We start from the raw sequence: 55,930 nt of genomic DNA on the forward strand, positions 1-55,930 counted from the left end.
GGCACGCCATTCTGGGGGGCAGGCGAAAGAGGATTTCCCCTCCAGATAAAGCCGTCTTGCGTGCATTGAATGACGCCGTGGAGAAAGCGGGAAAAATGGTCCACAATGACGCCCCCGCCCACTCGCGCCCGCGAGGCGTGGGCATGGACACCTGGCGTGAAGAATACCTCCGCCCGCAGGGAACACTGGACCCTGCTGAACGTAAAAAGATTGTGCAGACACTGCGCCGTTCGGTGGAGAGATTGCTGGCCGAAGGGCTCGCTCACGAGAAGGACGGACTTTACTGGCCTGCTTCAGTGCAAGCATAGTGCGCTTAATGTCACAAAGCTTCAAAAGCTTCACCCCCCTATAAGGGGTGAGCTTGAAGCCGGCTATGCGGGAATTATTGTCGCGGGTGCCAGTTCTGCGTCTGTGTCCAGATCGCGCATTCGCTTAAGCAGGCACCTGCTGGCGGAGCGCCTACACTGGCAGGCGCCGCCGTTCAGGCTAGCCGCGACTACCTCGGCGCCCACTCCGCTCCATTCACTGCCTTACGTCCGCAGCAACGCCCGGCGTGCCGCCTCGATCCGCGCCTTTGCCCGCTCGACTTCCTTCGTGCCCACGGGCGCCCCGTCCATCAGGGCCGCCAGCAGATCGCGCTCGCGCGCATGGGCAATTTCCCGCTGCTCCAGCGACGTCAGGGTAGCCGGGCCAACAGAAGGCGCCCAGGTACCCGATTTACCCATTTGCCGGGGCCGCCGCTTCGTTCCGGGCGCACCTGCCTCCCCTACCGGCTTGACGACCTTCCGGCGCCCAGGCTGCGGCTCAACCCACGCTCCATGCAGGATGAGCGACGGGCGCCAGGCGCACGCGTCGCTGTCGGCCGTCATGTCTACGGCCGACCCATCGGCAGGCGGGTCAGGAACATGGGCATCGCGCTTGCGAAGCTCGACAATGACAGCATCGCCCTCGGCCTCATGCAGGCACTTGCGGCGCACGAGGTTGACGAATTTCCACGCCAGCCAGTCCTGCGTCATCGGTGCCAGCCAGTCATAGTGCAGGCCGTGTCCGTCGAGCCACCAAACCAGCCGTTCAAGCGCTTCGGGCTCAAGGCGGCAGGTAAAGCCAGGCGTCCAGGGGTCAGTGCGCCAGAGAGTCCGCATCACCTTGGCGTGCGCCTGCTTCGGGTTCACGGCCTTGCGGCGCGACCTTGCCTCGCGCAGGCTCGTCGAGTTGGTGTGCCAGTAGCAGAACTCTCCGCCAGTCTGTGCCGGTTTGCCGCAAGGCTCGCCCAACCGGTTGCGTGCGCCACAACGCGGAGCAAGTGCCTGCGCGAGTTTTCCCAGCACCCAAAACGGGGGCGATTCATCACGGCCATCGGCTTGGCCAAAGACACTGTCGAAATTTCCCGTGGTCATCTGATGCGCCCTCCGAACATGAAGCACCTGAACGATGCCGATCGCCACCAAACGCTGGTGAACCACTGTGAACGCTCATGCAAACCGGACTCCGCCATTTGGGTGCCAAGCGCCCGCACAAATTGAGCGACTGCACACGGCCGCGTACCACTTCACGCACGCTTGAGCCCCCCTTACCTCCGCCAGTTTCAGTCATTCGACACGAACCCTCAGATCGTGGACAATCGTCGAACGTACAGGCTCGCGAGCGCACTTAACTTATTTCTGGGGCTCTGAAATGGATCGCGCATGGTTGCGTTTTGCTCAAAAGCTTGAATATCGAGATCCTGCACCTCTGTTGAGAAGCCTCCGGAAAGTTGAACTGCAGATCGCAACGTCGAACACTCCCGAGAAGATAAAGGCACTACGAACCAACGGCCTGAAAGAGTTTAGGGAAATCCGTGAGGCTGCAATTTTCTGTCATGGGATGTCTCAGCGACTCGGCCAGACGGTCTTTGTCGGCCGGGGGGAGTCGCAAGACTATGATTTTGTCGCCTCCTGGCTCGAGGGCGACACGCAACATCTAGCCCCTGTCCAAATCAAGGAAGTGGTGCCAGCCAATCTAAATCCGAAGGCATCCGTGCAAGCCACGGTTGACGCATTGACGAAATACGTCGACTCCGAAGACCTCGTAGTAGCCATCCACCTTAACCGACATACCTCGTTCGATCCCGCCCAGTTGGTTGTGCCCGACCTCAACATCGCCGAGCTTTGGATATTTGGCGCGTTGGCACCAGATCAGTCAATTTGGGGACTGTGGGGAAACCTCATGAAGACCCCCACTGAGACGCGCTATTCGTATCCAGTTTAGTTCCGACCACGTCAACAGAAAAAAATGAGTAATGAAAATATCGTGAAGCTCGCGGCCCTTCACCGGCATTGGATCGTAGCTGACGCCGTGCGCGTTGTCCTACAGCAGAAAACGACTACACCTGAGCAAGAAGAGCGGGAAATCAAGAAGTTCGGCATCGAGTACGTGGCTTTCGGTGAGCATGCTTCGATGGTTTGCCGTATGCAGGTCTGGTATTCGTTGCTGTATGTGGTCGTCGAAGGCTACAGGGAGCTTGGACATAAGTTTGAACCTCTCGAAAAAGTTTTGGCGAAGGCCGAGTACGTGGATCTGCTGCGCAGGTTCCGTAACGCAACATTTCACTTCCAAGCAGACCCGCTCAACGATAAATTAATTGACTTTCTAGATAAGCAAGATAGCGAGATATGGATCCGCGATCTGAACAGGCAACTGGAAGCCTTCTTCATACAAGCACTACCGCTCAAGGAGACCATGGAGAGGAAAGAGGTGCCTAAGATTCCTCCCGGCACGAAGCTGAGCACTCTGTTGCAGTGGGACAAAAAGTAGGCTTCACGCAGATTCGGTGAGCCTGACCCCTAGCACTTGAATGTCCAATCAAGAGAAATACCACGGACCGTTTCGGGTCGGAAAGCGACGACGACCGCTCCCTCCCCAGTTGACCGAGGTCGGCCACAACCGGCGATTTAATTTACACCGGAAAGGGTCATCTCATCTGGCCTCCTGGCGTCCGCATTTTTGAACTCCCCGCAAGCCACGCTTGCGGGTTCCTTCTGCCCTCTGGCGGCCGTTACCTCAAACATCATGTGTCAGAAATGACGGTTCCATCCCCTAAGCCAACCTTAGACACTTTCCGCTACTGGGCGAGAACTCAGTTCGCCACATACTCAAAATGCGTGGGCTTCATCGATACAGTGGACCCGCAAGGTAATCGAGGGATTGGCACCTGCTTTCATATTGGTGAGGGAGTCTATGTCACCGCTCGTCACGTGATAGAAGGTCGACATATTGTCAGCGTCGATTTTCACGATCTTTCTGTGTCAATGGAGTTGATCCAAGACATCGGCCGGAGAGGTTTGGATAGGCCAGGCGACATCCGAATTCTTGAAGGCCCGGCCTACCACCCCGACCCGACGGTAGACGTCGCTTGTCTCCGTCTTGACTACGCTCCGGCCGACTGCATTCCATTGGGCGGCCACTTCGACGACTACCTAGGCCAGTACGATCTCCTCTTGCACCGGACGTTAGTCCTAGGCTACCCCCCAGTCCCATTTACGAGCGAACCAGTTCTCATAGCAAGTCTGGGGGAAATCAATGCATTGGTAACGCTGCGAGACCGGAAGTTCGTTCATTTTCTCGTCTCGACGATGGCCCGCGGTGGATTCAGCGGCGGCCCAGTGCTGGTTGCGTACAACGAGCTGAACGAGAAATCCGGTACCGCGCTTTTGGGGCTGGTTACTGATGCGCTTGTGCGTGACTATGGACCTACCGAAACTGGGTTTATGGCGGTACTCTCAGTCGAGCCAATCTACGACTGCCTTGAAATGAACGGCATGCTGCCGGCAAATCAAAGGATGAGCAATGATCCTGATGTCTAACGGGTTGATTGACACTGACGGTCTTCGCTTGCTTTCCACCTCCCGGCCATCTCCAACGTCGAGTGCCTGCTTTCCCGTGCGGACCATTTCCGCTTTGGATCATTCCGCGACTCTCAGTTGCCTCGCAGGGCGGCAATGAACCTGGAGGAAAAATCCATACACACGGGTCATCTATGCCTGAAAAGCTTGCGGAAGACCTTGGCAAGGCGCTAGACTTGGATTGTCAGACCTGTAACAGGCTGATGTGGTGCCAGTCCGATCGAGTCGGCTGGTTCCCGTGTATGCCCTGAGGGCGAGCGGGTTTCGATTTTTCCGAAATCTTCCTGTTCAGGAGCCCGCTCATGTCTTCATCTATAGCGCGATTTCGCGCTCGTGCCTTCCGTTCCCAGTCCGGCCGATGCTTCTATTGCCGCTGCCCGATGTGGGAAAACTCCGCAGAATCTTTCATCCAAATGTACGGACTGTCGCGCGGCCAAGCCATGCCGTTCAAATGCACAGCGGAACATCTTAAAGCACGCTCAGACGGTGGCGCAGAGTCCCGGCGCAATATTGTGGCCGCTTGCGAGACTTGCAATAGACGGCGTCACCAGAGAAAAATCGCGCGAAGTCCTGCAGAGCATCGGGGGCACGTTCAGCGTGCCATGCGCCGCGGCAAATGGCATGGCCCTTGGCTGTGGACAAATCCGTCTCTGGTAGCAGAACTGACCCCGGGCTCACCGCTACCCCGCAAGGGCGCCTAACCGCCCCGGTACGGTTGGTCGAACACTGCCTAACAACGCATGTGCGGCGCTGTTTTCAGCCGCGGTACTATGTTCCGATTATGAAGATCAGGGGAGACATCATGACAATCGTTGCCCTTTGGTACCGAGAACGCTATGGGGAGCTTTGGTGTGGCTCCGACACAAGAGTCACCAGCGCCGACTCAACATTGCTGGATGCTGCGCCGAAGATCCTCCCGATTCCTGTCCAGGGTCACAGACAAATAAGGGGGGCCAAGTTCGAAGTCAATTATCGGCACAGCCTTGGCTTCGCCTTCGCTGGGTCGACTCTGGCCGCCGTCAGTTCTCACGCCTTGCTAGCCGCGTGCACTCAAAATTTGCTGGCGGAGTCGGATGGCCCACATCCCGTTGCCGTGGAGGCGATCGCCGAGCTTGCTCGCTCCATCGGGGAAAATACAATCCGCGACATGTCGAGCCGTCAGAACCGTGATGTCGTGTTCGAGGCCCTAATTTTCGGCTACTGTTCCGTCGCCAGAACATACAGAGCGTTTGCGGCCGTCCCAAACAAGATCGACGGGACCCTGCGTATGGTCTTGGGCGAGCTACTACTCGGGCCGGGTCGTTTCCATCTTATTGGAAGTGGTGAGAAGGCTTTCCTTCAACTGCACTCAGAACTAGCTGACACGCACCCGGATCCCGGCGTATTGACTACTCTAGCTGCGCTAGTGCAAGGCGGTGTTCAGCAAGATGTTGGAGGGCATGTGCAGATTGGTGTTGCGTCTTCTGACGGCTTTCGACTGTTGCCGGTGATCGAACCCGGCGATGGCCAAGGGCATCGTAGCGTCAGCTTCTTAGGGATGAGCCTTGTGAACGGCCTGAGAGTCGGTGGCTATCGAGTCGGATTTCAGGCTGCCGGAGTAGGACTTCCCAGTGGCAATGTGGAGGCGCCATAAGGACTTGCGGCATTTCAGTGACGACCAGACAGCTTCGCCATATCGCATAAGAGAATAGCCGGAGATCAGCGATCTTCTGTAGAAGAAGCTGAGCACCAATTTGACGGGAAGACTCAATGCAACTCCCCACTTTCGAAGAATACAAGGCCGCGCTCGAAAAGGTGTTGTCCAATGCTCCGGATAGTCACCTCAGAATGCTGAAAGCGCATTTGTTTGCAGCTAACCAGACTATCTCTGCAGGGGATCTTGCAAAGGCGGGAGCATATGAAAGCCACTCGGCGGCCAATCTGCAATATGGCAAGCTTGGCCGCGCACTTTGTGAGCAATTGCGCTTTACGCCTCCAATTGGAAACAGCGGGGAGCCCACTTTCACATATGTGCTCGCAACGCCGACGAAGCCGGCGCAGTCTGTTTGGCTCTGGACGCTGCATAGGCAAGTTGTCGACGCGCTACGAGCTATCGATGTGTTCGGCCCTCGGACGGGGGAGGTCAATCTGGCCAATACAGACGCACCCAGAGACTCTATTCTTGACGGCCTTTTACCGCGAGAACGAGAAGCGATTTTTGATCTCTTGGAGCGTGCAGGAATCTCGACAGTCGACTGGTTCACCAAGGCCGACGGCCAGCCTGTAGCACGCGTAAAAGCCAATCCAAATTTCTGCTACAACTGGTCCTTCGGTTCTTTCCGAGAGGGATATGCACTGTGCATTTGGCATGACACTTTGCGAGCCAAGCACGAGCGTGTCTTCTTCGAAGAAAACCTCCGTGAACTCGCTGAACGCTTGCAAGCCGATGGGCGAAATCCAGCCAATAATGACGCTCGAAAGAGTCGTGCCTTGACGCAGGCGATGCGCGCGCGAGCCTTCGACGATGCCCTGAACGCTTCCTATACGCGGGGCATGCCAGTCTCCGTGATCTTGACCCGAGGGGACCGGCGTGATCGAGAGGAATTAGGTGAGGGATCCTCTCACGTTCAATATCGCTCGCTGGACCCCGTCAAGTGGTACGTGCACGAGTATAGCGACGCGGGTAAAGCCGTACTGGTACGCGGAATTAAGCCGGAAGGATTTGCCGATGAAAGTGCTGCGACAGTGGACGGTGAGACCGGACCACCAGATGATGTGCAGCACCGCGCGATCAAGGTAAGACGCGGGCAAGCCCAGTTTCGAGAGCGGTTGTTGGCTGCTTACGGCCGTACTTGTGCTGTCACAGGATGCAAGGTGGTAGACCTATTGGAAGCAGCACACATTCGACCGCATGCTGAGGAGCCAAATTACAACGTCACAAATGGGTTACTCTTGCGTGCGGACGTACACACCCTATTCGATTTGGGGCTGCTTGCAGTCGATGCAAAGCTACGAGTGAGACTTGCCCCCACCTTGCTTCAGTCCGAATACAAGCCCTACGAGGGAAAGGATCTCAGACAGCCTCACTATCCATCCGAGATGCCCAACGGAGATGCTTTGGACCGTCGCTATCGCGAGTTCAGAGAGAAGTATGGACTTTGATTGGAATTTTGACTGCAGCATACAATAGTATGCAACTGCCATTGGTCTCGAGGCCGAACAAGGCACGAACTGGAATGCGATGCATCGACCGGTTGAATCCGCATCCCGAAAAAAACGTCCGACATGACGCTGAGGGACAACCCAAAAGATTCGACACTGCCCCTGACGCCGGCCACCGGCTCTTCGCGGCCAGTTTCGGTTGTCGAATGCTACGTGACGATGGTCCGCCTCGACGAAAGATGCGTGAAGAGAAGCCGGTCTAATTAACGCGATAACCGCTTTTATCGCGACTTTGCCGGCCGGCCCCACGCTGGTTCGATTGGCGAACGCTGAGCGTGGCCGGATCCAATGGGGAGCATTGCGGGACGGCCGGGCAGAGGCCCGGCGCCCGCCGCGCTCAGGCCGCCAGGGCTAGGCTGCCCGCATCCTGCCCGGCCGCCGCCGTCTGTTCGGCCAGCGCCGCGGCGAAGTGAGCCTGGCAGGTTTGCCGAGCCGTCAGGCGCGAGCGCAGGTCGGCACAGAGTTGGCGCAGCTCTGCCACGCGCGCGACAATGCGCTGCTGTTCTGCAAGAGGAGGGATGGCAAGAGGGATTTCCTTCAGGCGTGACGCCTTGATGCCCGTTGCCGTCATCCCTGAAGCCGCAGCGAGGAGCAGCGCTTGTACTGGTGCAGACATCATTGCCAGTTGCACATACGGTCCGGTTGCTACCTCATGCAGTTGGAAGCAAATGACGCGCTGTGCTAGGGCGAACCGATGCTCAATATCGACAGTCGCGATGTTGCCAAGCGGAGCCTCGGTAGTAAAAAGCAGATCACCGACCCGCGGAAACCCACGGGTCATCCAGGTCTCATAGTCGTTTTCGGAAATGAACTCCCGAGGCTCCCGACTGATATATCCAAAACGAACGTTCTTCGCGGTGATCAACGGGATGCCGGCCTCAGTCTTCCGCGGAGTCTTCCCTCTGTAGTCGATAAACCTCGCGAGATTGCCTAGGCGGCAGTATTCCCAGCCAGGGATCTCGCCCAAGTATCTTTCGGCCTCCGGTACGTCTGCTTGCGCAGTCGTTCGCAGCCCTTCACGCGTTGCTAGCTCTGCCTTCTTGTCCGCTATTCGTCCCAGCAATGCACTAACCGGTTCGTCGCTCTTGTCTTGCGGCACCATTAGCCCGCGTACTGCAAGCTGCAGCATCGTCTGCTCGAGGGCGTCGACGGCTTCCGGGCGGTCGAGCAGCAGGTCGAAGTTCGCGGCGACGCGGGCCCAGTTTTCCGCGAGGGCATGCGGCGACTCGCTCGTGGCCAGTGCGTCGAACAGGGTCTTAGTCAAACGCGCGTGCTGCTCCTCCTCCAGGTGGCCACGGGCTTCCAGCGCGTCGCACAGAAGCATCATTTCGCCGACTTTGGCGACGATGCGAGACTGTTCCGCGATTGGGGGAACTGGAAATACACAACGCTTCAGTTCCGACATATTGATCGAAGCAAGATTTGTCGTCTGTTTGGCTGCTGAAGAGAAATAGGCCCGAGCGTCAGCAGAGTTGAGAAACAGCTCCGCCCACTCAGGATCCCACTCGTCATCAATACCTCTCGCCTTAAAAATATGATTCTGGTGAAGGCACAACTCAATCTCGTCGCGCCAAAGGCAAGTTCGGCCGACCTTGTCCCAGTCACCGCCTTCTGTGATCAGCAGGTCATGCCGAAACAGGCGGAAGCGCTCGATCTCCATCCTGTCAATGATCACATCTTTCATTTCCGATAGCGCTAGCTGCCTGCGCTGCACGTTTGCAACCCGAAGATAGGGCAAGGACACTGGCTCCTTCAACGGCGTCTTCCTCCCGAGCGTCACACCACTCGTGATCTGCACCACATCGCCAAATCTCGCCCACTGCCATCCTTTGGGCAATGCAAACGGCTTTTCCTCGTCGCTGACGGCAGGCAGTGGCTTATCTCGCTTGAGCTTGCCTTCACCGATCAGTCGCTCCCTGTTTTCTAGAATCCGTGCTAGCAACGCGCTCGCAGGCTCATCGCGCCGGTCCTGCGGCACGAGATTGCCTCGCACGGCGAGTGAAAAAATCAGTTCACGCAAACGCGCTATGCCATCTGGCGCCGTGGCCAGCATCTCAAAGCCTTCACTCAGCTTCATGCCTGGCCCTCCAGTGCTTGCGCAAGGATGCCCTTGAGCTGGTCGCGCAACGCGTGCGCCTCGGCAGTCAGCCGCTGGTACTGGGCGAGCAGTTCGTCCGGGTCGTGGCTGATTGCCTCACCCTGGTGCGGGTTCTTCTGGTCGAGGTTGAAGCCGTTGGCCTTGAATGTTTCGATGCCGACCTTCCACGCGAACTCGTTCTCGACCCGGCTGGCAAAGCCATCCGCCTCGCGGCCCCACCAGGCCTTCTCCGGCGCGAACTCCTCGATGCGGATCGGCTTGGTCTTCGAGTAGCTCTTGTAGCCGGCCGGGTAGGGATGCTCGTAGTACCAGACCTCGCGCGTCGGCGTGCCCTTGGTGAAGAACAGCAGGTTCGTCTTGATGCCGGTGTAGGGCGCGAACACGCCATTCGGCAGCCGCACGATGGTGTGCAGGTTGCACTCGGTGAGGAGCTTTTCCTTGATGCGGCTCTTCACGCCCTCGCCAAACAGCGTGCCGTCGGGCAGTACCACCGCCGCGCGGCCGTGGTGCTTGAGCAGCTCGATCATTAGCACCAGGAACAGGTCCGCGGTTTCCTTGGTGCGCACGTCGGCCGGGAAGTTGGCCTCGATGCCGGCTTCCTCGGTCCCGCCGAACGGCGGATTGGTCAGGATCACGTCGACCAGGTCGCGCGCGCCATAGTCGATCAGCGGCCGCGCCAGCGTATTGTCGTGCCGGATCTGCGACGGCACCTCGATGCCATGCAGCATCATGTTGGTCACGCACAGCAGGTGCGGCAACTGCTTCTTCTCGACCCCGGTGATGGCATTCTGCAGCACGATGTCGTCGTCGGCGCGCTGGCGCTGCGGCTTCAGGTGCTCGATCGCGCAGGCGAGAAAACCGCCGGTGCCGCAGGCCGGGTCCAGCACGCGCTCGCCCAGCCGCGGGTTGACCTGGTCGACCATGAACTGGGTGACCGCGCGCGGCGTGTAGAACTCCCCTGCGTTGCCGGCACTCTGCAGATCCTTCAGGATCTTTTCGTAGAGGTCATTGAACAGGTGCCGCTCGGCGCGGTTGTTGAAGTCGATCTCATTGATCTTGTTGATCACCTGGCGCAGCAACTGGCCCGACTTCATGTAGTTGTAGGCGTCGCTGAACACCTCGCGCGCGACGAAGCCACGCGGGTTGCGCTTCGGGTCCGCATTGAGCCCCTTGATCGCGGGGAACAGATCGCCGTTGACGAATTCCAGCAGTTCCTCGCCAGTGATGCCCTCGGGATCGGCCGCCCAGGTGCGCCAGCGCAGCCGCTCCGGCAGCGGCGACTTGAATTCGTCGCGCAGCAGCTCGAGCTCGGTTTCCTGGTCATCGAAGATCTTGAGGAACAGCAGCCAGCTCAGTTGCGAGATGCGCTGGGCGTCGCCATCGACGCCGGCGTCCTGGCGCAGGATGTCCTGCACGGACTTGATGAAGGTGGAGCGGATGGTCATGGGGAGAAGTCGTTATTGATAGAGGGCGCGTTCCAACTCGTGGAGCGCGGCCTGGTAGTTCGCCTTGCCGCCAAAGGCGGTGATGATCTCGACCGGCGAGCCGAATTCATTGAGCGGCGCCAGCTTCAGTACCTCGATGTGCTCGATATTGGTGATGCCCGCATCCGCATACTTGTCGAGCAGCGCCTGCAGCACGCGCCGGGCGGTCTCGCCGTACCGGCCGAAGACGTTGCGCTTCTTGACGCGCTCGGCGCGCTCGCGCCGCGTCAGCGGCGGCTGGTCGAAGGCGATGTGGCAGATCAGGTCAAAGGGGTCGAGCTCCTTGCCGGCCAGCTCGGCCAGCTCCTCGAACAGCACGCCCTGTTTTTCCAGTTCGGCCAGGATCGCTTCCTTGCGCTCCGCCGCATGCCAGACCTGCAGGAAGCCGTCGAGCGAGGCATAGCGCTTGTTCAATTGGATGCGAGTGAAATCGCGCAGTGACTCCGTGATCAGCTTGCCGTCCGGGCCCAGGTACTGGACCTGCTCGTGCGCGACGCGCACCGGCACGTGATCCAGCACGTAGCGGGTGCGTCCCGGACCGGGCGGCTCCTCGGTCCCGCCGAGGGGGCCGCCAGGCTGGGCCGTGCCGCCTTCCCCGGTGTCCTCGCCCTCTGGCTCCTCATCGGGTGGCAGCACCGGCTCGTCGGGCGCGGGATCATACACCACGACCGGGTCGCCATCGAAGGCCGGGTCGGCGAACAGGGCCGTGGCCTGCTTGAAATCCAGGATGGTGAACCAGAGCTTGTCGTGCTCCTCGTCGATGCGCGTGCCGCGGCCGATGATCTGCTTGAACTCGGCCATCGACTTGATGGTGCGGTCGAGCACCACCAGCTTGCAGGTCTTGGCGTCGACCCCGGTGGTCATCAGGCGCGAGGTGGTCGCGATGACCGGATAGGCCTTGCGCGGATTGATGAAGTTATCGAGCTCGAGCTTGCCTTCGGCGTTATCGCCGGTGATCTGCATCACGTACTTCGGGTTGGCGCTCGCCAGGTCCGGATTGGCGTTGATCAGCGCCTGGCGCATACGTGCGGCGTGATCGATGTCCTCGCAGAACACGATGGTCTTGGCCATGCGGTCGGTGGCGCGCAGGAATTCGGTGATGCGCGCCGCGACCGCCACGTCGCGCTGGGTCAGCACCAGCGTGCGGTTCATGTCCGACTGGTTGTAGATGCGGTCCTCGACCACCTGGCCGTGCTTGTCGACGGTGCCGACCGGTGGGCGCCAGCCCAGGTCCTTGTCGAGATCCACGCGGATCACCTTGTAGGGCGCGAGAAAGCCGTCGTCGATGCCCTGGCGCAGCGAATAGGTATAGACCGGCTCGCCGAAATAGGTGATGTTCGACACCTCCTCGGTTTCCTTCGGCGTGGCGGTCAGTCCCAGGTGGATCGCCGAGCTGAAGTAGTCGAGGATCTCGCGCCAGGCCGAGTCCTCGGCGGCGCTGCCGCGGTGACATTCGTCGATCACCACCAGGTCAAAGAAATCCCGGCTGAACTGGCGGTAGATGTTCTGGGCCTCGTCGGTCCCGGTGACGGCCTGGTAGAGCGACAGGTAGATCTCGTAGGATTTTTCGACCGTGCGGTTCTCGATCTTGGTCATCGCCCCGGCAAACGGTTTGAAGTCGTTGGTCTTGGTCTGGTCGACCAGGATATTGCGGTCCGCCAGGAACAGGATGCGCTTGGCCGCCCGCGCCTTCCACAGGCGCCAGATGATCTGGAACGCGGTGAAGGTCTTGCCGGTGCCGGTGGCCATCACCAGCAGGATGCGCGACTGGCCCTTGGTCACCGCCTCCACGGCACGGTTGACCGCGTTGAGCTGGTAGTAGCGCGCCTCCTTACCCGGATAGTAGTCCTGCGCGTAGACCGGCTCGGCCTCGGGCGCGATGCCCTTCCAGGCCAAATAGCGCTGCCATAGGACGGCGGGGGAGGGAAACTCCGCCAGCGTCAGCTCGCGCTCGATCACGCCGTCCTGGCCCGTGCGGTCGTGCCAGACAAAGCCATCGCCATTGCTCGAGAACGCGAACGGCATGTCCAGCATCTCGGCGTAGCGCAGGGCCTGCTGCATGCCGGCGCGCACGCCGTGGTTGTTGTCCTTGGCCTCCACGACGGCCAGTGGCAGGCCGGGCTTGAAGGACAAGACATAGTCGGCACGGGCGATGGTGTCCTCGTCGCGCTTAGCCTTCTTGCCACGCACCACGACCCGCCCGCTGGTGAGGCTCACTTCCTCGCGCAATTGCGTGTGCAGGTCCCACCCGGCTTGTGTCAGCGCCGGCGTGATGTACTTGCTGCAAATGTCCCGCTCTGAAAGGGCTTTCTTATTCATTTTTTTGACCACTCCAAGCATTCAGCGCTGTGAGGGTCAGATTCTAAAGCCTAATCTCGCAGGATCATGGCGGAATGCCGGTTTGCGCCTGCCCCGCTCCCGTGGGGGACCATGCTTGTCCCGCACGTCGCTCGACGTAGCCACGTTTGCCGTTGCCGGAGATAACGATGGCCTCCCGAGTCTCTTAATGGTCCGGCGAGGCCGATGGCTCAGCAAATTGCTGGCCGCCCGCCACCGCGTCGGGCTTACACGCCCCCTCACCAGCGCCCTACTTATCTCGCCTCCCAGCCGCCGCCCCCGCCTGCCGCTCCTGCTCGCGCCGCTTCAACTCGGCCTCATAGCCGCTGGCCAGCGCACCGGCGCTCACGGCGCCCTTGCCTTCGCCGCGCCAGAAGCGCAGCCGGCGCAGCAGCTCGGCGTCGCTCAGTTCGCGCGGATCGGATTCGACTGGCTCTGTCATAGCGGCCTCTTCTGTGAGGGTGATGGGAAAACGTGCCAGCTTGGCATAGCGCGGACGCCCAGGTGTCGGCACTGCGGTGTGCAGACAGATCGTAGCCCGTCTGGAATCCGCAAGTGCTGCGGTTAATTCTGCGCAGTCGCTGCCGGGATTTCACGCAATAGACACGCGCGGTAAAGGCTCGGCCCTAATCTGGCGGGGCAGCTTTCTGCAATCCAAGCACGTTGCTCCTGGGTCAGGTTTTCCATGCTAGGAATACCAGCGTTTACAGCGTAAAGCGCGCGAGTAACGCAGCTCACGGTCAGGCTCGGGCCCAATCTTGACGGACATGAGCGCAGTATCCAAGCCTTCTCCTCGGGCTTCACCTTATTCAAGTCTGGTAAGGGGCTTCTTAGGGCTTCGCTTTCCCGCTGGATGCATGAATTCCATAGCGAGGGGCCAAGCCTCTTTGGGTGTCGCAATAAGTGACCTGTTCGCCGACACGCGTCCATGCGGAAATTAATCGGCCATCCGATAGAAAAAATTTGCAGCAGATCGGGCCACCCCCGGGGGGCGGCTTCGGCGTCGGGGTGGCGCGCCGCGCGGTCGGGCGCGCTCTCGCTGTAGCGCTACATGGGTGTGTGCAGCACACATGCAGGGGCGAAGCTGGGGCCTGTCGGCTGCAGGTGAGCTGGTCAGTATGCCGTGCCCTGCCCGCGTGCTCGCCATGGTCCGCACGCTGGGGCGCCGGCTTGAGATGAAGGAACCAAAAAGCCGCCGCAGAAAAGGAAAACGGCCCCCCTCGAGGGACCGTTTTTGTGGGAAATTCTGTAGGAATTTCCCGGGTACCGCCTGCAAACCCTTGCCGGGCTTGGATTGCTGGCGGAGACGGAGGGATTCGAACCCTCGATCCAGGTTTTGGCCCAGATGCTCCCTTAGCAGGGGAGTGCCTTCGACCTCTCGGCCACGTCTCCCAAACTTGCGTTGTCCGAGGGAGCCGAACAACGAAGCGCAAATTCTAGCGATGCCTTCGTGATTGGTCAACGAAAAATCGATAACTCAACACAAAAAATTTCGGTGTCGCCAGAAAAAACTAACGAACGGATCAGGCTTGTTCCAGTTCGAATGCCTTGTGCAGCGCGCGCACGGCGAGTTCCATGTACTTCTCGTCGATCAGCACCGAGATCTTGATTTCCGAGGTGGAGATCATCTGGATGTTGATGCCCTCTTCCGACAGCGTGCGGAACATCTTGCTGGCGACGCCGACGTGCGAGCGCATGCCCACGCCGACCACCGAGACCTTCGACACCTTGGGGTCGCCCGAAACGCTGGCCGCGCCAACGTGCGGCTTGACGCTGTCCGTCAGCAGCGTCAGCGTGCGCTGGTAATCGCCGCGCGGCACGGTGAAGGTGAAGTCGGTCTTGCCGTCCACCGACTGGTTCTGGATGATCATGTCGACGTCGATATTGGCGTCGGCGACCGGACCCAGGATCTGGTACGCGATGCCCGGCTTGTCCGGCACGCCCAGGACGGTGATCTTGGCTTCATCGCGGGCAAACGCGATGCCGGAGATGACTGCGGCTTCCATGTTGGAATCTTCCTCAAAAGTGATCAGCGTGCCCGAGTTGATTTCGTTCTCGAGCGGCATGAGCGGGTCGGTCAGCGACGACAGCACGCGGGTCTTCACGCGGTACTTGCCTGCGAACTCCACCGAGCGGATCTGCAGCACCTTGGAGCCCAGGCTGGCCATTTCCAGCATTTCCTCGAAGGTGATCTTGTCCAGGCGGCGGGCGTCTTCGACCACGCGCGGATCGGTCGTGTACACGCCATCCACGTCGGTGTAGATCAGGCATTCGTCAGCCTCGATGGCGGCAGCAATGGCCACGGCCGAGGTGTCCGAGCCGCCACGGCCCAGCGTCGTGATGTTGCCGTTGTCGTCGATCCCCTGGAAACCGGTGATCACCACCACGCGGCCGGCATCCAGGTCGCCGAGGATGCGCTCGTCGTCGATGGATTCGATGCGCGCCTTGGTGTGCGACGAATCGGTCTTCACCGGCACCTGCCAGCCCGTGTAACTGACCGCGTCGATGTTCTCGCCGTGCAGCGCAATGGCCAGCAGCGCGACGCTGGCCTGCTCGCCAGTCGAGGCGAGCATGTCCAGCTCACGCGGATTCGGCTCGACCGAAATCTCCTTGGCGAGTCCAAGCAGGCGATTGGTTTCGCCCGACATGGCCGAAGGCACCACGACTACGCGGTGACCGGCGCGGTGCCACTTGGCAACGCGCTTGGCGACATTCTTGATGCGTTCCGTGGAACCCATCGAAGTGCCGCCGTATTTGTGAACGATGAGAGCCATCTTCTTGTCGACGCCAGCGATTGTGCAAAGCTCTCGAAAATACACGAACCGAGCGCATCAGGCAAGGCGAAACGGCGCGGGCTCAGGAAGGAAAGTGATGTGTGCGGCCAGCTTCGGCCTGCTCTCTGCCTCCGCCGACGGCCGACTGCACCCACTCGACACGCCAGCGCGGCGCGTGCGGCGCTTCGCCCCAGCGGCGATGCATGCCAAGGCCCCCAGCCATGACCAGCACGTCGCCGGCCCACAGCAGCGGCAGCCAGCTCCGTCGCCAGCGTGGCACGCCAGCCTCCTGGTAGGCCTGCTTGAGCGCACGCGCGGGACCACCGGGTCGAAGCACAATGCGCTCGCCGCCATGGCGCGCGGCGAGCCGCAGGGGCTGCCTCAGCACGGCTTCGGGCACGCCGAAGGTATCGTCGCGCGTGAAATGCAGTTCGCCGCGCCAGGCCGGCACCACGATGCGCGCCTCGCCGCACCATGAGAACGCCTGCGGCTCGGGCGGCGTCTCGGGCTCGGGCCTGCAGGCCAGGACCCTGCCCTGGAACCTGCGCAGCACCAGGCCATCATGCGCAATGGCCGGCTCGCCGCCACCATGGTCGAGCAGCTGCCCGCGCATGGCGGCCAGCCTAGCGGTCGACGGCGCACGGGTGCCGAGATCGCGCAGCCAGAGACGCAGCACGACATCGGCATGGGAAGCGGGCAAGGCGCGCAGGCCTTGCAGGTCCAGCTCGGCCAGCGTGTCAACATCGCGCCCTGGCAACACCAGGCGCGCCAGCGCGGCGCCCGCCAGGTCTTCGAGCATGCTGGCAGCCTGTGCAAAATGGACCGCGGCCTGCGCGACGTTTGCGCACAGGCCGGGGAAGGCCTGCTCCAGCTGCGGCAATTGCGCGCGCAGCGCGTTGCGCGCATAGCGCGTGCTGTCGTTGGATGGATCGTCGATCCACGCCAGTTCGTGCGCGGCACAATAGCCGTCGATGTCGGCGCGCGGCGCGTCCAGCCATGGCCGCAGCAATACGATGTCAGCGTCTTCGTCCAGTCGCCGCATGGCGGGCATGCCGGCCATACCCGCCACCCCCGCACCGCGAAACAGCCGGAGTAGTACGGTCTCGGCCTGGTCGTCAAGATGGTGGGCAAACAGCAGCCGCCCCGCACCGCTGGCGCGGCACATCTCGCCGAGCGCCTGGTAGCGCGCGCGGCGCGCGGCGGCCTCGATGCCCTCGCCCGTGCCGGCCTGTACCGAGACACGCCGAACGAAATAACCCAGTTGCCAGTTCGCGCACAGCTGCGCGCAGAAGTTATCCCAGTCGTCCGCCTGCGACTGCAGGCCGTGATGCACGTGCAAGGCCACCACACGGGCCGGGAGGCTCCATTCGGACACCGCGGCCTGCGTGGCATGGAGCAGCGCCACCGAATCGCGGCCGCCCGACAACGCCACGGCCACCACCATTTCGGCAGGACCGGACGCCGCGCCACCAGAAACAACAAAGGCCGCACTGGCCTGGAGGGCCTGTGCGACCTTGTCGGTCAGGCGGTCGGACAGGTCAGTCCTGGACGCCGGTTTCCTTGAACTTGCCATAGGCGAGCAGGCGTTCGTAGCGACGCGCTTGCAGCTCCTTTACGCTCACGCCCTGGAACTGGCGCAGCGATTCGGCCAGCGAACGCTTGAGCATGGCAGCCATGCCCTTGACATCGCGGTGCGCGCCGCCCAGCGGCTCGCTGACGATCTTGTCGATCAGGCCCAGCGCCTTCAGGCGGTGGGCGGTCAGGCCCAGGGCTTCCGCGGCTTCCGGCGCCTTCTCTGCCGTCTTCCACAGGATCGAGGCGCAGCCTTCCGGCGAGATCACCGCGTAGGTCGCGAACTGCAGCATCTGCACGACATCGCCGACGGCAATGGCCAGCGCACCGCCCGAACCGCCTTCGCCGATGATCGTGGCGATCAGGGGCACCTTCAGGCCCGCCATGACGTAGAGATTATGGCCGATCGCTTCGGACTGGCCGCGCTCTTCCGCGTCAATGCCCGGGAACGCGCCCGGCGTGTCCACGAACGTGAAAATCGGCAGGCCGAACTTGTCGGCCAGTTCCATCAGGCGCTTGGCCTTGCGATAACCCTCAGGCTTGGGCATGCCGAAATTGCGCAGCGCGCGCTCTTTCGTGTCACGGCCCTTCTGGTGGCCGATGACCATGCACGCCTGGCCATTGAAGCGGGCCAGGCCACCGACGATGGAAAGATCGTCGGCAAAGGTGCGGTCGCCATGCAGCTCGTGGAAGTCGGTGAAGATCTCACGCACGTAGTCGAGCGTGTACGGGCGCTGCGGATGGCGGGCGATCTGCGCAACCTGCCATGGAGTCAGGTTGGCGTAGATGTCCTTGGTGAGCTGCTGGCTCTTGCCGGCCAGCCGCGAAATCTCTTCGGAAATATCGACAGCCGAATCGTCCTGCACAAAGCGCAGTTCTTCGATCTTTGCCTCGAGTTCGGCAATGGGCTGCTCAAAATCCAGGAAGGTGGTTTTCATAAAATCACACGTACCTGTCTGTGAAGGGGCGCATTCTACCGGAATTTGGTCGCTATCTTTGCACCGGGCAGATAGCCTTTACTGCACCTGCAGCTACTTTTTCTTACAGCTATGCCTAATACGTCACCGGCAACGGGTCGAGACTACGCCACATGTACCAGGTCGCCACCGTCCGCCAGGGTTCCCAGTTTGCCGCGACTTCACGCGCCTCGCTACGGGTCACGGGCTCGCCGCTGAAGTAATTGGCCGAGATGGCGTTGATCAGGCCAACGTCATCGAGGGGCAGCACGTTGGGCCGCATCAGATTGAACATCAGGAACATCTCGGACGTCCAGCGGCCGATGCCGCGAATCTGCGTCAACTCTGCAATGACGGCTTCGTCGTCCATCACCGCCCATTCACTCACGTGGACGCGGCCAGCCTTGAAGTGGTCCGCCAGGTCGGTAATGTATTCGGCCTTGCGACGCGACAGCCCGCATGCGGCCAGCTTTTCCGGCCCGGCGCGCAGGAACTGCGCCGGCGTCAGCTTCGGACAGGCGGCGACCAGCCGCTCCCAGACCGATTGCGCCGCCTTGACGGAGATCTGCTGACCTACCACCGAGCGCGCCAGCGTGATGAACGGATCGCCGCGCGACACCAGGTGTGCCGGGCCGTACGTCGGGATCATCTTGCGCAGGATGCGGTCGCGTTTCATCAGGTCGGCACAGGCCTCATCCCAGTACGCCGGGCGCACGGCATCGACGACGGTCTCGACCGGCAACGGCAACGCCTCCGCCTCCGGCAGCACGACCTTGCCATCCTTCGTGCTGCCTTTGGCGGCACGCGAAGTGGCGGTCCTGGCCGGCGTGGCGGGCTTGCGCGCGGCAGCGTTCAAGCACGCCTCCATTCGGTCGCACCGCCCGGCTTGTCTTCCAGCACGATACCCCCGGCGAGCAGTTCCGCGCGGATGCGGTCGGCTTCGGCGAAGTCGCGTCCGGCCTTGGCGGCCTTGCGCGCAGCGATCAGTGCGTCGATTTCGTCGGGCGCGGGGCCGTCGGCCTGATTGCCGCGCTGCAGGAAGGTGTGCGGGTCGCGCTCGAGCAGACCAAGCGTGCCGGCCAGCCCCTTGAGCTGGCGGGCCGCCACGGAAGAGCCGGTCCGGTTGATCTCGCTGGCCAGGTCGAACAGCACCGACACGGCGATCGGCGTGTTGAAGTCGTCGCCCATGGCTTCGGCAAAGCGCTTCGCGTGCGGCTCGTCCCAGTCCACGGCATAGCCGCCGGGCTGGGTGTCCTTGAGCGCCGTGTAAAGGCGGGTCAGCGCGTGGCGGGCGTCGTCCAGATGGGCATCGCTGTAGTTCAGCGGGCTGCGGTAGTGGGCACGCAGGATGAAGAAACGCACGACTTCCGGGTCGTACTCTTTCAGCACCTCGCGGATGGTGAAGAAGTTGCCGAGCGATTTCGACATCTTCTCGTCATTCACGCGCACGAAGCCGTTGTGCATCCACACGTTGACGAATGGCTTGCCGCTCGCGCCTTCGGACTGGGCGATCTCGTTCTCGTGGTGCGGGAACTGCAGGTCGGCGCCGCCGCCGTGGATATCGAAATGCTCGCCCAGCAGCGTGCAGGCCATGGCCGAGCATTCGATATGCCAGCCCGGGCGGCCCATGCCCCACCGCGAGTCCCACTTGCTCTCGGGCGGCTCAGTGGCCTTGGCCGATTTCCACAGCACGAAGTCGAGCGGATCCTGCTTGGCATCGTTGGCCGTCACGCGCTCGCCGGCGCGCAGGTCTTCCAGCGACTTGCCGGACAGCTTGCCGTAGCCATCGAACTTGCGCACCGAATAGTTCACGTCGCCATCGGCCGCCTGATAGGCAAGGCCTTTCGCTTCGAGCTTGCCGATCAGGTCGAGCATCTGCGGCACGTAGTCGGTCGCGCGCGGCTCATGGTCCGGGCGGACAATGCCCAGTGCGTCGGCATCCTCGTGCATGTACTGGATAAAACGCGTCGTCAGCTGGCCGATCGTCTCGCCATTCTCGGCCGCGCGACGGATGATCTTGTCGTCGATATCCGTGATGTTCTGGACGAAAGTCACCTCGTAGCCCGCGGTGCGCAGCCAGCGGTGCACCATGTCGAACACCACCATCACGCGCGCGTGGCCGACGTGACAGTAGTCGTACACGGTCATGCCGCAGACATACATGCGGACCTTGCCGGGTTCGATGGGCACGAATGGCTGTTTCTCACGCGCGAGCGTGTTGTAGATGTTCAGAAGCTGCATGAAGCAATGAGTGTGATGTGAGGTGCCTGCCGGCACGCTGTCGTCCGGCCCCTGGACTGCGTAATCGGGGCCGGCGCGATGGTGCACGCGCAGACACCGGAGCCCCGTATCTTACCGGAAGCGTCATGCCGCCACGCACTGCGAGCCGAGCCGCCGGCGCCGCCCCGGTGCGCCCCCATGCACGTGCTTCGTGCGAGCGGTGCCGCTTTGCTAGAATGCCGCGGAGTATAACGGACCCTCCTTCAATGAGCCTGACCCTGCCCACCGAGCGCCTCGCCCCAGCGCGCCGCGCCATGACCGCACTGGCTGTCCTTGCCGCGCTGGCAGGGAACGCCAATGCGCAGAACGGCCCGCTGTCGCTGGCCGCCCCTACCGCGCCGCCATCGGGCCCGCGCTCGGCCGATCCGGGCATGGACAAGGCCGAACGCGCCGCCGCCAGCAAGCGCTACGACGAAGCCATTTCCGGCTACGACCGCGTGCTGGCCGCCAACCCGCGCAATGCGCAGGCCCGGTTCGAGCGTGCCTGGGCCATGGCGCAGTCCGGCCGCGAGGACGAGGCGATCCAGGCCTTCGCCGAAATGGCGCAGGACTTCCCCGAACTGCCCGAGCCGCACAACAACCTGGCGCTGCTCTATGCGAAGCGCGGCGACCTGAAGCGCGCGGAAGCGGAGTTGCTGCTCGCCACCGAAGTCAAACCGGCTTTTGCGATCGGCTATACCAACCTGGGCGACGTCTACCGCCGCCTGGCCGAACAGGCCTATGCCGAGGCCCTGCGCCGCAACCCCGGCGACACGCGCGCCGGCACGGCGCTGCGTCAGTTGCGGCCGGCCGGAAATGCGACAAGCCCGGCGTCCCCGGCCGTGATCCACGCGCCCGCGAGCGCTCCGGCCGCTCGCTGATACCGCCACCGTCCACTTTCTGTTCCGTCGCCGGGACGCCAACGCCCGGCGCAATTCTCAAGACTACCGGAGCCGCCGTCATGATCCGTTCCCGCCGCATCCTCCTGGCCGGCCTGAGCGCCGCCGCACTGGCCCTGTCCGCCCTGCCGTCGATGGCGCAGCAGGGGCAGAAGGCCGAACGTGTGCAGTTCGTCACCAGCCAGGGCAAGTTCACCGTCGAGGTCTATCCCGACGCGGCGCCCAAGACCGTCGCCAACTTCATGGAATACGTGAAGAGCGGCTTCTACACCGGCACCATCTTCCACCGCGTGATCAACGGTTTCATGGTGCAGGGCGGCGGCTTTGACCGCGAAATGAAGCAGAAGCCCACGCGCGCGCCGATCCCGCTGGAAGCCCAGAACGGGCTGAAGAACAAGGCCGGCACGGTGGCCATGGCACGCACCGGCGACCCGAACTCGGCCACGGCCCAGTTCTTCGTCAATGTGGTGGATAATCCGAATCTCGACTACCCGCAGCCGGACGGCAACGGCTACGCAGTATTCGGCAAGGTGGTGGACGGCATGGATACGATCGAGAAGATCAAGAACGCGCCGACCACGGCCTACGGCCCCATGCGCAATGTGCCGGCCACGCCCATCGTGATCGAATCGGCCAGCGTCATCCAATAAACACTACCGTACAGAGGAAAGCCCATGTCCAAGGTCCAGCTTCACACCAACCAGGGTGTCATCACTATCGAACTCGACGCCGAGAAGGCTCCGAAGTCGGTCGAGAACTTCCTGTCGTATGTCCGCAAGGGCCACTATGACAACACCGTCTTCCACCGCGTGATCAAGAACTTCATGATCCAGGGCGGCGGCTTCGAACCCGGCATGAAGCAAAAGGGCACCGACGCGCCGATCGAGAACGAAGCCGGCAACGGCCTGAAGAACGACAAGTACACCGTGGCCATGGCACGCACCAATGCGCCCCACTCCGCCACCGCCCAGTTCTTCATCAACGTGGTCGACAACGACTTCCTGAACTTCAGCTCGCCGACGCCGCAGGGCTTCGGCTATGCCGTGTTCGGCAAGGTCGTTGACGGCACCGACGTGGTCGAGCAGATCAAGGGCGTGCGCACCGGCAGCTCGGGCTTCCACCAGGACGTGCCGCTGGAAGACGTCGTGATCGAAAAGGCCGTGATCGTCGAGTAAGCACGCGCACCATGCCTCACGATTGCGGCTTCATGCAACCTCTCCTGCCGGCAACCCACCCCTTCAGGCCGCACGCATGACCGCAATCCCCACCACGCCGGTGGCCGGTCCCCTCGAGGTACAGGCACCGGCGTGGTTCATTTCCGACCTGCACCTGACGCCGGGCATGCCCCGCACGCTGGCCGCGTTCGAGCGCGTGCTGGAGCGGGCCGCCCGGGAGGCTCGCACCCTGTTTATCCTGGGCGACTTCTTCGAGTTCTGGGTCGGTGACGAAGAGACCAGCACGCCGTTTGCCACACACGTGGCGATGGCGCTGCGCACGCTGGCCGGGCGCGGCGTGCCGGTCTACCTGATGCACGGCAACCGCGACTTCCTGCTGGGCAAGCGCTTTGCCGACGCCGCGGGCGTCACCTTGCTGCCCGACCCGTCCGTCATTCTCTGCGCCGGCCAGCGCGTCGTGCTGAGCCACGGCGACATGCTGTGCACCGATGACGAGCGCTACAACCGCTTTCGACGCTGGACCCGCAAGCCCTGGGTGCAGCGCCTGTTCCTGGCCCTGCCGCAGTCGGCACGGCTGGCCGTGGCGCGGCGCCTGCGCGCCGACAGCGAGGCCGGACGCCTGCGCCAGCTCCAGCAGGGCCTGCCGACCCAGGTCGTGTACGGCGATGCGACGCCGGCCGCGGTCACGGCACTGCTGGAAGCCTGCAACGCACGGCTGCTCGTGCATGGCCACACGCACCGCCCCGCGCGGCACCAGGACGTCTCGGGCGTGCGCTGGGTGCTGACCGACTGGGATCTCGATGGCAGCCACCCGCGCGCCGCGGTGCTGCAACTGGACGACGGCGGCTTTCATCTGCTGCCGCAGACGGCATAAGGGGCAGCCCAGGCTGCCCCTCTTTGTTTTCCCGATTCCTCGCTTACTTCATCAGCCTGCGCAGTTCGCTCGCGTCGAAGCGGTCGTTCGGCGTGTTCTCGAGATGCTCGCCGAGGCGATCCAGCGCGGCCAGCACGGCCTCGATGCGATCGTTCTGTTTGGCCGCATTGTCGATCAGCCCCTTGAGCGCGAGCGAGACCGGATCATCCGCATTGGGCGTGATGCCATACGCGGAGAACTCCTGCTTCGCGCCTTGCTGCGACGACGGCGCATCGGCCAGGATGATGCGGGCCGGCACACCCACGGCAGTCGCGCCGGGCGGCACGGGCTTGAGCACGACAGCATTGGAACCGACGCGCGCGCCATCGCCAACCTCGAAGCCGCCGAGCACCTTGGCACCGGCGCTCACCACGACATTGGCGCCCAGCGTCGGATGGCGCTTCTGTCCCTTGTACAACGACGTGCCACCCAGGGTCACGCCCTGGTAGATCGTGCAGTCGTCGCCGATCTCCGCGGTTTCGCCGATCACCACGCCCATGCCGTGGTCGATGAAGACGCGCCGGCCGAGCTTCACTGCGGGGTGAATCTCGATGCCGGTGAGAAAGCGCGACCAGTGCGAAATCCAGCGTCCCAGCCAATGGAACCCGGCATGCCAGCAGGCGTGGGCGAAGCGGTGGAACACCACGGCGTGCAAGCCGGGATAGCAAGTCAGGACTTCCAGGCGGCTGCGCGCGGCGGGATCGCGCAGCATGATGGTGTCGATATCTTCCTTCAGGCGAGAGAACATCTTGGTCGTGTCGTGTTGCCGCGCCGTGCGCCAGCCACAACGGCATCTGCCGCGGGCTCGGTCGCCGGCATGGTCATTGGCCGGTGAAAACGGGATCAGGGAGTGTAAGAGATTTACTGCCCCGATGCCGTCAGGGTCATTGGCTTCGACGCGTGTTCAACATCGCCCGGACAGGTGTGCGCGGCCGGCCCCCAGACAGCGCGCGCCATGGCGCATCACTGCGGGGAAATGCGGGACTTTGGCCGGGTTGTGCGCCACTGTTCAGTGTTCCTCTTGGCGGGTCGGTGCTGCCGGCCCGGGTTGTTCTGGCTTGCTGATACCGTTACCACTTCGCACCGCCACCAGCATGTGCTTGGCGATGCCGCGCACGATATTCACTTCCTCGCGCTCCAGCCCCGCACGGGCCAGCAGACGACGCAGGCGCGACATCAGCTTGCGCGGATTGCCGGGATCGAGGAAGCCGATCGCTTCCAGCCCCTGCTGCAGGTGTCCGAACATCGATTCGACCTGCTCCGCCGTGGCGGGCTCACCAGCATAGCCGATATTGCCACTGTCGTCCGGCGCGCCCGGTGCGCGATCCAGCAACGCCAGGCGCATCTCGTATGCGACCAGCTGCACGGCCTGGGCCAGGTTAAGCGAGGTATAGGCCGGATTGGCCGGGATATGCGTCACCGCCGCGCAGCGCTCGACGACTTCATTGGGCAGGCCATAGCGCTCGTTGCCGAAAACGAACGCGATCTCGTCTTCGGCACGCATCGACAGTGCGGCGGCGCCGCGCGCAGCGGCATCACGGGGCAGCACGCGCGGCGGGCCGAACTCGCGCTGTCGCGCGGTCATGGCCACGGTCTGCGTGGCACCGGCCAGTGCGGCCTCGATGCTGTCGACGATCACCGCGCCGGCCAGCACGTCATCGGCGCCGCTGGCCATGGCCACCGCGTCGGGATGTTCGCGCACGGCCGGCTCGCGTGGTGAAACCAGCACCAGGTTGCCAAAGCCCATGGTCTTGATGGCGCGCGCCACCGAGCCCACATTGCCCGGGTGGCTGGTCTCCACCAGTACAAAGCGCACGCGGGCGAACATGGCGTCCGCGGTCGTGCTCGGTGCGGCCGTTCCGACGGCCTGGCTCGTCTCGTTTGCCGGGTTCATATACAATTCAGCTTCTTCTTCGGCGCGGCGCCGATATTTTGCTTGCTCGCGAGACGCTTGCAGCACATATGGCGACGCCCCACGTTCTTCTACAATTCGTTGTGTTGTCAGCTGCCGGGCTCGGCGCGCGTATTCGTTCGCGCTGCCGCGGGTTCCGGTCGGCCTGGAGAGATTCATGCATCCGATGCTCAATATCGCCATCAAGGCGGCCCGCAAGGCGGGTTCCATCATCAACCGCGCGTCGATCGACGTCGATCTGGTGCGCGTCTCGCGCAAGCAACACAACGATTTCGTGACCGAGGTCGACAAGGCTGCCGAAGCGGCCATCATCGAGATCATCCGCACGGCCTACCCCGAACACGCCATTCTAGCGGAAGAGTCCGGGCAGTCCTGGGCCGAGGGCGAAGACAACCACGAGTACACCTGGGTCATCGATCCGCTCGACGGCACCACCAACTTCATCCATGGTTTCCCGCAGTACGCGGTGTCGATTGCCCAGCTGCATCGCGGCGTACCGTCGCAGGCGGTGGTCTATGACCCGACCCGCGACGAGCTGTTCACAGCCTCCAAGGGCGCCGGTGCATTCCTGAATAACCGCCGCATCCGCGTGACGCGCCGCGACAAGCTGGCCGACTGCCTGATCGGCACCGGCTTCCCGTTCCGCGACATGGAAGGCGTGGAACAATACCTGGAAATCTTCTCGCTGATGACGCGCAGCTGTGCCGGCTTGCGCCGCCCGGGTGCCGCCGCGCTGGACCTGGCCTACGTGGCCTGCGGCCGCCTGGATGGCTTCTTCGAAAGCGGCCTGAAGCCGTGGGACATGGCCGCCGGCATGCTGCTGATCTCGGAATCGGGCGGCCTGGTCGGCAACTATGCCGGCGAAGCGCGCCAGATGGAACAAGGCGAAGTGCTGGCCGGCAACCCGAAGGCGTTTGCCCAGATGGTCCGCCTGCTGTCCCCATACTCGCTGGACAACGCCAAGCCCGCGACGATCTGACCCTTTTCGTTTGCGCGACAGACGCCCGCCAACCCCGGCGGGCGTTCTTGTTTTTGGGCCCTGCCGGCGACGTCAGGGCCACGATGATCCAGATCAAGACCACCGCACCGGGGCTTACTCAGAATAGGTGATTCGATGCACCTGTTTGAGGAGGCCCCATATGTTTCCCGAGTATCGCGACCAGATTTCCTTTCTGAAGACGCAGGACGCCCATTTCGCACGGCTGTTCAACCTGCACAATCAGCTGGACCACGAAATCAGCAACATGGAAGCCGGCATCGTGCGCGGCACGCCGCTGGAGATCGAACGCCTCAAGAAGGAAAAACTCCAGCTCAAGGACCAGCTCTACGCCATCCTGCGCAAGGCGCAAGCCTGACATGGCAGCCCCCCTCCACGACGACGCCTCGCCCGGCACGGTTCGCGCCGCTGCTCGCGGCGACGTGCTGCCCACCAATACTGCCCGCTCGGCCGAACGCAATGAAGTGAACGATGCTGTCGACGCGGCCGTCCAGCTCGCGGCCAGCACCCTGCAGGACGTCATGACCCGGCAGGACAACGACGGCGTGCTCGACGCCATCCGCACGCTGATGGATGGCCTGTCGCCGGACGAGGCCGGACAGTTGCGCAGCCTGATCCTCGAAGGCGACCCGGGCGCCTGGCAAGCCGGCAGGAAGCGGCACCCCGACGAAGAACTGTCGGCCGGCTGGCGCGAAGGCGCCTATCCATACCAGAACCTGATGTCGCGCCGCAATTACGAGAAGCAGAAGTACCGCCTGCAGGTGGAACTTCTGAAGCTGCAGGCCTGGGTGCGCGAGACTGGCCAGCGCGTGGTGATCGTATTCGAAGGCCGCGACGCGGCCGGCAAGGGCGGCACCATCAAACGCTTCATGGAACACATGAATCCGCGCGGCGCGCGCGTGGTGGCGCTCGAGAAGCCCACCGAGTCGGAGCTCGGCCAGTGGTACTTCCAGCGCTATGTGCAGCACCTGCCCTCGGCCGGCGAAATCGTGCTGTTCGACCGCTCCTGGTACAACCGCGCCGGCGTCGAGCATGTGATGGGCTTCTGCACGCCGCAGCAGTACCAGGACTTCCTGCAGCAGGCGCCCGAATTCGAGCGCCACCTGGTCCGCAGCGGCATCCACCTGTTCAAGTTCTGGTTCTCCGTCAGCCGGCAAGAGCAGCGGCGACGCTTCAAGGAGCGCGAAATCCATCCGCTCAAGCAATGGAAGCTCAGCCCGGTCGACATCGCTTCGCTCGACAAGTGGGAAGCCTACACCCGCGCCAAGGAAGCGATGTTCGCCCACACGGACACGGCCGACGCACCGTGGACCGTGATCCGTTCCGATTGCAAGAAGCGCGCGCGGCTGAACGCGTTGCGATTCATCCTGTCGCGCTTTCCCTATGCCAACCGCGACACCACCGCGATCGGACAGGCCGACCCGCTGATCGTCGGACGCGCGATCGCAAACTGATCTCCATCCCTCTCACTCTTCCGTCATAAAAAAGGCAATCCATGTTCAAGCACGTTCTGCTCCCGGTTGATGGCTCTGATCTGTCGCACAAGGCCGTTTCCGCCGCCATCGAGTTCGCACGCGCGACCGGCGCCCGGCTGACGCCCTATATGTGCGTGGAAGAATATCCCTACGTCCTGTCGACCGATTCCAGCCACGAAAAGCGGGACGTATTCAAGCAACGCGTGGAAGCGGCTGCCAGGCAGGAACTGTCGCGCATCGAGGCCGCGGCAGCACTGGCCGGCGTGCCGTGCACCGGCCACGTCTCCACGGCGGCCGCACCGTTCCGCGGGATCATCAACAGTGCGGAGGATCTCGGCTGCGACGTCATCTTCATGGCCTCGCATGGACGCAGCGGCATTGCCGGCCTGCTGCTCGGCAGCGAGACACAGAAGGTACTGACGCACAGTGCGGTCCCCGTGCTGGTGTTCCGCTGATACGGTCGCGGCGCCCTTGACGGCACCGGCTTCCATGGCCGCGCCCGGCATAGCGGTTGCCATGCCGGGCCTCACCGCGATTTCCCGACCTCGCCCCATGCGGCCACAAGCCCGCCTGCGGTAAACTCCCTGCTTTGGCCGCCCGAACGCAATTCGGGCCGCATCCGCACGCCGCGGAACCCCATGCCGACGAAGAGACGGCAACGACCCGCAACGCCGTAGGCCAGGCGTTGCCCGCGTTGCCCCGCGGCCATGCCAGACAAGGGAATGCAGGAGAAAATCGAATTGAATCAGGAAGTTGCAAAACCCCTTGCGGAGAAGCACACCCCCATGATGCAACAATATTTACGCATCAAGGCGGACCATCCGGATACCCTCCTCTTCTACCGGATGGGCGATTTTTATGAGCTGTTCCACGACGACGCCGAAAAGGCCGCGCGACTGCTCGACATCACGCTGACCGCGCGAGGCAGTTCCAACGGGGTGCCGATCCGCATGGCCGGTATTCCGTTCCACTCGGCGGACCAGTACCTCGCCAAGCTGGTCAAGCTCGGCGAATCCGTGGCCATCTGCGAGCAGATCGGCGATCCGGCCACGAGCAAGGGGCCGGTGGAGCGCAAGGTGGTGCGCATCGTCACGCCCGGCACGCTGACCGATGCCGCGCTGCTGCCGGACAAGATCGATACCTTCCTGATGGCCGTGCACCAGCAGACCACGCGGCGCGGCGTCAGCAAGACGGGCCTGGCCTGGCTCAACCTGGCGAGCGGCGAATTGCGGCTGATGGAATGCGAGGTGGCACAGCTGGCGCGCGAACTCGAACGCATCCGCCCCGCCGAACTGCTCTATGCGGACGGTATCGAACTGCCGGTCGTTGCGTGCGCACGCACGCGCCTGCCGGAGTGGCACTTCGACCAGGATGCCGCCACGCGCCGCCTGCTGGAGCAGCTTGGCGTGGCCAGCCTGGAACCGTTCGGCTGCGCCGGCCTTGGCGCCGCGATCGGCGCGGCAGGCGCGCTTTTGAACTATGCGGCCACCACCCAAGGCCAGTCGCTGCGCCATGTCCGCGAAATCAAGGTCGAGCGCGAATCGGAGTTCGTCGGACTGGACTCCGCCACGCGCCGCAACCTGGAGTTGACCGAGACCCTGCGCGGCGGTGAATCGCCCACGCTGTTCTCGCTGCTCGACACCTGCGCCACCACCATGGGCAGCCGCGCCCTGCGCCATTGGCTGCATCATCCGCTGCGCGACCCTGCACTGCCGCGCGCGCGCCAGCAGGCCATCGGCGGGCTGATCGACCACGGTATCGAGGACCTGCGCAGCGGACTGCGCAAGCTGGCCGACGTGGAGCGCATCACTTCGCGCCTGGCGCTGCTGAACGCGCGCCCGCGCGACCTGTCGTCGCTGCGCGATACGCTGCGCGCGCTGCCCCACGTGAGTGCCTGCCTCCCCGTCGAGCCCGACAGCTCGCTGCTGTCGCTGACGCTGGCCGAACTTGGCGTGCCCCAGGCCTGCCTGGACCTGCTCGTCGCCGCTGTCACAGAGGAGCCTGCCACGGTCATCCGCGACGGCGGCGTGATCGCGCGCGGCTACGACGCCGAACTGGACGAGTTGCGCGATATCTCGGAAAACTGCGGCCAGTTCCTGGTGGACCTGGAAGCGCGCGAACGTACGCGCACGGGCATCGCCAACCTGCGCGTGGAATACAACCGCGTGCACGGCTTCTACATCGAAGTCACCAACGGCCAGGCCGACAAGGTGCCGGACGACTACCGCCGCCGGCAGACGCTGAAGAATGCCGAGCGCTACATCACGCCCGAACTGAAAGCCTTCGAGGACAAGGCGCTATCGGCCCAGGACCGTGCGCTGGCACGCGAAAAACTGCTCTATGACCGCCTGCTCCAGGCGCTGCTGCCGCATATCGGCGAACTGCAGCGCGTGGCCGGCGCGCTGGCGCGCCTTGACGTGCTCGCGGCGCTGGCCGAGCGCGCCCAGACGCTGGACTGGTCCTGCCCAGAGCGGGTTGCCGAGAACGTGATCGACATCGTGCAAGGCCGCCACCCGGTGGTGGAAAGCCAGCTTGCCGCGGAATCAGTACCCTTTATCGCCAACGACTGCCAGCTCAACGAGGCGCGCAAGCTCCTGCTGATCACCGGTCCGAACATGGGCGGCAAGTCGACCTTCATGCGCCAGACCGCGCTGATCGTACTGCTCGCCTGCGTGGGTGCCTACGTGCCGGCGCGGCGTGCCGTGATCGGCCCCGTGGACCGGATCTTCACGCGGATCGGCGCGGCGGACGACCTGGCCGGCGGACGCTCCACGTTCATGGTCGAAATGACCGAGGCGGCGGGCATCCTGCACCACGCCACGCCTGCCAGCCTGGTGCTGATGGACGAGATCGGCCGCGGCACCTCGACCTTCGACGGACTCGCGCTGGCATGGGCCATCGCCCGCCACCTGCTGTCGCACAACCGCAGCCACACGCTGTTTGCCACCCACTATTTCGAGCTCACGCAGCTGCCGCAGGAATTTCCGCAGGCGGCCAACGTGCATCTCTCGGCCGTGGAACATGGCGACGGCATCGTCTTCCTGCATGCGGTGCAAGACGGCCCGGCCAGCCAGAGCTACGGCCTGCAGGTCGCTCAACTCGCCGGCGTGCCCCAGCCCGTGATCCGCGCGGCGCGCAAGCACCTGGCATGGCTCGAGCAGCAATCTGCCGAGGCTACGCCCACGCCGCAACTGGACCTGTTTGCGCCGCCGCCGACCCCGGATCTCGACGATGAGGACGACTACGCCGAGGCTGCAAGCGCAGTGCGCGCTGGCACGCTGGCACCGGAGCACGCCGCCGTGCTGGACGCCCTCGCAGACCTCGATCCGGACAGCCTAACGCCACGGGCTGCCCTGGACGCGCTCTACCGGCTCAAGCTGCTGGCGGACGAGGCTGTCGACGCCGCATGAACGCTTCGGGCAGCCGGCCTCGCGGCCGGCCTTTCGTGCTTGCCGCCCTGCTGCCTTTGCTGGCGGCGATGTCGGTGTCCGCCGCGCAACCGGCGCGCCGCGCGGCCAGGCCCGCGCCCCCGCCCGCAACCATCCGCATCGCATTGCTGTCGGACCTGCCGCAATGGCCGGCCGCCGAAGAGCGCGTCACCGCCCTGCTCGACCTGCTGGCCGAGCGCAAGCTCGACCTGGTGGTCCACGCGGGCGGCATCAAGGGCGACACGGAGTCTTGCGGCGATTCGGTGCTGCAGGCCAGGCAACACCTGCTCGACCAGTCGCCGCTGCCGCTGGTGTATGTACCGGGCGAAACCGACTGGGCGGAATGCCACCAGCCGGTCAATGGCAACTTCGATGCCGTGGAACGGCTCAACCGCCTGCGCGAACTGTTCTTCCCGGAAGATGCCACGCTCGGCAAGCATCCACGCGCCGTGGTGCGGCAGTCGGACCAGGCAATGTTCCGCAGTTTCCGCGAGAACGCGCGGCTCAGCATCGACAACGTCCTGCTGGTTGCGTTGAACCTTCCCGGCGACAACAACCACTATCGCAGCGAAGGCGGGCGCAACGGCGAATTCGAGGACCGGCGCGAAGCCAACCACCAGTGGCTCGCACGCGCGTTCTCGCTCGCACAGCAGCGCGGCATGGCCGGCATCGTCATCATCGCGCATGCCGATCCGCAGTTCGGCAACGGCTGGGAAAAGCGCGGCAAGCCGACGCTGCTGGACGGCTTCATGCGCCGCCGCCCGCGCGACGGCTACCTGGAGTTCAAGCGGCAATTGCGCGAACTCGCCGCGCGCTATCGCGGACCGGTCCTGCTCGTCCATGCCGGCAGCAATGGCTTCCACATCGACAAGCCGCTGCGCGACGCGGCAGGCAAGCCAATACCGAACTTCACGCGTGTCGCATTGCCGCCTGGCTCGGCGGCACAATGGACCGAACTGATCGTGACGCCCCAGGCATCGTCGCCATTCACCGTGGTGCTGAAGGACGGCGTCAGCAACTAGTGGTAGCCGCTGAAACGCAAAAGAGCCGGAATATCCGGCTCTTTTACTGAGATCAGGACGGCGAAGCGTCAGTGCAGCGTGTGCGGCGTATCGTCGTCATCTTCGTCGACCACCTCGACACCCGAGGCGCCGTGCGCGTGACCGTGTTCGACTTCCTCGGCCGTGGCTTCGCGCACTTCCGACACCTTCAGCCAGAAACGCAGCGCCATGCCGGCCAGCGGATGGTTGCCGTCGAGCACCACCTTGTCTTCGGCCACGTCGGTCACGGTGTAGATGACCGAGTCTTCTTCATCGCCATCTTCGGGCATGCCTTCGAACTGCATGCCGACTTCGAGCGGCTCGGGGAAACGGTCGCGCGGCTCGACCTTGACGAGGTCGGCGTCATAGTCGCCGAACGCGTCTTCGGGTTCCAGCTGCAACTGGGTTTCGAAGCCACTGTCGTGGCCGTCGAGTGCTTCCTCGATCTTGGGGAACGTGCCATCATAGCCGCCGTGCAAATAGACCATGGCCTCATCCGATTCCTCGATCAGATTGCCTTGCGCATCCGACAGCTTGTACATCACGGACACCACCGTGTTCTTAGCGATTTTCAATTCTTGACTCCATGAACGATTCCGCATTATACGCGCACGCCCTGCCACCTGGCCCCGTCGATCCAGATGCACCGCTCGGCCTTCTCGGTGGCATGACGCCCGCTGCATTCATGCGTGATATCTGGCAACGCAAACCGCTTCTGATTCGACAGGCGTTCCCTGGAATCGTGCCGCCTGTGTCGCGCGAAGCGCTTTTGTCACTGGCCGACCGGACCGAAGTCGAATCGCGCCTGGTGACGCACTTTCGCAACAGATGGAAGCTCGAACAAGGCCCTTTTGCCGCCGAAAACCTGCCGTCCCTCAAGGCGAAACAGTGGACCCTGCTGGTGCAGGGTGTCAACCTCCACGACACGGCCGCGGCGGACTTGATGGGCCAGTTCCGCTTCGTGCCGGATGCCCGGCTGGACGACCTGATGATCAGCTACGCCACCGACGGCGGCGGCGTGGGCCCCCACTTTGACTCCTACGACGTGTTCCTCTTGCAGGTTTCGGGCCGGCGCCGCTGGCGCATCTCGTCGCAGACCAAGCTTGACCTGCTGCCGAACCTGCCGCTGAAAATCCTGGCCGACTTCAGCGCCGAAGAGGAATGGGTGCTGGAACCTGGCGACATGCTGTACCTGCCACCACAGTACGCCCACGATGGCATTGCCGAGGGCGAATGCATGACCTGCTCGATCGGCTTCCGCGCCCCCGCCTATCGCGAACTCGCAGGGCATTTCCTGGCGTGGCTTTCCGAAACGGTGGAAGACAACGAAGACCTGGGCGGCCGCTATGCGGACGCCGGCGAACGCGCGGCAAAGCATCCCGCCCAATTGCCCGCAGGCATGGCAAAGGCTGTCGCGCAGCGTCTGAAGGCCCTGCAATGGAACAGCGCGATGGTGTCGGAATTCATCGGCACCTACCTGTCCGAACCCAAGCCGACGGTCGAGTTCGCGGAAGTGCCCGATATCCCGATGCGCCAGTACGCGAAACTCGCGCGCACGCACGGGGTCGTGTTGGCCCCTGGCTCGATTGCGCTCTATGACGGTACGCACTTCTTCCTGAACGGCGAAGCTTATGAGCCTCCGCCCGATCTGACACGTTGGTTGCACAAGTTGGCCGATTATCGGCAACTCACCGCTGCGGAAATCAAGGCATGCGCAGAACTGCCGGACCTGCTCGACACGTTCCATCATTGGACGCTGGAGGGCTGGTTGCAGTTGTCACCGGCCGCACTGTAATAATGCGTAACATTGCAATTCCGTAAATTTCGACGCTACACAAGCCGGGAAAACGCGGATATAATCGTCGGCTGGCTAGTACTGTGTACCACTGCATTTGTCGGCACCGGGAGAGCCTCTATTTTGCAGTTCAAGAGCGATAATTACCGGTAATTATTCATCGCCTGTTTTTTTGGTTATTACAAGTTAAAGGACGAACAATGAAGAAGTCTCTCCTGATCGCATCGCTGCTGGCCGCTGTTGCTCTCGCCGCTTGCGGCAAGAAGGAAGAAGCCGCCGCTCCGGCCGCTGACACCGCTGCTCCGGCTGCTGCTGCTCCCGCCGCTGAAGCTTCGGCTCCGGCTGCTGAAGCCCCGGCTGCTCCGGCTGCTGAAGCTTCGGCTCCGGCTGCTGAAGCCTCGGCTCCGGCCGCTGACGCTTCGGCCCCGGCTGCCAAGCAGTAATTGGTTCGTACCAACGAAAAAACCGACCTTCGGGTCGGTTTTTTCGTTTCTGCGCCGCTCGCAGCGGCACCCTCAACGCATCACCCTCACCTCATCCGCGGACTGATTGCCAGTCCAGCCCGAAATCCTGGTCCGCCACCAGTACATCCGCCGGCAAGGCGCCGAGTGCCGATGCCAATGCGGCCCTGGCCAGCTCCACCGTGTTGTTCTGCTTGCTGAGATGCGCCGCGACTACGCGGTTCAGTCCGCCATGGACCACCTGCGCAAGAATGCTGGCGGCCACCTCGTTCGCCAGATGACCGAAGTCGCCGCCAATGCGCCGCTTCAGTGAAGCCGGGTAGACCGAGTTGCGCAGCAGCTCGCGGTCGTGGTTGCATTCGAGCACCAGCGAATCGACGCCCGACAAGCGCGCCGTCACATAAGGCGTCTCCATGCCGATATCGGTCAGCACGCCCAGACGCGCATCCCCGTTGGAGAGCACGAACTGCAAGGGCTCGCGCGCATCGTGTGGCACGGTGTACGGCAACACCTGCAGGCTTCCGACGCTGAAGACATGATCGGCAGCACAGACGCGCACGTCGGCCGCGTTGGCGCCCCGCAAATGGCAGGTCGCCAGCCATGTGCCGTGGCTGGTGTGTACGGTCAGGCCATGACGCGCCGCGAAGGCATAGGCGGAGCCGACATGATCGCCGTGCTCGTGCGTCACCAGCACGGCGTCGAGCTGATCCGGCGTGACGCCCAGGCGCTCCAGGCGCCTAGCGGTCTCGCGGATGCCGAAGCCGCAGTCCAGCAGGATGCGGGTGGTGGTGGTTCCTTCGCGGGATTCGACCAGCAGCGAGTTGCCCTCGCTGCCGCTGCCAAGAAAGGCAAAGCGCATCATGCTTGCGCCTGTCTCATTGCATGCCGTGCAAACCGGGCCGGGCGGCCCGTTCGATTTCTCTGCACGCCAACGATCAGTGGAGTTGCTCGTCGAGCAGCGAGAGGATGCGCTTGCCGACTTCGCCGTTTTCCGGCTGGCCAGCTTCGTTGAGGACCGTGACGAGCGTGCCCGACCCGGTGCCCTTGAGCGCCACGCGGTACTTCTTGGCGGTCTTCGGATCATCCGGCTTGGTGAACAGCTTCGAGAAGAAGCCACGGCTGTCGACGCTGGTCCGCGGATCGACATAGCGCACGTAGTACAGGCCTTGCGCGCGGTCGCGGTCTTCCACGGTGAAGTTCACGCGATCAAGCGACAGGCCGACCGAGCGCCAGGCGCGGTCGAACGGCTCGGGCAACTGCAGCGCCGGAGCGCCGTTGACTTGCGCCAGGTAGGACTTGCCTGTGGCCGAGGACGTATCGCCCGCGGTTGCCGCGGCGCCGGTAGCTGCCGCTGCGGCACCGGCCGCCGCGCCGTTGCCAGCCGGCGTCGGGTTTTTGGCCATCTGGTCGGCCTGCTCCTTCTGCACGCCCAGGCGTTGTGCCAGGCGCGAGAGGAATTCGGCTTCCAGCTCCGGATCAGCCGGACGCGGCGTCCAGACCGTGGTCGACTTGTCGACACCGGTCAGCTGCTCCTGCGCGCCGCGATGGCTGATGAAGACTTCGAGCGTGCCGTTCTGCGCGCGCTCGACGCGCGTGCGGAACTTGTCGCGCTCCGACGTCGAGTACAGGCCGTCGAACACCTTGCCGATGGTATTGCGGATGATGTCCTGCGGAATCTTGGCGCGGTTTTCCGCCCAGTCGGTTTCCATGATGCCGGTCTCAGGCGAATCCTGGACCAGCAGGAAACCGCTTTCCTGCCAGAAGCCACGCAGCGATTGCCACAGCTGATCGGCACGCATGCCGTTGCTGATCACCAGCCAGCGCTGGTTGCCATCACGCTCCATGCGCACGCCCTGCGCCGAAGGCAGGACATTTTCGGTCGGCGAGGCTTCGCGGGTCTTGGTCGACTGGCTGTAGTTCGACAGCGTCGACGTGCCGTTCTGGTCGGGCACCGAGTAGCGGCGATCGCCGTCCAGCTTGGTCAGGTCCGGCGGGATATCGAGCGACGGGGTCCGCTTGGAGGCCGACGACTTGTAGTCGATCTTGTCCGGCTGCATGGCATCGTTAATGCTGCTGCAGCCCGTGATAACGCCTGCGGCAAGCACAGGCACAACCAGTGCGGCGCGGCGGATTTGCATCGCGCCACGGCGGTTAAGCTTGAGTTTCATTGACACGCAATCCTAATTGATAGAGCGGCACGGGTGCGCCGGAAATCAGCGCAGCAGGCCGGTGGCGGCCAGTGCCTTGCGCACGGTCTCGTGGTTGGACTCGGACAGCGGCGTGAGCGGGAGGCGGATGCCGCCTTCCATCTTGCCCATCTGCTGCAGGGCCCACTTGACCGGGATCGGGTTGGCCTCGATGAACATGGCCTTGTTCAGCTCGATCAGCTCCATGTGCAGGCGGCGCGCGGTGATGACGTCGCCCTTGAGCGCGGCCGCGCACATCTCGTGCATCTTGCGCGGCGCCACATTGGCCGTGACCGAGATATTGCCCTGGCCGCCCAGCAGGATCAGCGCCACGGCGGTCGGATCGTCGCCGCTATAGATCGCAAAGCCTTCGGGCGCGTCCTTGATCAGCTGCGCGGCGCGATCGATGTTGCCGGTCGCTTCCTTCACCCCAACGATGCCAGGCACCTGCGCCAGGCGCAGGATGGTGTCGTTGTTCATGTCCGCAACCGTGCGGCCCGGCACGTTGTACAGCATCACGGGCAGATCGACCGCCTCGGCGATGGTGCGGAAATGCCGGTACATGCCTTCCTGGGTCGGCTTGTTGTAGTACGGCACGACCTGCAGCGAGGCATCGGCACCGACCTTCTTGGCGAAAGCCGTCAGTTCGATGGCTTCATTGGTCGAGTTGCCGCCGGTACCGGCGATGATGGGAATCCGCTTGCCAGCCTGCTCCACCGCCACGCGAATCAGCTCGCAGTGCTCGTCCACCGTGACGGTGGGCGATTCGCCGGTGGTGCCAACGATCACGATGGCATCGGTGCCCTCGGCCACGTGCCAGTCGACGAGGGCCCGCAGTGCCGGATAGTCCAGGCTGCCGTCCTCATGCATCGGGGTGACGATGGCAACAATGCTGCCGGTAATCTGTGTCATAACGTTAGGGAATTCGGGATGCGAATAACAGGATTGTACCGGAACCGCCGGCCGCTCCGACCGATGTTCCGACAAGCGGTTACATCAAGCGTATCAACGTGTGAAGCCGCATTCTCGCGGACCGGCGAGGCGTCACTTCATGCCGGCAGCCGGTAGCGTGCCGGGGCACTGCCAGCCGCCGTTTCCGGCACCTCGCGCACGGCACACAGGCGTTGCACAAACGCTGTTTTGGGCACTTCAAGAAAGCCATCCTCATAGCCGATCACACGCAGCCCGTGCGTGCGGGCCACTTCAAGCAATTCGCCGGGTCGGAGCAGGAAATCGGGCCGTGAAGGCTTGCCGACGGTCTCATTGCCGCTGGCAAAGGTTTCGTACAGCAGCACGCCGCCGGGCGCCAGCGCATCGACAAGAGCGGGCCATAACGGGCGGTGCAGGTAATTGGTGACGACGACCGCATCGAACGGTGCCTCGTCGGCGAGCGGCCAGGCGCCCTGTTCGAGGTCTTCCACGCGGCCGGCAACAGACGCAGGAAGCGCCGCAACGGCTTCGACATCGCGATCGACACCGACCACGGCATGGCCGCGTCCGGCAAACCAGCGCGCATGCCGGCCACTGCCGCAGGCAAGGTCGAGCACCCGGCCGGCCGGGTGCACGAGATGGGCCCAGCGCGTGACCCATTCTGACGGAGCGCCGGTCGGCGCATGAGCGAACATGGACCGCGCTCCTACTGCAGCAGCATGATGATCGGCCGCAGCATCAGCTCCACTACCGAGCTGAGCAGGTTGATCACCGGCCGCATCCAGACCGAGGTGATCACGCCGGCCGCCACCAGGGCCATGACGACGAAAATGCCGTACGGCTCGATGCGCGACACCGAGTAGGCCACGCGCGGCGGCAGCAGCGCGGTCAGCACGCGGCCACCATCCAGCGGCGGAATCGGGAACAGGTTGAATGCGGCCACCACCAGGTTGACCAGCACGCCGGCGCGCGCCATTTCACTGACGAACGGCTCGGACACATGCGCCCACGCCAGCCCGATCGCGATCAGCGCCCACAGGAAGGCCTGCACCACATTGCTGGCCGGCCCGGCCAGCGCCACCCACATGCCGTGCCAGCGCGGATTGCGCAGCCGGCCGAAGTCGACCGGTACTGGCTTGGCATAGCCGAACACGAACTGTCCGTTGGTCAGCAGGTACAGCAGCAACGGCACGGCAATGGTGCCGATCGGATCGATGTGCCGCGCCGGGTTCAGGCTGACGCGGCCCAGCGCATAGGCCGTGGTATCGCCGAAGTGCTTGGCCACGTAGCCGTGCGACGCCTCATGCAGCGTGATCGCGAAGAGCACCGGCAGGGCGTAGACCGCAAAGGTCTGAATAAGGGAAGAATCCATGGGGCTTATTGTACCGGGCGGGCTGACTGGCAGATCACTCGGCGGCGGGAATTCAGAGTCCGAACCGTGCGATATCGCCCCTGCCTGCGCGCACCAGCTCCGGCTCCCCGCTGGTCAGGTCGATCACCGTTGTGGGCTGGGCCGGCGCCGGTCCACCGTCGACGACGAGGTCAACCATTTTTTCGAGGCGGGTCCGGATCTCCGACGGATCGTTCAGCGGCTCGTCGTCGCCAGGCAACTGCAGCGTCGCCGTCAGCAGCGGTTCGCCGGCTTCGGCAAGCAGCGCGAGCGGAATGGCGTGATCGGGCACGCGCACGCCGATGGTCTTGCGGGCCGGGTGCGACAGCCGGCGCGGCACCTCCTTGGTCGCCTCGAGGATGAAGACGTACGGCCCTGGCGTGGCGCCCTTGATCCAGCGGTACTGCCGGTTGTCGACGCGCGCAAAGCTGCCCAGCTCGGACAGGTCGCTGCACATCAGCGTGAGGTGGTGCTTGTCGTCGATGCCGCGCAGCCGGCGCAGTCGCTCCACGGCTGCCTTGTCGTCAAGCTGGCAGCCCAGCGCATAGCTGGAATCGGTCGGCAACGCGATCAGGCCACCCTGGCGGATGATCTGCACGGCCTGCTTGATGAGTCGCGGCTGCGGGTTAAGCGGGTGGATCTCGAAGTACTGTGACATGGCCGGGCTCAGGTGCGTGTTCGGACAGGATTCGCGGCCGGCGGCCAGGCATCTGCGCCCGCGCCAGCCCGGCGGACTGGGCCGGCTACCAGTCGTGCCATACCGGCGTGACCGTGGACGGCAACGGTGGCAGCGCACCCAGTTCCACGCGCCCTTCCCCGGGGCCGTGGAAGTCCGAGCCGCGCGATGCCAGCAAGCCGTAGTGCCGGGCCACCGTGGCGTAACGCTGGTACTGGTCCGGCGTATGGCTGCCGGTCACCACCTCGACCGCGCCGCCGCCCAGCGCCGTGAACTCGTCGAACAGCGCGTCGTGCTGGGTGTCGGTGTAGTTGTAGCGGCCCGGGTGGGCCATCACGGCGATACCGCCAGCCGCGCGGATCCAGCCAACGGCCTCGGACAGGTTTGCCCAGCGGTGCCCCACGTAGCCAGGCCGCCCTTCGGACAGGTACTGGCTGAAGACGTCGCTGATCGTGGCACAGTAGCCCTGGTCCACGAGCCAGCGGGCGAAATGCGTGCGCGAGATCAGGTCCGGATTGCCGACATGCTTCAGCGCGCCCTGATAGGCACCTTCGATGCCGATCTTCGCCAGTGCGTCGCCGATATCGCGGGCCCGCCGCGCACGGCCAGAGCGCGTGTCGGCAAGGCCGTCGATCAGCTCCGGACAGAATGGGTCGATCTGCAGGCCGACGATATGCACGGTCTGCCCGGCCCACGTCACGGAGATCTCGACGCCCGGGACGTAGCGCATGCCCAGGGACTCTGCCGCAGCACGCGCCTCGGCCTGCCCGCCGACCTCATCATGGTCCGTGAGCGACCACAACCGCACACCGCCGGCATGCGCGCGTTCGGCAACGGCGCGTGGCGGCAATGTGCCATCGGACACGGTGGAATGGCAGTGCAGGTCTGCGTTGAGTGTATGGGGGTCGGGCATGGCGTTATTCTACTCCCGTATGTGCGTTCGGGCTGGCTCGATCCCCGCCACGCAAAGCCCTTGCCAGCAACGCTGGCGTCGACGGCGTGGCGCCAGTGGCGCGGTATAGTCGGGTTTTGGATTCACCGCCGCACCAAGCCAATGTCCACCGACAACACCACTGCGCAGCCCGGCACCGCCGACACCACCATCACCACCGACGTGCTGATCGTCGGCGCAGGCCCGGTCGGCCTGTTCGCCGCATTCCAGGCCGGTGTGCTCGGCCTGAAATGCGAACTGATCGACGTCCTGGATCGCGCGGGCGGCCAATGCACCGAGCTGTACCCCGAAAAGCCGATCTACGATATCCCGGCCGTGCCGGGCTGCCTGGCCCAGGACCTGGTGGATCGCCTGCTGGAGCAGTGCGCGCCCTTTGCCTTCCCGATGCACTTCAACCAGCGCGCCGAAAGCGTGGCCGAGGTGATGCCCGTTCAGGGCGACGGCCATGCCCGCCTGCTCGTGACGACCGACGCCGGAAAACGCTTCGACGTTGCCGCCGTGCTGGTCTGCGCCGGCGCCGGCGCCTTTGCGCCGCAGCGCGTGTCGCTGCCGGAGGCGCCAGCGCTGGAAGACCGCCATGTGCACTACGCGGTGCGCGATGTATCGCGCTTCGCAGGCAAGCGCGTGGTCGTCGCAGGCGGCGGCGATTCCGCGCTCGATTGGGCGCTCGCGCTGCGCAAGGTGGCGGCACGCGTCACCCTGCTGCACCGGCGCGAAGGCTTCCGCGCCGCCGACGGCACGGTGGCCGAGATGCGCGCCGCCGTGGCGGATGGCGAGATGGATTTCGTCGTCGGCATGCTTGGCACCCTCAAGACCACGGGCGAAGGCAACGATGCCGCGCTCACGGAGATCGAGGTGCGCAGCCGCGACGGCGTCCAGACGCTGCCCGTGGACGAACTGGTGGCGCTCTACGGACTAGTCTCCGAGCCCGGCCCGATCGCGCAGTGGGACATGGACATGCGCGCCGGCCGCATCCTGGTGGATACCACCACCTATGAGAGCTCGCGGCGCGGCATCTTCGCCGCCGGCGACATCGCCTACTACGCCAACAAGCAGAAGCTGATCCTGTCCGGCTTCCATGAGGCCGCGCTGGCCTTGCGCAAGGCCTATCACTACGCGTTCCCCGAGAAGTCGCTGGTGCACGTGCACACCAGCAACAACGCCGCGCTCAAGGAAAAGCTCACGCACGCCTGAGGGTTACGCGTTCAGGTGCAGAACGACTCGATCAGCGCCGCCACCGCGGCGGGCTGGTCATGGTGCAGCATGTGGCCCGCATCATCGATCACCGCCTCGCGGAAATCGCGGAACGCGCGGAAACGCTCGCGGAACGCTTCAAGCGACTGCTTGTGCGCGATATGGCGCAGGGTTTCCGAATCGCGGGCCTCCACGTGCAGCACCGGGGCGCTCACCTGCGCCCAGATCGCCATGATTTCCTCGAGCCGGTACAGCACCGGATTCACCAGCTTGTGCGCGGGATCGCCGAGGATTTCCCATTGTCCGGCTTCGTTGCGGCGCGACCAGTGCTCGGCCAGGAACGCGGCGCGATCGTCCGGCAGGCGCGGATTGGTCTTCTGCAGCCGCGCCGCCACGCCGGCGACATCTTCGTAGGCGCGCAACTCAGGCCGTTCGCGCAGTTCATCGAGCCAGCGCGCATAGCGTTTCGGCGCCTGCTCCGGGCGCGTCTGCGTCATGCCAAACCCTTCGAGATCGACCACCCGGCGCACGCGCTCGGGCCGAATGCCGGCGTACAGGCAAGCCACGTTGGCGCCCATGCTGTGCCCCACCAGGTCCACCTGACCTTCGGGCTGGTAGTGGTCGAGCAGCGCTTCCAGGTCGGCAAGGTAGTCGGCAAACCAGTAAGAATGCGTGCCCGGATAGCGCGTCGGCCAGTCGCTGTCGCCAAAGCCGCGCCAGTCGGGCGCGATCACGTGCCAGTCGCGCTCCAGGCAGTCGACCAGGAACTGGAACGATGCCGCCACGTCCATCCAGCCATGCAGCATGAACAGCCTGGGGGCGCCCGGTGTTCCCCACTCGCGCACGTGGCAGCGCAGCCCACGCAACGTGATAAATTCAGAACGCGAGGTTTCCTTGATTGTCATTTGTCTCCCCTGGTTGCGGACTTTCCCAGCCTTGCCCGGAACCGGGAGCCGGCGCGGAAGCCCGCTTAAAATCGAACGATCGTTCGCAGAATTATAACGAGACTGACAAGGAGACAGCAGCATGGCAGCAGCGGCCCTGCCGGCAAGCCGGCGCGACGACTATCAGGCGCTCTACGACACCTTCCGCTGGGCGGTGCCCGCGCACTTCAACCTGGCCGAAGCGTGCTGTGGACGCTGGGCGCGCGACCCGGCCACCGCCGACCGCATCGCGGTCCATACCGAGCACGAAGACGGGCGGCGCGACGCGTTCAGCTTTGCGCATCTCCAGGCGGAAGCCAACCGGCTCTCCGCGGCATTGCGCGACCTTGGCGTGCAGCGCGGCGACCGCGTCGCCATCGTGATGCCACAGCGCATCGAGACGGCCATCGCCTACATGGCGATCTCCCAGCTCGGCGCCATCGCTACGCCGCTGTCGATGCTGTTCGGGCCGGAGGCACTGGCATACCGCCTCGGCCACAGCGAATCCGTGGTGGCGATCGCCGACGAGACCTCGATCGACAACGTGCTCGCGGCGCGCCCGGAATGCCCGACACTCGCCACCGTGATCGCCGCTGGCGAGGCGCGCGGGCGCGGCGACCACGACTGGGACGTCCTGCTGGCCGCGCAATTGCCGACGTTCACCGCCGAGCAGACCAAGGCCGACGAAGCCGCCGTGCTGATCTACACCAGCGGCACGACGGGTCCGCCCAAAGGCGCGCTGATCCCGCACCGGGCGCTGATCGGCAACCTCCCCGGCTTTGTCTGCTCGCAGAACTGGTATCCGCAGGGCGACGACGTGTTCTGGAGTCCCGCCGATTGGGCCTGGACCGGCGGACTCTGGGATGCGTTGATGCCGGCGCTGTACTTTGGCAAGCCGATCGTGGGCTACCAGGGCCGGTTCTCGGCCGAGCGCGCGTTCGAGCTGCTGGAACGCTACGGCGTCACCAACACCTTCCTGTTTCCCACTGCGTTGAAGCAGATGATGAAGGCCTGTCCGGAGCCGCGGCAGCGCTATACGCTGAAGTTGCGCGCGCTGATGAGCGCGGGCGAAGCCGTTGGAGAAACCGTCTTCAGCTGGTGCCGCGACGCCATGGGCGTGGTCGTCAACGAGATGTTCGGCCAGACCGAGATCAACTACATCGTCGGCAACTGCACGGCCCAGCATGACGACGCGTGCCTGGGCTGGCCGGCGCGGCCAGGTTCGATGGGCCGGCCCTACCCCGGCCATCGCGTACAGGTCATCGATGACGAAGGCCGGCCGTGCGCGCCCGGCGAGGACGGCGAGGTGGCGGTCTGCACCACGGACCTCCACGGCCATGCCGATCCGGTCTTTTTCCTTGGCTACTGGAAGAATGAAGCGGCCACGGCCGCGAGATATGTCGAGCGCGACGGCTTGCGCTGGTGCCGCACAGGCGACCTGGCCCGCATCGATGCCGACGGCTACCTCTGGTACCAGGGCCGGGCCGACGATGTGTTCAAGTCGTCCGGCTATCGCATCGGCCCGAGCGAGATCGAGAACTGCCTGCTCAAGCATCCCGCCGTGTCGAACTGCGCGGTGGTGCCTTCGCCGGACACCGAGCGCGGCGCCGTGGTCAAGGCCTTCATCGTGCTGACGCCTTCGGTGGCGCGCTCGATCGACAGCGACGCGGCCCTGGTGACCGCGCTGCAGGAACACGTGCGCGGCCAGCTCGCGCCTTACGAGTATCCCAAGAAGATCGAGTTCATCGACCAGTTGCCGATGACGACTACCGGGAAGGTCCAGCGCCGGGTGCTCAGGCTGCTGGAGCAGGAGCGTGCGGCCGGCAAGGGCTAACCCGCCGAGGCCTCCAGCCACGCCAGTTCATCCTCGTCGAAACCCGCGGCGCGGCGCGCATCGAGGTTGAACGGACCGCGCAGTTTTGGCGCGCGATGCTGCTGCGCCAGCGCGGCATAGGTCGATACGGGATCGAGCCCGCGCTGCGCGCACAGCCATCGGTACCAATGGTTGCCGATGGCCACGTGCCCCACTTCATCGCGCAGGATGATGTCGATGATGGCGGCGGCCGCGTGGTCGCCCACCCCGGCCAGCTTGGTGCGCACCGGCGGCGAGGCATCGAGCCCGCGTGCCTCGAGCGTGCGCGGCACCAGCGCCATGCGCGCCAGCACGTCGCCGGCGGTGCGGTCGCACATCTCCCACAGGCTGTTGTGGGCGGGGAAATCGCCGTAGCCAAATCCCAGCGTGCCGAGGTGGTCCGCCAGCAATGTGAAATGCAGCGCCTCTTCGTCGGCCACGCGCAGCCAGTCGCGGTAATAGTCGGCCGGCATGCCGGGAAAGCGCCAGACCGCATCGAGTGCCAGGTTGATGGCATTGAATTCGATGTGGCATAGCGCGTGGATCATGGCGGCGCGCCCCTCGTCGGTATGCAGCGAGCGGCGGCGCTGGACTTGTTGCGGCGGCACCAGTTCGGGTCGTGGCGGGCGGCCCGGAATGCCGAGCGTCGCGTGGGCGTCGATGTGATCTTCCGCCCCAAGCCGGGCGACATCGGCCTGAGTGAAGTCCCGGAACAGCGCGCGGGCGGCATTGGCCTTGTCGCGCGCATCGGTCAGGCAAAGCACGCCGAGTGCCTGCTGGCGCAGCGTTTGTGCGGGATCAGGCAGTCGGGCGGCGGGTGAAATCTCTGGCATAGGCGTAAAATCCGGTCTGCCGCCATTGTAGAGCCACGCCGGTCACCCCCCCGGCCGTTCAGCGGCGTGCCGGCACAAGGCCGGACGCGGCCATTCCCCTGGCTCTTTAAAGGCCGGCGGCAACCCCCAGATAACTACCTTCGTGCAGGAGACTCCATGGCGCTGTACCAGCTCGGCGAACTCGTTCCCAATATCGACCAGGACGCCTACGTGGCCCCCGAAGCCACCATCATCGGCAACGTGACCATGAAGTCGCGCGCCAGTGCCTGGCCGGGCGTCGTGATCCGGGGCGATAACGAACCGATCGTGGTCGGCGCGGACACCAACATCCAGGAAGGCTCCGTGCTGCACGTCGATCCGGGCTGCCCGCTGACGCTGGGCGACAAGGTCTCCATCGGCCACCAGGCCATGCTGCACGGCTGCACGGTCGGCGAAGGCTCGCTGATCGGGATCCAGGCCGTGATCCTGAACCGCGCGGTGATCGGCAAGGAATGCCTGGTTGGCGCCGGTGCCGTGGTGACCGAAGGCAAGGTATTCCCGGACCGCTCGCTGATCCTTGGCGCGCCTGCCAAAGTCGTGCGCGAACTGACCGACCAGGACGTGGCCAATCTCTACCGCAATGCCGAGACCTACGCCACGCGCCAGGCCATGTACAAGCAACAGCTCAAGCGGATCGACTGACACACTCCGCGGCTGCTACAACCGATTGACAGACAGATTATTGTGACCGATACGACCACCCCCGACACCCTGCAGAAGTTCCTGTTCGACGCGGCCCCCGTGCGCGGCGAACTGGTCCGCATGGAAGCCACCTGGCGCGAAGTGCTGAACCGCCACGCCTATCCCGCGCCCGTGCGGCGCGTGCTGGGCGAGATGATGGCTGCCGCCGCGCTGCTGTCGGCCAACCTCAAGTTCAACGGCGCGCTCGTCATGCAGCTGCATGGCGATGGCCCGGTGCGCATGCTGGTGGTGGAGTGCCTGTCCGACCTGTCGATGCGCGCCACAGCCAAGCTCGCCGAAGGCGCGCAGATCGCCGACGACGCCACGCTGACCGATCTCGTCAATGTCCACGGCCATGGCCGCTTTGCCATCACGCTCGACCCGAAGGACAAGCTGCCGGGCCAGCAGCCGTATCAGGGCATCGTGCCGCTGGCGGACGCCCATGGCCCGCTGGCCAGCATGAGCGCCGTGCTGGAGCACTACATGCAGGCCTCCGAGCAGCTCGACACGCGCCTGTGGCTGGCCGCCGACGACCATGCCGCGGCCGGCATGCTGCTGCAGAAGCTGCCGTCGTACGGCGGCACGCAGGAAGTCGGCGAAACCGGCTCCGCGCTGGCCGGGCACGGCCGCGCGCAGGACCTGGATACCTGGGACCGCGCCTGCCAGCTCGGCAACACGCTGAAGGCCGACGAGCTGCTGGCCGAGACGCCGGACACGCTGCTGCGCCGCCTGTTCTGGGAAGACCTGCAAGCGGCCGGCCTGCGCGTGTTCGAACCGCTCACCCCGCACTTTCACTGCTCGTGCTCGCGCGCCAAGGTGGCGGGCATGCTGCAATCGCTGGGACAGGAAGAGATCGACGGCATCGTGGCCGAGCGCGGCAATGTGGAAATCCACTGCGATTTCTGCGGCCAGCGCTATGAATTCGATGCGGTGGACTGCGCCCAGCTGTTCACGCCGTCGCATGTCGCCACCGGCGCCGGTGAAGGCGCGCATCACCATCATTGATCCGGAACCGGCCCGCCGGGCCGGACCTGCAGCGGGCATGTCGGCTGCGAACCACCCTGCAAGGCGCAAGTCCAACAGCTAAGCTGTTATCGATGGCGCCGTCTCCACCGAGCCGGCGCGACGTTCCGACCCGCCAGTCCTCGCCGCCATGCCCGCCACCCGCTTTCCCTGCCCCCTGCCTGTCCTGCCAGCGTTGCTGGCTGCCGCGCTGCTGGCCGGCGGCTGTGCCGCGCCGGTGCCGCGCGATATCAACGGCACGCCCGCGACTGCCCGCCTGGCCCCGGATGCGGCTTCCGGCGCCCCGCTCAGCGTCGAACAGATGCAGCAGCTCGACGCCCTGAACCAGCAGATCCTGCACGACCAGGAGGCGGCCATCGGCCGCCAGCAGGCCGCCGAGGCGGCCTACCGCGCGTACGCCTACCCGACGACAAGCTGGAATCTTTTCTATGGAGGCTGGGGCGGCGGCCACTGGGGCGGTGGCGTGGGCATCAGCTCGCCCGGCTACTGGGGCGGCTACCCGTACGGGTGGTAATCCTCGCGGGACACATGGCTAAACCGCCCGGCGAAGCGGGCGGTCAACTGGCAAGCGCTCAGTGGCGGCCTGTGGCGGCAGTCGAATTCGGCGGGGGCGGCAGCGGCGGCGTGGCGCTGACCTTTGGCGCCGGCGCAACGAACTGCACGAACACTTCGCCGTCCTTCACCATGCCCAGTTCATAGCGGGCACGCTCCTCGATGGCGCCGGTGCCGTCCTGCAGGTCCTTCACTTCCCCTTCCAGCTTGGCATTGCGCAGCTTCAGCGTCTGGTTCCGGGTGGCCTGCTCCTGCACCTGCCGGTTGAGTTCCCAGACCCGCAGCCAGCCGCCCTTGCCGAGCCAGAGCGGATACTGGATGGCCAGAAGCAGTACGAACAACAGCAAAGAAATCAGGCGCATGAGGCGTGGCGGACGGAAATTTCCGCACAATGATGTGCGAACTCGGGCCGGAAGGCAATGGCAGCCAGATTTCGATACAAATCCGGATACAAAGAACGGCGGCGGCACGGGTAAATCCGTGCCGCCGCCGTCAGGGGCGCATCAAGCGCCCGCCGGGGTTCAGCGCAGGTTGTAGAACGCGCTCTTGCCCGGGTAGCTGGCGATATCGCCGAGGTCTTCCTCGATGCGCAGCAGCTGGTTGTACTTCGAGATACGGTCCGAACGCGACAGCGAACCGGTCTTGATCTGGCCGGCGTTGGTGCCCACGGCGATGTCGGCGATGGTGCTGTCTTCGGTTTCGCCCGAACGGTGCGAGATCACGGCGGTGTAGCCGGCGCGCTTGGCCATCTCGATGGCAGCGAAGGTCTCGGTCAGCGTGCCGATCTGGTTGATCTTGATGAGGATCGAGTTGCCGATGCCCTTCTCGATGCCTTCCTTCAGGATCTTGGTGTTGGTCACGAACAGGTCGTCACCGACCAGCTGGACGCTCTTGCCCAGCTTGTCGGTCAGCGTCTTCCAGCCGTCCCAGTCGCCTTCGGCCATGCCGTCCTCGATCGACACGATCGGGAACTTGTCGCACAGGTTGGCCAGGTAGTCGGCGAACTGCTTCGACGACAGCTTCAGGCCTTCGCCTTCCAGCACGTAGACGTCTTCGGCTTCGTGGTAGAACTCGCTGGCGGCGCAATCCAGCGCCAGCAGCACGTCTTCGCCCATGCGGTAGCCGGCCTTTTCGACGGCCTGGACGATGGTGTTCAGGCACTCCTCGTTCGACGAGAAGTTCGGGGCGAAGCCGCCCTCGTCGCCCACGGCAGTGGACATGCCCTTGTCGGACAGGATCTTCTTCAGCGCGTGGAAGACCTCGGCGCCGCAGCGCAGGGCTTCACGGAAGCTGGTCGCCGACACCGGCATGATCATGAATTCCTGGATATCCAGGCTGTTGTTGGCGTGCGCGCCGCCGTTGACGATGTTCATCATCGGCACCGGCATCTGCATGGCGCCCGAACCGCCGAAATAGCGGTACAGCGGCAGGCCGGCTTCTTCCGCGGCGGCCTTGGCAACGGCCATCGACACGGCCAGCATGGCGTTGGCGCCCAGGCGGCCCTTGTTCTCGGTGCCGTCCAGATCGATCAGGGTGCGGTCCAGGAAGGCCTGCTCGGAAGCATCCAGGCCCATGATGGCTTCGGAGATCTCGGTGTTGATGTGCTCGACGGCCTTCAGCACGCCCTTGCCCAAGTAGCGGCCCTTGTCGCCGTCACGCAGTTCGATGGCTTCGCGCGAACCGGTCGATGCGCCCGACGGCACGGCCGCACGGCCCATCACGCCGGATTCCAGCAGCACGTCGCACTCGACGGTGGGGTTGCCACGCGAGTCGAGAACCTCGCGACCGATGATATCTACGATTGCACTCATGAATTCCTCTCTGACTGTTGATTCTTGCTGCTGCGGATTACTGCAACCTGCTTGTGTCCTGCTCGTGTCCTGCTTGTGTCCTGCTCGTGTCAGGGCGATGTCACGCGCCCTGAAAACGCAAAAAGGGCTTGCCGGCTCAGGCCACGCCCTCGACCACGATCATGTTCATGCGCGCCGCGTGCTCGCGCGCCTTGCGGGCAGCGCGGTAGGCCTCGCCGTCATGGAAGGCCCTGGCGGCTTCGGTGCTCGGGAATTTCAGCACGACGACGCGGGTCGGCGCCCATTCCCCTTCAAGGTTTTCGGCCTTGCCGCCGCGCACCACAACTTCAGCGCCATGGATCTGCATGGCCTTGCTGGAGAGCACCTTGTATTCCTCGTACTGCTGGGGATCGGTTACGTCGACGTACGCGATGATATAGCCCGCGGCCATGCTGTATCTCCGGATGTTTTGTATTGTCTTTCGATACGGCTTGTCACGGCCGGCCCAGCGGCGGTGACAAGCCGGGGCCTGCTCAGGCGCAGGCGGGCCAGCCGAAGTTGTCTTCGAGGAAGCCGGCGCGCTTGGTCAGCGCGTCGAGGTCCCTGAGCACGGCCAGCAGTTCCTTCATGCGCGACAGCGGCACCGCGTTCGGGCCATCGGACATGGCCTTGCTCGGGTCCGGGTGCGTCTCCATGAACAGCCCGGCGATACCGGTGGCCACGGCGGCACGCGACAGCACAGGCACGAACTCGCGCTGGCCGCCGGAACTCGTGCCTTGCCCGCCCGGCAACTGCACCGAGTGGGTGGCGTCGAATACTACGGGAGCACCGGTCTCGCGCATGATCGCGAGCGAACGCATGTCCGAGACCAGGTTGTTGTAGCCGAAGGACACGCCGCGCTCGCAGGCCATGAAGACGTCGTCCGGCAGGCCGGCTTCGCGCGCAGCGTCGCGGGCCTTGTCGATCACGTTCTTCATGTCGTGCGGCGCCAGGAACTGGCCCTTCTTGATGTTCACCGGCTTGCCGCTCTGGGCGCAGGCACGGATGAAATCAGTCTGGCGGCACAGGAAAGCCGGCGTCTGCAGCACGTCGACCACGGCCGCCACCGGCTTGATCTCGTCGATCTCGTGGATGTCGGTCAGCACCGGCACGCCGATTTCGCGCTTCACAGTCGCCAGGATTTCCAGCCCTTTCTCCATCCCCAGGCCGCGGAACGACTTGCCCGACGAACGGTTGGCCTTGTCGAACGACGACTTGTAGATGAACGGGATGCCCAGCTCGCCGGTGATCGCCTTCAGCTCGCCGGCGGTATCCAGCGCCATCTGCTCGGACTCGATCACGCACGGGCCGGCGATCAGGAAGAACGGTTTGTCGAGGCCAGCCTCGAATCCACAGAGTTTCATGACAGTCTCCTGCTCGGCGCCCGGCTTCAGGCGCCCTTGCGCTGCTGGCCGGCCAGCGCGGCTTCGACGTAGGCCTTGAACAGCGGATGGCCGTCACGCGGCGTGGAGGTGAATTCCGGGTGGAACTGCACGCCGACGAACCACGGGTGCATCGACTCCGGCAGTTCCATCATCTCGGGCAGGTTCTCGGTCGGGGTGCGCGCGGAGATCACCATGCCGGCGTTTTCCAGCGTCGGCACGTAGTGGTTGTTGACCTCGTAGCGGTGGCGGTGACGCTCGTTGACCTCGGCACCATAGATCGACGACGCCTTGGTTCCCTCGTTCACCGGCACGCGCTGCGCGCCCAGGCGCATGGTGCCGCCCAGGTCGGAATCCGCCGAACGCTGTTCGACCTTGCCTTCGCGGTCGACCCATTCAGTGATCAGCGCGACCACCGGGTGTTCGGTTTCCAGGTTGAACTCGGTCGAGTTGGCGTCGGCCATATTCGCCACGTGGCGCGCAAACTCGATCACGGCCAGCTGCATGCCCAGGCAGATGCCCAGGTACGGCACCTTGTTCTCGCGGGCGTACTGGATCGCGCGGATCTTGCCTTCCGTGCCGCGCTTGCCGAAGCCGCCCGGCACCAGGATGGCGTCCAGCGGGGCCAGCACTTCCAGGTGGCCCGATTCCAGTTCCTCGGAATCGATGTATTCGATGTTCACGCGCGTGGCGGTGTGCATGCCGGCGTGGCGCAGCGCTTCGATCAGCGACTTGTACGACTCGGTCAGGTCGACGTACTTGCCGACCATGCCGATGGTGATCTCGTGCTGCGGGTTTTCCTGCGCGTTCACCAGCTTCTGCCACATCGACAGGTCGGCCGGCTTCGGATCCAGGCGCAGCTCTTCGCAGATCAGGCGGTCGAGGCCCTGCTCGTTGAGCATCTGCGGGATCTTGTAGATGCTGTCGGCATCCCACACCGAAATCACGGCGTCCTGCGGGATGTTGGCAAACAGCGAAATCTTGGCGCGCTCGTCGTCCGGGATCGGGCGGTCGGCGCGGCACAGCAGCGCCGTCGGCGAGATGCCGATTTCGCGCAGCTTCTGCACCGAGTGCTGGGTCGGCTTGGTCTTCAGCTCGCCGGCGCTGGCAATGAACGGCACCAGCGTCAGGTGCACGAACGCGCAGCGGTTGCGGCCCATGCGCAGGCTCATCTGGCGCGCGGCTTCCAGGAACGGCAGCGATTCGATGTCACCCACGGTGCCGCCGATTTCCACCAGCGCCACGTCGGCCTTGCCGTCGTGCGAGGCAGCGGCGCCGCGCTCGATGAAGGCCTGGATCTCGTTGGTGATATGCGGGATCACCTGCACGGTCTTGCCCAGGTATTCGCCGCGGCGCTCCTTGCGGATCACCGATTCGTAGATCTGGCCCGTGGTGAAGTTGTTCGACTTGCGCATCTTGGCCGAGACGAAGCGCTCGTAGTGGCCGAGATCGAGGTCGGTTTCCGCACCGTCTTCCGTGACAAACACCTCGCCATGCTGGAAGGGGCTCATCGTGCCGGGATCGACGTTGATGTAGGGATCTAGCTTGAGGAGGGTGACTTTGAGGCCGCGCGACTCGAGAATGGCCGCGAGCGAAGCAGCAGCGATGCCCTTGCCGAGAGAAGAGACGACGCCACCGGTGACGAAGACGAATTTGGTCATAAACCGAGCTTGCCGGGGAAATCGGGATTATACATGAGACCCCGCCCCCCGCAGGCCCGGAAATTGTGACACCAGCGGGCCGGCAGCGCGTCTGCGGCGCATGTGCCGCTTCCGGCTCAGCGGCCTTCGCGCCGCATCCCGGCGATCAGTTCGCGGATCAGTTGCGCCGTTTCCTGGGGCCGCTCCATCGGGTAAAGATGGCCGCCCTCGATGAAGCGCAGATTCTCGCCGACCAGCTTGCGCGTAGCGGAAAGCCCGCATTGCCGCACCTCGCGCGAACGCGTGCCGGCCACGAATCCGACCGGCACCGGCGCGCCGCGCGCCACCTTGCGGCCCAGGCTGGTCGGCAGCGTGCGGTAGATCCAGTATTCCACCTCGCGGTTGAAGCGCAGTTGCCGCTCGTCGTCCTTGCCGGTGGGCTCGGTCCCATGCAGCGCATAGTCGCGCAGCATGTCCTGGTCCCAGATCGCGAAATTCGGCTTGGCGCGGAAATGCTCCCACACCGCCTCGGTATCCGGCCAATGCGTGCGCCGGTTCCTGGTCACCGCGGCCGGGCCCGGCTTCTCGTCCATGCCCAGCAGCTGCGCGGTCCTCAACAGCGATGCGCGCCAGCCCGCGATGATCGGGGAATCGAGCATTACCACGCCGCGCACCCATTCGGGGCGCCGCAGCGCAGCCATCAGCGACAGGAAGCCGCCCAGCGAATGCCCCACCAGCCACACCGGCTCGCGGTACTGGCGCTGCAGCGAATCGAGCAACTCCTCGACAAGGTGCGGCCAGCCGCGCGTCACCGGGTACTCGGGCCGGTGGCCGTAGCGCTCCACGGCGCGGAATTCGAAATCAGCTTCCAGCTCGGCGAACAGCTTCCGGTACGTCGGCACCGGAAAGCCATTGGCATGGGAAAAATGAATGATCTCGCGCATCGCCCGCTCGCTTAGTCCTGCGTGCGCGAACGTTCTCGCATGGCGCGCACGGGTTGCCCCCAGCGGTCCGCCTCGCCCGTGCGGGCGAGCGGGAAATCGGCCTCGCGCTCGGCATCCCATTCGGGGTCGCTGATCTCGCCGAACACCTGGCGCAGGCGATGTCCCCAGGTGTCGCGGATCATACGGAAATACGCGTTGCGCTCGTCGATATTGACGAAGTGCGTAACCTGCAGCGTGTCAGCTTCGTAGACCAGCAGATCAAGCGGCAGGCCGACCGAGATATTCGATTTCAGCGTCGAATCCATCGAAATCAGCGCACACTTCGCCGCCTCGCCAAGCGGCAGCGAAGGGTGCACCACACGGTCGATAATCGGCTTGCCGTACTTGGCTTCACCGATCTGGAAATAGCAGTTCTCGGGCATCGCCTCGACGAAATTGCCGGCCGCGTAGACATTGAACAGCCGCGCGCGCTCGCCGCCGATCTGGCCGCCAAAGATCAGGCTGACGTTGAAATCGATGCCGGCATCGCGCAACGCATGGGCATCGCGCTTGTGCACCTGGCGCACGGCATCGCCGACGATGGACGCGGCCTCGAACATATCCCGCGCGGTCCACAGCGAGCGCTTCTCGTCGCGCGCCTCGGCCAGGCACTGGCGCACCGACTGGCTGATGGCCAGGTTGCCTGCAGTCAGCAGCACCATCACGCGGTCGCCGGGCTCTTCGAACACCGTCATCTTGCGCGCGGTGGATATCGCATCGACACCGGCATTGGTGCGCGAATCGGAAAGGAACACCAGGCCGGCGTCGAGTTGCATGGCAACACAATAAGTCATGGTCTTGTCGGGTTCTCACAGAACCGTGCGGGTGGCAGCGGGAATTCTAGCGTCCGGCGGACACCCTGCGGGACGGTCCCGGCAGATTGGAGACAGTGCTCGAATTTGGGGCGCACCGGCCGGCACGGCCTCGATATGACCTCGAACCGGTGCGGCGGGCCGCGCGCCCCTTCAGTCCGTCAGCGGCGTGATGGCAATATTCACCTGCAGGGTCTCGCCGCCGCCGCCCTCGAGAATGCCACGGACCGGTGCCGCAGACTGGTAGTCACGTCCGACCGCAAGCCGCACGTGCCGGTGATCCGTCACACAACGGTGCGTCACATCGATGCTGCACCACAGGTCCTGCCCCGCATCCAGGCAGACATCCGCCCAGGCGTGGCTGGCCAGTTCCGTGGCCGCCGGATCGTAGAAGTATCCGCTTACATAGCGCGCGGGAATGCCGAACGCGCGGCACGCGGCCACCATTACCTGCGCCTGGTCCTGGCAAACCCCGCTGCCAAGATGGAACGCCTCGGCCGCGGAGGTGCCAACATGCGTGGTGTTGGCTGCATAACGTACGTGATCGGCGATGCCGCCGGCCAGCGCCAGCAGCGCCGGCACCTCGTGTCCGGATGCCAGGAACGGCGCGGCGAATGCCTGCATCTCAGGCGGGGCGGCGGTCAGCGGCGTGCCGCCGACGAAGTACAGCGGCGAGACCCGCGCCTCGCCCGCAGCGGGCGCATCGCGGAAGGCATGATGCCCGTCTCGCCCGACTTCACCGTGCGCAGTTGTGACCTCTACTTCACCGATCGCAGTGATGGCGATGGTGTCGGCCGGGCCCTTGACGGTGAAGTTATGGACGATATTGCCGAAGCCATCGCGCGCCTCGGAAAGGTTGCCAGGTGCCTGGAGTTCCCAGCCCTGCACGGCCTGCAGCGGCCCCGAGCGCGGCGCGAGCCGCAATTCGTGCACGCTGCGCCGCACCGGTTCCGCGTAGTGATAGACGGTCTGGTGATGAATCTTGTATTTCACGGTGTTCGGAAGGCCGCCGCGACGACTGCTGCACATGGGTGCTCTCCGCGGCATCCGTCCGAGTACTCGGCACTAGGCCGCCAGCGGCACCAGGAAATCACGGCTGATGCCGTTGCCGAGATCGCCGATGCGCTCCAGGAAGCTGGTCAGGAAAGCGTGCAGCCCGACAGCAAAAATGTCGTCGATGCGGGCATATTTCAGGTCGGCATGGAGTTTACCAGCCTGGCGCTCGGTCTCTCCCGATTGCTGGTTGCAGACCACCGCAAGGATGGCCACCACCTCATCCATGCTCGACACCAGCGAACGCGGCATGTCCGGGCGCAGGATCAACAGCTCGGCCACGCGCTGCGGCGTGATCACCGCGCGGTAGACCTTGCGGTAGACCTCGAAGCCCGACACCGAG

The 55,930-nt window shown here is 64.3% G+C and carries 55 protein-coding genes and 1 tRNA gene (2 of these 56 cut by a window edge); 24 read left to right on the forward strand and 32 right to left on the reverse strand.

Annotated features, from left to right (window positions below):
• Positions 1 to 308 carry the 3' portion of an AAA family ATPase gene (locus AC3FKH_RS17875; RefSeq protein ID WP_488677185.1) on the forward strand. It extends 2,983 nt beyond the left edge of the window, so the window shows 308 of its 3,291 coding nt (coding positions 2,984-3,291); the start codon falls outside the window, past its left edge; its stop codon occupies positions 306 to 308.
• Positions 309 to 530: 222 nt separating this feature from the next.
• On the opposite strand, the gene AC3FKH_RS17880 is transcribed toward AC3FKH_RS17875, so the two are convergent.
• Positions 531 to 1,445 carry a hypothetical protein gene (locus tag AC3FKH_RS17880; RefSeq protein ID WP_488677186.1) on the reverse strand — a complete coding sequence of 305 codons (915 nt, stop codon included), beginning with the start codon at positions 1,443 to 1,445 and terminating at the stop codon, positions 531 to 533.
• Between the two features lie 229 nt (positions 1,446 to 1,674).
• On the opposite strand from AC3FKH_RS17880, the gene AC3FKH_RS17885 reads away from it, so the two are divergent.
• The 6 genes from AC3FKH_RS17885 to AC3FKH_RS17910 all read left to right on the forward strand — a co-directional run bounded on the left by AC3FKH_RS17885 (position 1,675) and on the right by AC3FKH_RS17910 (position 7,022).
• Positions 1,675 to 2,247: a hypothetical protein gene (locus AC3FKH_RS17885; RefSeq protein WP_488677187.1), complete on the forward strand. Its 573-nt coding sequence runs from the start codon at positions 1,675 to 1,677 to the stop codon at positions 2,245 to 2,247.
• Positions 2,248 to 2,271: 24 nt separating this feature from the next.
• Positions 2,272 to 2,793, forward strand: coding sequence for a hypothetical protein (locus AC3FKH_RS17890; protein ID WP_488677188.1), 522 nt, complete (start codon positions 2,272 to 2,274; stop codon positions 2,791 to 2,793).
• Between the two features lie 347 nt (positions 2,794 to 3,140).
• Positions 3,141 to 3,842, forward strand: a complete 702-nt coding sequence (locus AC3FKH_RS17895) for a S1 family peptidase (RefSeq protein ID WP_488677189.1) — start codon at positions 3,141 to 3,143, stop codon at positions 3,840 to 3,842.
• 479 nt (positions 3,843 to 4,321) lie between these two features.
• Positions 4,322 to 4,582, forward strand: coding sequence for an HNH endonuclease (locus AC3FKH_RS17900; RefSeq protein ID WP_488677295.1), 261 nt, complete (start codon positions 4,322 to 4,324; stop codon positions 4,580 to 4,582).
• Between the two features lie 101 nt (positions 4,583 to 4,683).
• Complete coding sequence (locus AC3FKH_RS17905) at positions 4,684 to 5,514, forward strand: hypothetical protein (RefSeq protein WP_488677190.1); 831 nt, start codon at positions 4,684 to 4,686, stop codon at positions 5,512 to 5,514.
• A 116-nt stretch (positions 5,515 to 5,630) separates the two neighbouring features.
• Entirely contained in the window at positions 5,631 to 7,022 is a 1,392-nt protein-coding gene (locus AC3FKH_RS17910; protein ID WP_488677191.1) for an HNH endonuclease, read from the forward strand.
• Positions 7,023 to 7,419: 397 nt separating this feature from the next.
• Here the strand turns inward: AC3FKH_RS17910 and AC3FKH_RS17915 are convergent, their stop codons facing one another.
• The 10 genes from AC3FKH_RS17915 to cysS all read right to left on the reverse strand — a co-directional run bounded on the left by AC3FKH_RS17915 (position 7,420) and on the right by cysS (position 20,544).
• A complete protein-coding gene (locus AC3FKH_RS17915; protein ID WP_488677192.1) occupies positions 7,420 to 9,159 on the reverse strand; it encodes a restriction endonuclease subunit S in 1,740 nt (579 codons plus the stop codon).
• A complete protein-coding gene (locus tag AC3FKH_RS17920; protein ID WP_488677193.1) occupies positions 9,156 to 10,625 on the reverse strand; it encodes a type I restriction-modification system subunit M in 1,470 nt (489 codons plus the stop codon). The genes AC3FKH_RS17915 and AC3FKH_RS17920 overlap by 4 nt, the downstream gene beginning before the upstream one ends.
• Positions 10,626 to 10,637: 12 nt before the next feature.
• On the reverse strand, positions 10,638 to 12,983 hold the full coding sequence (hsdR, locus tag AC3FKH_RS17925) for an EcoAI/FtnUII family type I restriction enzme subunit R (protein ID WP_488677194.1): 2,346 nt from the start codon (positions 12,981 to 12,983) through the stop codon (positions 10,638 to 10,640).
• Between the two features lie 268 nt (positions 12,984 to 13,251).
• Entirely contained in the window at positions 13,252 to 13,443 is a 192-nt protein-coding gene (locus AC3FKH_RS17930) for a hypothetical protein (RefSeq protein ID WP_488677195.1), read from the reverse strand.
• Between the two features lie 856 nt (positions 13,444 to 14,299).
• Positions 14,300 to 14,393 (reverse strand) — tRNA-Ser (locus tag AC3FKH_RS17935).
• A 131-nt stretch (positions 14,394 to 14,524) separates the two neighbouring features.
• Positions 14,525 to 15,775, reverse strand: a complete 1,251-nt coding sequence (locus AC3FKH_RS17940) for an aspartate kinase (RefSeq protein WP_488677196.1) — start codon at positions 15,773 to 15,775, stop codon at positions 14,525 to 14,527.
• Positions 15,776 to 15,857: 82 nt separating this feature from the next.
• The gene (gene tilS, locus AC3FKH_RS17945; protein WP_488677197.1) at positions 15,858 to 17,348 is read right to left on the reverse strand and encodes a tRNA lysidine(34) synthetase TilS; all 1,491 of its coding nucleotides are present in this window, start codon (positions 17,346 to 17,348) and stop codon (positions 15,858 to 15,860) included.
• Positions 17,314 to 18,285, reverse strand: coding sequence for an acetyl-CoA carboxylase carboxyltransferase subunit alpha (locus AC3FKH_RS17950; RefSeq protein ID WP_483711069.1), 972 nt, complete (start codon positions 18,283 to 18,285; stop codon positions 17,314 to 17,316). The genes tilS and AC3FKH_RS17950 overlap by 35 nt, the downstream gene beginning before the upstream one ends.
• Before the next feature lie 115 nt (positions 18,286 to 18,400).
• Positions 18,401 to 19,159 (reverse strand): DNA-3-methyladenine glycosylase family protein, encoded by a 759-nt coding sequence (locus tag AC3FKH_RS17955; protein WP_488677198.1) that lies wholly within the window; start codon positions 19,157 to 19,159, stop codon positions 18,401 to 18,403.
• Entirely contained in the window at positions 19,156 to 20,544 is a 1,389-nt protein-coding gene (gene cysS / locus AC3FKH_RS17960) for a cysteine--tRNA ligase (protein WP_488677199.1), read from the reverse strand. Before cysS ends, AC3FKH_RS17955 begins: the two co-directional genes overlap by 4 nt.
• Positions 20,545 to 20,789: 245 nt before the next feature.
• Here cysS and AC3FKH_RS17965 point away from each other — a divergent pair, with 245 nt between their 5' ends.
• From AC3FKH_RS17965 to AC3FKH_RS17980, 4 genes are all read left to right on the forward strand, one after another.
• A complete protein-coding gene (locus AC3FKH_RS17965; RefSeq protein WP_488677200.1) occupies positions 20,790 to 21,443 on the forward strand; it encodes a tetratricopeptide repeat protein in 654 nt (217 codons plus the stop codon).
• Positions 21,444 to 21,523: 80 nt separating this feature from the next.
• On the forward strand, positions 21,524 to 22,111 hold the full coding sequence (locus tag AC3FKH_RS17970) for a peptidylprolyl isomerase (protein ID WP_488677201.1): 588 nt from the start codon (positions 21,524 to 21,526) through the stop codon (positions 22,109 to 22,111).
• A 24-nt stretch (positions 22,112 to 22,135) separates the two neighbouring features.
• A complete protein-coding gene (locus AC3FKH_RS17975) occupies positions 22,136 to 22,636 on the forward strand; it encodes a peptidylprolyl isomerase (RefSeq protein WP_488677202.1) in 501 nt (166 codons plus the stop codon).
• A gap of 76 nt (positions 22,637 to 22,712) precedes the next feature.
• Positions 22,713 to 23,510: a UDP-2,3-diacylglucosamine diphosphatase gene (locus AC3FKH_RS17980; RefSeq protein ID WP_488677203.1), complete on the forward strand. Its 798-nt coding sequence runs from the start codon at positions 22,713 to 22,715 to the stop codon at positions 23,508 to 23,510.
• Positions 23,511 to 23,553: 43 nt separating this feature from the next.
• Here the strand turns inward: AC3FKH_RS17980 and cysE are convergent, their stop codons facing one another.
• Positions 23,554 to 24,297 carry a serine O-acetyltransferase gene (gene cysE, locus AC3FKH_RS17985; RefSeq protein WP_483711062.1) on the reverse strand — a complete coding sequence of 248 codons (744 nt, stop codon included), beginning with the start codon at positions 24,295 to 24,297 and terminating at the stop codon, positions 23,554 to 23,556.
• Between the two features lie 261 nt (positions 24,298 to 24,558).
• Positions 24,559 to 25,443 carry an RNA methyltransferase gene (locus AC3FKH_RS17990; protein WP_488677204.1) on the reverse strand — a complete coding sequence of 295 codons (885 nt, stop codon included), beginning with the start codon at positions 25,441 to 25,443 and terminating at the stop codon, positions 24,559 to 24,561.
• 175 nt (positions 25,444 to 25,618) lie between these two features.
• Between AC3FKH_RS17990 and AC3FKH_RS17995 the strand changes: the two genes are divergently transcribed.
• The 6 genes from AC3FKH_RS17995 (at position 25,619) to AC3FKH_RS18020 (ending at position 32,383) form a co-directional block, all read left to right on the forward strand.
• Positions 25,619 to 26,440 (forward strand): inositol monophosphatase family protein, encoded by an 822-nt coding sequence (locus AC3FKH_RS17995; protein WP_483731817.1) that lies wholly within the window; start codon positions 25,619 to 25,621, stop codon positions 26,438 to 26,440.
• Positions 26,441 to 26,600: 160 nt separating this feature from the next.
• The gene (locus AC3FKH_RS18000; RefSeq protein ID WP_488677205.1) at positions 26,601 to 26,816 is read left to right on the forward strand and encodes an HP1242/YdcH family protein; all 216 of its coding nucleotides are present in this window, start codon (positions 26,601 to 26,603) and stop codon (positions 26,814 to 26,816) included.
• A gap of 1 nt (position 26,817) precedes the next feature.
• Complete coding sequence (gene ppk2, locus AC3FKH_RS18005) at positions 26,818 to 27,912, forward strand: polyphosphate kinase 2 (RefSeq protein ID WP_488677206.1); 1,095 nt, start codon at positions 26,818 to 26,820, stop codon at positions 27,910 to 27,912.
• Positions 27,913 to 27,953: 41 nt separating this feature from the next.
• Positions 27,954 to 28,388, forward strand: a complete 435-nt coding sequence (locus AC3FKH_RS18010) for a universal stress protein (RefSeq protein WP_483711057.1) — start codon at positions 27,954 to 27,956, stop codon at positions 28,386 to 28,388.
• 330 nt (positions 28,389 to 28,718) lie between these two features.
• Positions 28,719 to 31,343, forward strand: coding sequence for a DNA mismatch repair protein MutS (mutS, locus tag AC3FKH_RS18015; protein WP_488677207.1), 2,625 nt, complete (start codon positions 28,719 to 28,721; stop codon positions 31,341 to 31,343).
• Entirely contained in the window at positions 31,340 to 32,383 is a 1,044-nt protein-coding gene (locus tag AC3FKH_RS18020) for a hypothetical protein (RefSeq protein WP_488677208.1), read from the forward strand. The genes mutS and AC3FKH_RS18020 overlap by 4 nt, the downstream gene beginning before the upstream one ends.
• A gap of 68 nt (positions 32,384 to 32,451) precedes the next feature.
• Here AC3FKH_RS18020 and AC3FKH_RS18025 read toward each other — a convergent pair whose 3' ends face one another.
• Positions 32,452 to 32,976, reverse strand: a complete 525-nt coding sequence (locus AC3FKH_RS18025; RefSeq protein ID WP_483711054.1) for an FKBP-type peptidyl-prolyl cis-trans isomerase — start codon at positions 32,974 to 32,976, stop codon at positions 32,452 to 32,454.
• An 11-nt stretch (positions 32,977 to 32,987) separates the two neighbouring features.
• Here AC3FKH_RS18025 and AC3FKH_RS18030 point away from each other — a divergent pair, with 11 nt between their 5' ends.
• Positions 32,988 to 34,196: a JmjC domain-containing protein gene (locus AC3FKH_RS18030; protein WP_488677209.1), complete on the forward strand. Its 1,209-nt coding sequence runs from the start codon at positions 32,988 to 32,990 to the stop codon at positions 34,194 to 34,196.
• A gap of 200 nt (positions 34,197 to 34,396) precedes the next feature.
• Positions 34,397 to 34,639 (forward strand): hypothetical protein, encoded by a 243-nt coding sequence (locus AC3FKH_RS18035; RefSeq protein WP_488677210.1) that lies wholly within the window; start codon positions 34,397 to 34,399, stop codon positions 34,637 to 34,639.
• A gap of 91 nt (positions 34,640 to 34,730) precedes the next feature.
• Here AC3FKH_RS18035 and AC3FKH_RS18040 read toward each other — a convergent pair whose 3' ends face one another.
• The 7 genes from AC3FKH_RS18040 to AC3FKH_RS18070 form a co-directional block, all read right to left on the reverse strand.
• On the reverse strand, positions 34,731 to 35,519 hold the full coding sequence (locus tag AC3FKH_RS18040) for an MBL fold metallo-hydrolase (protein WP_488677211.1): 789 nt from the start codon (positions 35,517 to 35,519) through the stop codon (positions 34,731 to 34,733).
• Between the two features lie 73 nt (positions 35,520 to 35,592).
• Positions 35,593 to 36,825 (reverse strand): NlpB/DapX family lipoprotein, encoded by a 1,233-nt coding sequence (gene bamC / locus AC3FKH_RS18045; protein WP_488677212.1) that lies wholly within the window; start codon positions 36,823 to 36,825, stop codon positions 35,593 to 35,595.
• Positions 36,826 to 36,870: 45 nt separating this feature from the next.
• Entirely contained in the window at positions 36,871 to 37,755 is an 885-nt protein-coding gene (gene dapA, locus AC3FKH_RS18050) for a 4-hydroxy-tetrahydrodipicolinate synthase (protein WP_488677213.1), read from the reverse strand.
• Between the two features lie 137 nt (positions 37,756 to 37,892).
• Positions 37,893 to 38,468: a class I SAM-dependent methyltransferase gene (locus tag AC3FKH_RS18055; RefSeq protein WP_488677214.1), complete on the reverse strand. Its 576-nt coding sequence runs from the start codon at positions 38,466 to 38,468 to the stop codon at positions 37,893 to 37,895.
• 11 nt (positions 38,469 to 38,479) lie between these two features.
• Positions 38,480 to 39,145 carry a site-2 protease family protein gene (locus AC3FKH_RS18060; RefSeq protein WP_483731806.1) on the reverse strand — a complete coding sequence of 222 codons (666 nt, stop codon included), beginning with the start codon at positions 39,143 to 39,145 and terminating at the stop codon, positions 38,480 to 38,482.
• 52 nt (positions 39,146 to 39,197) lie between these two features.
• Positions 39,198 to 39,821 carry an L-threonylcarbamoyladenylate synthase gene (locus AC3FKH_RS18065; protein ID WP_483731805.1) on the reverse strand — a complete coding sequence of 208 codons (624 nt, stop codon included), beginning with the start codon at positions 39,819 to 39,821 and terminating at the stop codon, positions 39,198 to 39,200.
• 85 nt (positions 39,822 to 39,906) lie between these two features.
• On the reverse strand, positions 39,907 to 40,752 hold the full coding sequence (locus tag AC3FKH_RS18070; protein WP_488677215.1) for a 3',5'-nucleoside bisphosphate phosphatase: 846 nt from the start codon (positions 40,750 to 40,752) through the stop codon (positions 39,907 to 39,909).
• A gap of 141 nt (positions 40,753 to 40,893) precedes the next feature.
• Here AC3FKH_RS18070 and AC3FKH_RS18075 point away from each other — a divergent pair, with 141 nt between their 5' ends.
• Positions 40,894 to 41,985 carry an NAD(P)/FAD-dependent oxidoreductase gene (locus AC3FKH_RS18075; protein ID WP_488677216.1) on the forward strand — a complete coding sequence of 364 codons (1,092 nt, stop codon included), beginning with the start codon at positions 40,894 to 40,896 and terminating at the stop codon, positions 41,983 to 41,985.
• An 11-nt stretch (positions 41,986 to 41,996) separates the two neighbouring features.
• On the opposite strand, the gene AC3FKH_RS18080 is transcribed toward AC3FKH_RS18075, so the two are convergent.
• Positions 41,997 to 42,890, reverse strand: a complete 894-nt coding sequence (locus AC3FKH_RS18080) for an alpha/beta fold hydrolase (protein ID WP_488677217.1) — start codon at positions 42,888 to 42,890, stop codon at positions 41,997 to 41,999.
• A gap of 121 nt (positions 42,891 to 43,011) precedes the next feature.
• On the opposite strand from AC3FKH_RS18080, the gene AC3FKH_RS18085 reads away from it, so the two are divergent.
• Complete coding sequence (locus tag AC3FKH_RS18085) at positions 43,012 to 44,742, forward strand: acetate--CoA ligase (RefSeq protein WP_488677218.1); 1,731 nt, start codon at positions 43,012 to 43,014, stop codon at positions 44,740 to 44,742.
• On the opposite strand, the gene AC3FKH_RS18090 is transcribed toward AC3FKH_RS18085, so the two are convergent.
• Positions 44,739 to 45,593, reverse strand: a complete 855-nt coding sequence (locus tag AC3FKH_RS18090) for a ferritin-like domain-containing protein (protein WP_488677219.1) — start codon at positions 45,591 to 45,593, stop codon at positions 44,739 to 44,741. The genes AC3FKH_RS18085 and AC3FKH_RS18090 overlap by 4 nt on opposite strands.
• 156 nt (positions 45,594 to 45,749) lie before the next feature.
• Here AC3FKH_RS18090 and AC3FKH_RS18095 point away from each other — a divergent pair, with 156 nt between their 5' ends.
• The 3 genes from AC3FKH_RS18095 (at position 45,750) to AC3FKH_RS18105 (ending at position 47,850) form a co-directional block, all read left to right on the forward strand.
• Positions 45,750 to 46,274 carry a gamma carbonic anhydrase family protein gene (locus tag AC3FKH_RS18095; RefSeq protein WP_488677220.1) on the forward strand — a complete coding sequence of 175 codons (525 nt, stop codon included), beginning with the start codon at positions 45,750 to 45,752 and terminating at the stop codon, positions 46,272 to 46,274.
• Positions 46,275 to 46,316: 42 nt separating this feature from the next.
• Positions 46,317 to 47,318: an Hsp33 family molecular chaperone HslO gene (hslO, locus tag AC3FKH_RS18100; RefSeq protein WP_488677221.1), complete on the forward strand. Its 1,002-nt coding sequence runs from the start codon at positions 46,317 to 46,319 to the stop codon at positions 47,316 to 47,318.
• A gap of 148 nt (positions 47,319 to 47,466) precedes the next feature.
• Positions 47,467 to 47,850 (forward strand): hypothetical protein, encoded by a 384-nt coding sequence (locus AC3FKH_RS18105; RefSeq protein WP_488677222.1) that lies wholly within the window; start codon positions 47,467 to 47,469, stop codon positions 47,848 to 47,850.
• Between the two features lie 58 nt (positions 47,851 to 47,908).
• Here the strand turns inward: AC3FKH_RS18105 and ftsB are convergent, their stop codons facing one another.
• From ftsB to AC3FKH_RS18150, 9 genes are all read right to left on the reverse strand, one after another.
• Positions 47,909 to 48,250, reverse strand: coding sequence for a cell division protein FtsB (ftsB, locus tag AC3FKH_RS18110; RefSeq protein WP_483711038.1), 342 nt, complete (start codon positions 48,248 to 48,250; stop codon positions 47,909 to 47,911).
• Between the two features lie 159 nt (positions 48,251 to 48,409).
• Positions 48,410 to 49,699, reverse strand: a complete 1,290-nt coding sequence (eno, locus tag AC3FKH_RS18115) for a phosphopyruvate hydratase (protein ID WP_488677223.1) — start codon at positions 49,697 to 49,699, stop codon at positions 48,410 to 48,412.
• A 136-nt stretch (positions 49,700 to 49,835) separates the two neighbouring features.
• A complete protein-coding gene (locus AC3FKH_RS18120) occupies positions 49,836 to 50,129 on the reverse strand; it encodes a DUF1330 domain-containing protein (protein WP_488677224.1) in 294 nt (97 codons plus the stop codon).
• Between the two features lie 82 nt (positions 50,130 to 50,211).
• On the reverse strand, positions 50,212 to 51,081 hold the full coding sequence (kdsA, locus tag AC3FKH_RS18125; RefSeq protein WP_488677225.1) for a 3-deoxy-8-phosphooctulonate synthase: 870 nt from the start codon (positions 51,079 to 51,081) through the stop codon (positions 50,212 to 50,214).
• Between the two features lie 26 nt (positions 51,082 to 51,107).
• Positions 51,108 to 52,760, reverse strand: coding sequence for a CTP synthase (pyrG, locus tag AC3FKH_RS18130; protein WP_488677226.1), 1,653 nt, complete (start codon positions 52,758 to 52,760; stop codon positions 51,108 to 51,110).
• Between the two features lie 116 nt (positions 52,761 to 52,876).
• Entirely contained in the window at positions 52,877 to 53,683 is an 807-nt protein-coding gene (locus tag AC3FKH_RS18135; RefSeq protein WP_488677227.1) for an alpha/beta fold hydrolase, read from the reverse strand.
• 11 nt (positions 53,684 to 53,694) lie between these two features.
• The gene (locus AC3FKH_RS18140; protein WP_488677228.1) at positions 53,695 to 54,516 is read right to left on the reverse strand and encodes a proteasome-type protease; all 822 of its coding nucleotides are present in this window, start codon (positions 54,514 to 54,516) and stop codon (positions 53,695 to 53,697) included.
• A 171-nt stretch (positions 54,517 to 54,687) separates the two neighbouring features.
• Positions 54,688 to 55,527, reverse strand: coding sequence for a transglutaminase family protein (locus tag AC3FKH_RS18145; protein ID WP_488677296.1), 840 nt, complete (start codon positions 55,525 to 55,527; stop codon positions 54,688 to 54,690).
• A 72-nt stretch (positions 55,528 to 55,599) separates the two neighbouring features.
• Positions 55,600 to 55,930: the final stretch of an alpha-E domain-containing protein gene (locus AC3FKH_RS18150; protein WP_483731788.1), read on the reverse strand. 620 nt of this gene lie beyond the right edge of the window; the window shows 331 of its 951 coding nt (coding positions 621-951); its start codon lies beyond the right edge, outside the window; the stop codon is at positions 55,600 to 55,602.

Source organism: Cupriavidus sp. 21MJTG02-4 (genome assembly GCF_057798975.1).

Coding starts and splice junctions, on each gene's coding strand:
- AC3FKH_RS17885 (WP_488677187.1), top strand. CDS start 1,675: ATGGATCGCGCATGGTTGCGTTTTGCTCAAAAGCTTGAATATCGAGAT.
- AC3FKH_RS17890 (WP_488677188.1), top strand. CDS start 2,272: ATGAGTAATGAAAATATCGTGAAGCTCGCGGCCCTTCACCGGCATTGG.
- AC3FKH_RS17900 (WP_488677295.1), top strand. CDS start 4,322: ATGCCGTTCAAATGCACAGCGGAACATCTTAAAGCACGCTCAGACGGT.
- AC3FKH_RS17905 (WP_488677190.1), top strand. CDS start 4,684: ATGACAATCGTTGCCCTTTGGTACCGAGAACGCTATGGGGAGCTTTGG.
- AC3FKH_RS17910 (WP_488677191.1), top strand. CDS start 5,631: ATGCAACTCCCCACTTTCGAAGAATACAAGGCCGCGCTCGAAAAGGTG.
- AC3FKH_RS17915 (WP_488677192.1), bottom strand. CDS start 9,159: ATGAAGCTGAGTGAAGGCTTTGAGATGCTGGCCACGGCGCCAGATGGC.
- AC3FKH_RS17920 (WP_488677193.1), bottom strand. CDS start 10,625: ATGACCATCCGCTCCACCTTCATCAAGTCCGTGCAGGACATCCTGCGC.
- hsdR (WP_488677194.1), bottom strand. CDS start 12,983: ATGAATAAGAAAGCCCTTTCAGAGCGGGACATTTGCAGCAAGTACATC.
- AC3FKH_RS17930 (WP_488677195.1), bottom strand. CDS start 13,443: ATGACAGAGCCAGTCGAATCCGATCCGCGCGAACTGAGCGACGCCGAG.
- AC3FKH_RS17940 (WP_488677196.1), bottom strand. CDS start 15,775: ATGGCTCTCATCGTTCACAAATACGGCGGCACTTCGATGGGTTCCACG.
- tilS (WP_488677197.1), bottom strand. CDS start 17,348: ATGGCAAGTTCAAGGAAACCGGCGTCCAGGACTGACCTGTCCGACCGC.
- AC3FKH_RS17950 (WP_483711069.1), bottom strand. CDS start 18,285: ATGAAAACCACCTTCCTGGATTTTGAGCAGCCCATTGCCGAACTCGAG.
- cysS (WP_488677199.1), bottom strand. CDS start 20,544: ATGCAGCTTCTGAACATCTACAACACGCTCGCGCGTGAGAAACAGCCA.
- AC3FKH_RS17965 (WP_488677200.1), top strand. CDS start 20,790: ATGAGCCTGACCCTGCCCACCGAGCGCCTCGCCCCAGCGCGCCGCGCC.
- AC3FKH_RS17970 (WP_488677201.1), top strand. CDS start 21,524: ATGATCCGTTCCCGCCGCATCCTCCTGGCCGGCCTGAGCGCCGCCGCA.
- AC3FKH_RS17975 (WP_488677202.1), top strand. CDS start 22,136: ATGTCCAAGGTCCAGCTTCACACCAACCAGGGTGTCATCACTATCGAA.
- AC3FKH_RS17980 (WP_488677203.1), top strand. CDS start 22,713: ATGACCGCAATCCCCACCACGCCGGTGGCCGGTCCCCTCGAGGTACAG.
- cysE (WP_483711062.1), bottom strand. CDS start 24,297: ATGTTCTCTCGCCTGAAGGAAGATATCGACACCATCATGCTGCGCGAT.
- AC3FKH_RS17990 (WP_488677204.1), bottom strand. CDS start 25,443: ATGAACCCGGCAAACGAGACGAGCCAGGCCGTCGGAACGGCCGCACCG.
- AC3FKH_RS17995 (WP_483731817.1), top strand. CDS start 25,619: ATGCATCCGATGCTCAATATCGCCATCAAGGCGGCCCGCAAGGCGGGT.
- AC3FKH_RS18000 (WP_488677205.1), top strand. CDS start 26,601: ATGTTTCCCGAGTATCGCGACCAGATTTCCTTTCTGAAGACGCAGGAC.
- ppk2 (WP_488677206.1), top strand. CDS start 26,818: ATGGCAGCCCCCCTCCACGACGACGCCTCGCCCGGCACGGTTCGCGCC.
- AC3FKH_RS18010 (WP_483711057.1), top strand. CDS start 27,954: ATGTTCAAGCACGTTCTGCTCCCGGTTGATGGCTCTGATCTGTCGCAC.
- mutS (WP_488677207.1), top strand. CDS start 28,719: ATGATGCAACAATATTTACGCATCAAGGCGGACCATCCGGATACCCTC.
- AC3FKH_RS18020 (WP_488677208.1), top strand. CDS start 31,340: ATGAACGCTTCGGGCAGCCGGCCTCGCGGCCGGCCTTTCGTGCTTGCC.
- AC3FKH_RS18030 (WP_488677209.1), top strand. CDS start 32,988: ATGAACGATTCCGCATTATACGCGCACGCCCTGCCACCTGGCCCCGTC.
- AC3FKH_RS18035 (WP_488677210.1), top strand. CDS start 34,397: ATGAAGAAGTCTCTCCTGATCGCATCGCTGCTGGCCGCTGTTGCTCTC.
- AC3FKH_RS18040 (WP_488677211.1), bottom strand. CDS start 35,519: ATGATGCGCTTTGCCTTTCTTGGCAGCGGCAGCGAGGGCAACTCGCTG.
- bamC (WP_488677212.1), bottom strand. CDS start 36,825: ATGAAACTCAAGCTTAACCGCCGTGGCGCGATGCAAATCCGCCGCGCC.
- dapA (WP_488677213.1), bottom strand. CDS start 37,755: ATGACACAGATTACCGGCAGCATTGTTGCCATCGTCACCCCGATGCAT.
- AC3FKH_RS18055 (WP_488677214.1), bottom strand. CDS start 38,468: ATGTTCGCTCATGCGCCGACCGGCGCTCCGTCAGAATGGGTCACGCGC.
- AC3FKH_RS18060 (WP_483731806.1), bottom strand. CDS start 39,145: ATGGATTCTTCCCTTATTCAGACCTTTGCGGTCTACGCCCTGCCGGTG.
- AC3FKH_RS18065 (WP_483731805.1), bottom strand. CDS start 39,821: ATGTCACAGTACTTCGAGATCCACCCGCTTAACCCGCAGCCGCGACTC.
- AC3FKH_RS18070 (WP_488677215.1), bottom strand. CDS start 40,752: ATGCCCGACCCCCATACACTCAACGCAGACCTGCACTGCCATTCCACC.
- AC3FKH_RS18075 (WP_488677216.1), top strand. CDS start 40,894: ATGTCCACCGACAACACCACTGCGCAGCCCGGCACCGCCGACACCACC.
- AC3FKH_RS18080 (WP_488677217.1), bottom strand. CDS start 42,890: ATGACAATCAAGGAAACCTCGCGTTCTGAATTTATCACGTTGCGTGGG.
- AC3FKH_RS18085 (WP_488677218.1), top strand. CDS start 43,012: ATGGCAGCAGCGGCCCTGCCGGCAAGCCGGCGCGACGACTATCAGGCG.
- AC3FKH_RS18090 (WP_488677219.1), bottom strand. CDS start 45,593: ATGCCAGAGATTTCACCCGCCGCCCGACTGCCTGATCCCGCACAAACG.
- AC3FKH_RS18095 (WP_488677220.1), top strand. CDS start 45,750: ATGGCGCTGTACCAGCTCGGCGAACTCGTTCCCAATATCGACCAGGAC.
- AC3FKH_RS18105 (WP_488677222.1), top strand. CDS start 47,467: ATGCCCGCCACCCGCTTTCCCTGCCCCCTGCCTGTCCTGCCAGCGTTG.
- ftsB (WP_483711038.1), bottom strand. CDS start 48,250: ATGCGCCTGATTTCTTTGCTGTTGTTCGTACTGCTTCTGGCCATCCAG.
- eno (WP_488677223.1), bottom strand. CDS start 49,699: ATGAGTGCAATCGTAGATATCATCGGTCGCGAGGTTCTCGACTCGCGT.
- AC3FKH_RS18120 (WP_488677224.1), bottom strand. CDS start 50,129: ATGGCCGCGGGCTATATCATCGCGTACGTCGACGTAACCGATCCCCAG.
- kdsA (WP_488677225.1), bottom strand. CDS start 51,081: ATGAAACTCTGTGGATTCGAGGCTGGCCTCGACAAACCGTTCTTCCTG.
- pyrG (WP_488677226.1), bottom strand. CDS start 52,760: ATGACCAAATTCGTCTTCGTCACCGGTGGCGTCGTCTCTTCTCTCGGC.
- AC3FKH_RS18135 (WP_488677227.1), bottom strand. CDS start 53,683: ATGCGCGAGATCATTCATTTTTCCCATGCCAATGGCTTTCCGGTGCCG.
- AC3FKH_RS18140 (WP_488677228.1), bottom strand. CDS start 54,516: ATGACTTATTGTGTTGCCATGCAACTCGACGCCGGCCTGGTGTTCCTT.